This is a genomic window from Halopenitus sp. H-Gu1 (genome assembly GCF_041821145.1).
Taxonomy (GTDB): Archaea; Halobacteriota; Halobacteria; order Halobacteriales; family Haloferacaceae; genus Halopenitus.
In genome coordinates this window covers 1-57108 of the sequence record NZ_JBGUBC010000011.1, presented here as the reverse complement: position 1 = coordinate 57108, position 57108 = coordinate 1, and the positions used below count along the sequence as shown (strand labels likewise).

Sequence of the window (57108 nt, the reverse complement as noted above, 5' to 3'; positions counted from 1 at the left end):
CCTGGCGGGCGTGTTTGCCCTTCCGTTTCTGGACGCCCCACCGTTTGACGGGGCCTTGAGTTCCTTTGCCCTTCGTGATGCCGGAGACGTCGGTGTACTCGCCCGCGCGGAAGACGTCGCCGAACTCGTGGGCGCCGCCCTCCTCGACGAGGTCGAGTGCGAACTCGGCGCGCTCGTCGAGCGAGCCGCCGCCGACTCGCGTCTCCATGACGTCGGGTTCCTTCTTCGGGACGTTTGCGAGCTCCGAGGGGGCAGTGTGGGTGATGACGCGAACGTCATCGACGACGCCCGACTCGAGAAGCTCCGTGAGCTCCTCCGTGTCCTCCTCAAAGGTGTCTTCCGCCGGTAGATCGAGGGTCCGGTCGAGTTCCTCGTGGAACTCGCTTCCCCAGACCTCCGTAACCGGCTTCTTGCCGTACGGCGTGTCTTCGTAGGCGCGCAGGGCCACCGCATACATCGGCGGCGTCTCGACGACAGTGACGGGAACGGACTCCTCCATTCCCTCACGCGGCGAGTTGGCTTCATCATTGACCATGACGACGTGGGTCATTCCGGCCTTGTAGCCGGCGAACCCTTGGAGCGCGGGTGCTCCCTCGTCGTCGGGCCACGAGCGGATGCGAGGCACCTCGCTCGACGCGCGCTTGCGCGGTCCAAAGCCCAGCGAGCCTTTGCGTGGTCGGCTTGGTTGTGGCATGTGTTTACTCCGTGAGTGTGAGGGACGCAAGGGAGGCGAACATTGCTTCCTCCGTTCGCACCACCTTGCTTCCCTGATGCGGGATCGTGTTCACCCAGAGGTCGAACCCCGGATCGGGTTCGACGGGGCCGCCGTTGGCGGCCCGAATTGCCTCGGGTTCTACCCCGAGTATCTCCGGAAGTCCCCTGCCCGGCGCGCCGAACGCGACGATCGGATCGTTTGCGTCGGACACCTCCTCGACGAGTTCGCCAAGCCACGACACGGAGAGACGTTTCCCGTGTCGTGACGTCGCGATCGCATACCCGTCGTCGGCAAGCAGCTCCGGAAGGTCCGCGTCCACGACCTGGAAACCGTCCTCCGGCTTCCCGGTGATGCGGGCACGGACCGGTTCTCTCGAAGAGATCCTGATGGTTACGCGCTCTCCCTGCTTGAGTTCCATATCGGATGGAGCAAGCAGCGAGATCGGGTGTTCCCACGGCGGGGAATTGACCCGGACGCGGCCGTCAGGTCCGACCTCGGTCACGAGTCCCTGTGTTGACGACTCGTCCCCGTCGGGGGTCGAGCCGGTCCGTGACGAAACCCGAAGCGGCGGAAGGACGCCGGCGTACGCCAGTTCGTCGCGACGGTCCCAGATTCCCGATCGAAGATCGGGTGGGGTCGCGGCGTACCGGAGTACGGTGCCGACGAACTCGCCTCCCCATCGGCGTTCGCCCTCCCTGTCGGGGAAGACGACGAGCCGGGTCGCCGAGAAGACCGTGGCCGCACGGCCCACGTAGCCGAGTTTGCGAGTTGCCTCGCGTTGATCCTCGGCTTCTCGGACGACCGACGACGGAACACACAACGTGAGTCCGTCCATGGATCGTCTCGTCACCAGACTGTACACTCTCATTCCTGATCCGCGCGTAAAAGGGTAGCGGAACACGTTTGGTCCTGAGGGGCGTTCACACGGCGGTTGAGAGGCGTTCACGGGGTCGTCGATCGCCCCGTCCAGGGTAGTTCCCTGCTGCGATCGGTTGATCCACGTTCGTGGATTGCGTTGACGAGATCGGTCTCACGATATCGGAGTTCGTTTCTCTGACGTCGAATTCTCCGATGGTCGAACGTCGGGCGACGTGGTCGGATCTCTCTCTCTCTCTCTCGATGTCCATGTGAATCTCTCGCAACGTCGAACGCTGTACACAAACGCGCGCGAGACCAATACAACCGTACTCGACCCTCGATCAACGATACTCTTGCCCATCGAACTACAACCATACTCAACCAGGGGTACGCAGATACCGTCGTACCGAGGACGCTCCGACGGCGACGAATCGGGGGCTTCCGAGTGCGAGCTCCCCGAAATCGCCCGTATCGACGTGGTCGATCGCCGTCCAGTCAGGCGATCGCCATGGGTGCTACCGCGGGACGGGGACGACTCGGAACGGAACGCTTTTATTGGTGCCTCGGGTTAGAAACGAATGCGAAGCACGCACCGGTAGTGTAGTGGTATCACGCAACCTTGCCATGGTTGCAACCCGCGTTCAAATCGCGGCCGGTGCATCCCGTTTTCGTTCCTCACTTCGACTCTTCGACCGATAGTTCCAACGCGCGTTCTCCCACGCCACCCCGGCCTCACAGCGCGTCTTTCAGTTGGTGGCCGGTTGTCAGACCGTTCGCGAGCGCTGCAGGGAGTCGGCCCTCACCGGCGACCCAGTCTCCCAGACAGTACAACCCTTCCGAGGCCGCATCGCGGATCGGGGCCATATCCACTCCCGTCGTCGGAAGCGCGTCCCGCCACCCTTGCTGATCGGTCCAGTCGGGATCGGCCACTCGATCGTCACCGATGATCGCCGCCGTCTCAGTGGCGAGTCGGTTCACGTTCGCGGCGGGATCGGCATCATACCGCTTTCTCGACCACTCGTCGTTGGCCTGAACGATGAGCAGCGACTCCCCACTCGGGACGTGGGCCGGTTTGCACTCCTCCCGTGAGATCCACCCGACGGTGTGTTCGTTATCGGTGTTTACCAACCCGTAGTACGGAACTTCGAGTTCGAATGGATAGTGCAGGACAGCCGTCCAGACGGTTCGATACGGAACCGCATCGACGGCCGTGTGAAGTGCCGACCGAATCGGTGACTCCCACTCGGCGTCCGCAAGTAGCTGAGCTGTCTGCGGTGCCGGAGGACTGACGAGGATGGCAGCAAACGGTCCCCAGGTTTTCCCGTCGGCATCCACGAACTCCCACTCCTCGCCACGGCGACGGATCGTCTCAACTCGGGTTCGGCGGGCGATCGTCGCATCCGTCCTCGCGAAGAGCCGCTTTGCGATCTGGGTCAGTCCCCTGCGATAGCTCCATTTCGGGGCCGTCGTCTCCCGACCCGCAGCGACCGTTCCCGATGCATCGAACGTGTAGATCGGCTCGGAAACGTCGACGAGACCGTCCGTATTCAGAGTCTCCGTGATCAGATCGATGATGCGTTCGTCGTCGGTCTTCAGGTAGTTCGCTCCGTAGTCGTAGGTGAGTTCGTCGTGTCGGCGCGTTGCCGCACGTCCACAGACCCCGCCCGATTTCTCGAGGATGGTTATTTCGGCATCGGGACACGCACGGTCGATGACGAACGTGGCCGCCGCGCTCGCGGCGCCCGCACCAATGATTCCGATCTCAGTCACACGGATCGTTCGGGAGTCCGGTACTTAACAGTCGGTTTTAGATGGGACGACTCGGGAGAGACTCGTGGCGATTGGCACCGTCGTCGGTTCGGATCTCGTGGTCTCCACGGCCCAGATCCTGCGTCGAATCCTCGACGGGCGAGCCGTCGGCGAGGATGGGGGAGCAGGTGGTATTCCGGATCCGGAATTCGGAATTCGAGGCCTGGCACCCGGGATCCCGAATCCAAGCGGATCCGGGGTCCATCCCTTTTTATCCGTGGAACGTGGACGTTCGCTGAATGACCTCCGTGCGCGATCGGGATGTAACTGACTTCGACGCCGACGATCCCGACTTCGATCGACGTCCCGAGACCGACCAGTCGTTCGAGAACGCGTTAGCGAAGGCGCGTGACGGCAAGCGTCTCACCGTGGCCGACGGGATCGAGCTCATCACGACCGGCACGGACGCGAACGGGATCGATCAGGAGCGCAAGGAGGCGGTCCTCGAGGCGGCGGACCGCAGGCGAGCGGAGACCGTCGGCGAGGAAGTGACCTTCGTCGCCAACCTCAACAACAACGTAACGACGGCGTGCAACACGGGCTGTCTGTTCTGCAACTTCAAGGACTCCGCCCACGCCTTCGAGGCCGAAAGCGGGATCGACCACCCCGGATTTACGAAGACGCCGGCGGAATCACGCCGGATCGTCTCGGATGCGCTCGATCTGGGTATATCCGAGGTGTGTTCAGTCTCGGGGCTTCATCCCGCCTTCGCGTTGAACGAGGACCACCACGAGATCCTCCGGTCGCACGCGGATCCCGCCCGCGAGGTGAACTACAAGCCGCCGGAGGTGTACGCGACCGATCCGGGGACCTATCGCGATCAGATGGCGGCGATGTCGGTCGATGGCGTGCATCTCCACTCGATGACGCCCGAGGAGGCCTACCACGCAAAACGCGGGACTGACTGGAGCTACGAGGACGTCTATCGCGAACTCGCCGAGGCCGGTCTCGACAGCGCGCCGGGGACGGCCGCGGAGATCCTCGTCGACGAGGTCCGCGACGTTATCTGCCCGGGTAAGATCCGAACCGACGACTGGGTGGCGGCGATGGAAGGCGCGATGGCGGCCGGACTCGACACGACGGCGACCATCATGTACGGCCACGTGGAGAACGCCGCCCATCGCGTCGAACATCTGCAGGTCGTCCGCGATCTCCAGGATCGAACCGGCGGGATCACGGAGTTCGTCCCGCTATCGTTCATCCACGAGAACACGCCGCTGGCCGAACACGGCGTCGTCGAGAGCGGGGCGAGCGACGCCGAGGATGAACTGATGATCGCGGTCTCGCGCCTGTTTCTCGACAACGTCGAGCACGTCCAGTCGTCGTGGGTCAAATACGGCGACGAGAAGGGGCTCAAGATGCTCAACTGCGGCGCCGACGACTTCATGGGAACGATCCTCTCCGAGGAGATCACCAAACGGGCCGGCGGCCAGTTCGGCCAGTACCGGAGCTTTGAGGAATACGTTGACATGGTGACGGCGATCGGCCGCACCCCGGTCGAGCGCTCGACCGACTACCGCACCCGGCGAGTGATCGACCCCACGGACCGACCCCACGGACCGACGCTCGGCCCGCGAGCAGACGGCACGCCGATGCTCGCCGATCGGGACCATCGGGACCAGGACCACCTGGACTCCGAATCCGTCGCCCTCGACGACTGAGGGTGATCCTGAGAGTGATTCCTGAGATAGTCGAAGGCGATCCACACACCGGCTCGTCACCGTAGGAGTGAATACTGTGGATGGCCAACCATCTGCCGATCAGGGGATGATGGCACCCACCCACGTCGTCGTCGGTCCCGTGCTGGCGCTCCCGCTACTCGCCGTGTCACCCGAGCTAGCGGCTACCGGCGCGCTCGCGGGGATCGTCGGCGGGATCGTTCCGGACCTCGATCTGTTCGTCGGCGAACACCGGAAAACGCTTCATTATCCCGTTCTCTACTGGATACCGACGGTTCCGGCGGTCGCGATCGCCGCCCTCGTCCCCACCACGGCGACGGTCGCGCTCGCGTTATGCCTGACCGCGGCCGCGGTCCACTCCGTTACCGACGCCCTCGGCGGCGCACGGGAACTCGCCCCCTGGGAGGCGACCTCCGATCTCGGCGTCTATCATCACACTGGACGGCGTTGGATCCCGCCGCGACGGATCATCAGATACGACGGTGCACCCGAGGACGTCGCCCTCTCGTTCGTGCTGGCCGTCCCCGGCATCTTCTGGTTCGGCGAGAGCGTTCGTACCGCGATCGCGGTCGCCCTCATCGTCGCCGCGGTATACGGACTCATCAGAAAGCGGATTCCACGCTACGTCGAACCGATCGTCGAGTGAGGACCGGGTCGTCGTGGACTCTCAACACGTCAAGAACGTCGCGTATAAGCGATCACTAGGCGTCGAAAGTGACCCTCCGTATAACCAACCAATAGGTATATAAGGTATGGTAACGTGTGACACAGTATGGCCGCAAGCCGGTGTCGTGATCTCGATCGGACCGACGAGCGGGTGCTTAGATACCTCCTCGAGTCCGGTGCGGACTATCCCGCGCTGATCGCGGGCAACACCGGCCTGCATGTGGCACACGTCGAACGACGACTCGAGACACTCACGGAGTCGGGACTCGTCGAGCCCGTCAGCGACGAGGTCGTCTACCGGGTCACGGAGCGCGGGAGCGAACGATACCACGCCGGGGATACCGACCCCATCTCGGAGTAGTTCTTCGGCCCGGGATCGGACGTGCCGGTCGGTTCTTCGACGACGCTTTCAAATCCCCGACTCCCCGAGTCGTTACCGATGGGATATGCGTGTCCGGTCTGTGAGGTGCCCCAGCGTGACGGCGAACATCTGGCACACCACCTCGCGTTCACGGCGATGTTACACGGCGACGACCACGAGGAGTGGCTCGAGGAGCACGCCCCGGAGTGGTCACGTCGGGAGCCGGCGGAACTGGCTGCCGAGGTGACCGAGTACGCGACGACGGCCGAGTACCAGGAGGTGTTCGAGGATACTGTCCACGATCACGATCGCGGGCGACCGGACGTGGAGGGCGTTCCGGATCGGGGCCACGACCGGAGTCATGATCACGATCACGACCACGGCCACGGCCGGGACGTCGACGCCACCGGTACGGGCGGTCCAGGCGCGTCGGCTCCCGACGCCGAGACTCGGGCGGCGATCGAGAAGGCTCGGGAGTTGGCCCGTCAAACGCGGACGGACGCGGACGGGAAAGACGAGGAGGCTGTGGATGAGGAAGACGGCGAAAACGGAACGTCCTTTTGAACGTTACGCGTACGTGTGTCCATGAACACGCGGGGAGCGTTCGCGCCGGAGACGGTGGCGGAGGCACGCACGCAGTACGCCGAGGCTGGACCGGCCGCGAAGGTGGTCGTTCGCGAGACTGCGAAAGCGATGTCCTTCGACGCTGACGAGTATGCCGATCGCGTCACCGGCGAGGTGGTCGAAACCGCCCGTGACGCGCTGTTCGCATCCATGCTTCGAGTCCATGTGGGCGATCGGTCGGCCTTCGAGGAGTGGCTCGACGCGCGAGACAGATACGACGAGGACGACGTCGAGCTGCTCGGCTCCGAACACGTCGACGGGATCGTCTGGCACGCCGCACCGTTCGCGGAGAGGGTAATCGCGGCGACGTTCCAGGAGGAGACGGAGGCCGCGATCGGTACCCTCCGGCGGAACGCGTTCGGCCGGATCTATCACGAACGGCTCCGTACCGACGAGTGAACGCCCTCGGACGGAGCGTCGCTCGGAGCTGCCATTCGACCCACGGAATCCGTCGATTCAGGTCGTCTCCGCCGCGACTGGGGTCGTGATCCGAGCCGACTCAGCGCCGATGGACCCCTTCGAGTTCATCGCCGACCGTCCGTTCCTGTTCGCGATCCGCGATCGGCCGACCGGCGTCGTGCTCTTTGTCGGTCGGGCCGTCGACCCCGCTGGCTGGGAGTAACACAGGCTAAAACCGGGGTTTCGCTCCCGTCTAGCACCGTTGTGGGTGTCGGTTGTTCCCACACCGTCCGTCCGGAGAACAGCAACTTTATCACTCGCACGGAGCGAATTCCGCACAAGATTACTCCCAAAGGAGGTTTACGGTGACAAAAGACTACACACAACCGGAGGTGAACATCGGACTCGTCGGCCACGTCGACCACGGGAAGACGACGCTCGTCCAGGCGTTGTCGGGATCGTGGACGGACCAACACTCCGAGGAGATGAAACGCGGCATCTCCATTCGGCTCGGCTACGCGGACGCCACGTTCCGCGACTGCCCGGGCCTCGAGGAGCCGGAACGATACACCGTCGAGGAGGAATGTCCCGACGGTACTGAAAGTGAGGCTCGACGAACGGTCTCGTTCGTCGACGCCCCGGGCCACGAGACGCTGATGGCGACGATGCTCTCGGGCGCCGCGATCATGGACGGCGCCGTCCTCGTCGTGAGCGCGACCGAGGACGTCCCGCAGGCACAGACCGAAGAGCACCTGATGGCGCTCGACATCATCGGGATCGACGACATCGTCATCGCCCAGAACAAAGTCGATCTGGTCGACCGCGATCGCGCGATCGACAACCACGAGCAGATCCGAGACTTCGTCGAGGGAACCGTCGCGGAGGGCGCACCGATCGTCCCCGTCTCTGCCCAACAGGAGGTCAACCTCGATCTGCTGATTCAGGCGATCGAAGAGGAGATCCCGACCCCCGATCGCGATTCCAATGCGCCCGCCCAGATGTACGCCGCGCGCTCGTTCGACATCAATCGTCCGGGCTCGACCTTCGAGGAACTCCAGGGTGGCGTCGTCGGCGGCTCGCTCGTCGAGGGCGAATTCGAGGTCGGAGACGATCTCGAGATCCGGCCGGGCCGGGAGATCGACGAGGAGGGACGAACCGAGTGGAAACCGCTGACGACGACGATCCGGTCGTTACAAGCCGGCGGTGAACAGGTTGAAACCGCCCGTCCGGGCGGCCTTCTCGGCGTGGGAACCGGGCTCGATCCGAGTCTCACGAAAGGCGACGCGCTCGCGGGGCAGGTCGCCGGGGAACCGGGGGCGCTCCCGCCGACGCGCGACTCCTTCGAGATGGGCGTCGATCTCCTCGATCGGATCGTCGGCGAAGGAGAGATCGAGGAGATCTCCACCGGCGAGCCGCTGATGCTCACCGTCGGCACCGCCACCACGGTCGGGTCCGTCACGAGCGCGAGAGACGGGGAGTGTGAGGTGAGTCTCAAACGCCCCGTCTGTGCAGAGGTGGGCGTCCAGATCGCCATCAACCGCCGTGTCGGTGCGCGCTGGCGACTCATCGGCGTCGGGACGCTGAAATAGCGTGTTCGGGAACTCGTCGCGGCACGAAGCGAACGGGAACGCGACCGGCAGCCGAACTGCGGACCGCGATTCGGCCGCTCCGGTCGTCGCGTTGGACACGAGCGCGTTGATGGCGCCCGTGGAAGCAAACGTTCGCCTCTTCGAGGAACTCGATCGGCTCCTGGGCGAGTATCGGGCGGTCGTCCCGGCGGCCGTTCGAGCCGAACTCGATCGGCTCGCCGACGGCGGTGGGACGGAAGCGGCCGCCGCGAACGTTGGCGCCGATCTGGCCCAACGGGCCGACCTGATCGACACGGACGCGGCGAACGGAACGCGGGAGGAATCGAGCGGATCGACGAACGAATACGCTGACGACGTACTCGTTGCCCTCGCCGAACGGGGCGCAGTCGAGTACGTCGTCACGAACGATCGAACCCTCACGGACCGAATCCTGGCCCGGAACGTACCAGTAATCGGTTTAAGGGGGCAGAACGCACTGGCGATAAGGGAACCATAGCGAACGCATGTACAAGCGAGTACGACTCACAGATACGGTCGAAGTACCGCCGAAACACCTGGCGGACGTGTCCGAGAACCGGGTGAAAGCCTTGTTGCAGGACAAACTGGAGGGACGAATGGATGAGGATGTCGGCAGCGTCGTGAGCGTCATCGACGTACACGACATCGGCGATGGCGCGGTGTTGCCCAATCGCCCCGGCGTCTATTACGACGTCGAATTCGACGCACTCACCTACGATCCCGGAATGCAGGAAGTCGTCGACGGGACCGTCGTCGAGACGGTCGAGTTCGGTGCCTTCGTCGGCATCGGCCCGGTTGACGGACTGTTGCACGTCTCCCAGATCACTGACGAATACCTCAACTTCGACGCGGCCAACCAGCAGTTGGCCTCCTCGGACTCCGATAAGACGCTCGGCGTCGACGACGCCGTACGCGTCCGGATCGTCACAAAGAGCATCGACGAGCGCAATCCCCGTGACTCGAAGATCGGACTCACCGCCAAACAGCCAGGGCTGGGCAAACACGAGTGGCTCGACTCCGAAAAGCGACGCCGCGAACAGCAGAGTGAAGGCGTCGTGGAGGAGGACTGATGGCCGAGGATCGTCTCGCCTGTCGGGAGTGTCACTACGTTAACGACCCCGACTCACAGACGTGTACGCTCTGTGGATCCTCCTCACTGACCGAGGATTGGGCGGGATACGTGATCATTAACCACCCGGAGGACAGCCAGATCGCAGAGGAAATGAACATCACCGAAGCCGGATCCTACGCACTGAAGGTTCGATAGCCGATCGCGACACGTCGCAGTATCCGGAGCCATGTCGACACACAACGGTGCCCATTGCGGCACACCGGCGTGATCGATCCATCTCGCCATGTTACGACTCCCCACGGAACTCCGTTCGGCGTTCAAAGAGCCGCTTGGTTCGGTGACGACGGACGTCGACGACCTTCTCGAGCGTGTCGCCGAAACGCGCGTGGAACATGCCGAGGGAGCGACTGCGCCGCTCATCGCCGTCGGCGACGTCGTCACATACCACCTCCACATGGCGGGACGGGAGCCCGACGTCGCCCTCATCGACGGCCGGACGGAGCGAGAGGCGGTCGAAGCCGAGATCCGTCGGGCCCTCACCGGGATCGGCGAGACCCGGATCGCAGTCGAGAATCCGCCAGGTGAACTCTCACGGGACCTACTCGTCGCGTTGCGGGAGGCGATCGACCATTCGGACCGGACGGTCATCGAAGTCGACGGCGAGGAGGATCTGGCCGCGCTACCGGCGATCGCCGCCGCGCCGCTCGGCTCGAGCGTGGTCTACGGTCAGCCCGGGGCGGGTATGGTTCACGTTCCCATCTCCGACACGACGAGAAGCGACGCTCGCGAGTTACTTTCGAAGTTCGAGGGCGACATTGAGGAGGCCTTTGCAGTGCTTGGTGTGGACGTCGAGACCCTTGAGAACGGGTGAGGCGGACGGGAACGGCTATTTCCGGTTGAGGAATTCTTCCGCGACTACCTCCGGGTCCATCAGGTCGGGATCGATCGCGAGGTCGGCGACGCCCGAGAGGAACTCCGGGAGCGACCGGTCGGCGTAGGCGACGGCTCTGACCTCAGGATTCAACTCCTTGGCGACCGCGATCCCGGTCGCCTCGTCGATGTCCGTGATCACGAGGATATCGGCGTTCTCGATGCCTGCATCTTGGAGCGTGTCGGCGGAGACGACGTCCCGTATCCGACGGACCTCGGCACCGCGGGCGTCGAACGCCTCGCCGATATCGTGTTCGTCCGGGCCTGCGACGATGACGAGGGGTACGACGACGACCATCAAATCACTCGTACTCGATCGTCGCCGGCGGCTTGTGGGTCACGTCATAGACCACGCGGGCGACGTCTTCGTTCTCGCCGGTGATGCGGCTCTGGATGCGTTGAAGGGTGTTCCAGTCGATCTCCTGGGCGCGCGCGGTCATCCCGTCGCGGCTCTCGACGGAGCGAACGGCGACGATCCACCCGTGGACGCGGTTATCGCCTTTCACGCCGGTCCCCTTCCCGACGACGGCGGCGAACGCCTGCCACGGGTCGTACTCCTCGAGTTCGTCCTCGACGACGTGACACGCCTCGCGGGCGACGTCGGCCTTCTCGGGGGTGACCTCGCCGACGACCCGGACGGCGAGTCCGGGGCCGGGGAAGGGCATTCGCTCCGAGATGATCTCCTCGAGTCCGAGTTCGCGCGCAACCTCGCGGACCTCGTCTTTGTACAGGTCACGAACCGGCTCGACGATGGTCTCGAAGTCGATCACCTCCGGAAGTCCGCCGACGTTGTGGTGGGATTTGATCCCACCCTCGCTTTCGATCCGGTCGGGGTAGATCGTCCCCTGGACGAGGACATCGGCGTCCACGTCTCGCGCCTCGCGTTCGAACTCGCGGATGAACTGATCGCCGATGACCTCGCGTTTTCGCTCGGGATCGGTGACGCCCTCCAGCCGATCGAAGTAGCGGTCGGCCGCCTCGATCACCCGCAGCGAGTCCATGAACGAGAACGTCTCTCGGATCTCCTCGGTCTCTCCTTTGCGCATCAACCCCGTGTCGACGTACACCGGAGTGAGCTGGTCGCCGACGGCCTCGTAGGCGAGCGTTGCCGCCACCGAGGAGTCGACACCGCCGGAGAGGGCGATAATCGCGTTTGAGTCGCCGATCTGTTCGCCGATCCGTTCAACCGCTTCTTCGATGAATTCGTCGGTAGCAACCATTATGCGGTAACCTCCTCGTCGGCGGATGTCTCGTCCGTTTTCTCGTGCGTCTCCTCGAGAACCTTCCTGACGAACGCCACGAACGGCGGACTCGCCCGGTCCGGTCGCGATCGGAACTCAGGATGGTACTGAGTTCCGAAGAAGAACGGATGGTCCTCGCGTTCGAGGATCTCCATGCGATTTTCGGCGCGTCCCGAAAAGCGCAGGTGGTTGGACTCAAGCCGGTCGATGTACTCGGGATTCACCTCGTATCGGTGACGATGTCGTTCGGTACAGGAGTCGTCCTCGTAAATATCGGCGGCGAGCGTGTCCGGTTCGATCGCGGTCTCGTGGGCGCCGAGTCGCATCGTGCCACCCATGTCCTCGGTCTCGTACTGTTCGGGGAGGAGATCGATAACGGGATCTGACGTCTCCGGATCGAGTTCGGCGGAGTGGGCGTCCTCAAGTCCGAGGACGTTGCGGGCGTGCTCGACGACCGCGAGTTGAAAGCCGAGACAGAGCCCGAGGAACGGCACGTCGTTTCTGCGGGCGTATCGGATCGCTTCGATCTTCCCGTCCGTCCCGCGGGAGCCGAACCCACCAGGAACGACGATACCGTCGGCCTCGGAGAGCCGTTCTTCGTGTTCTTCGGCCATCTCGTCGGCGTCGACCCACAGCACGTTCACCTCCGTTTCCGTGTGGATGCCGGCGTGTTTGAGGGCCTCGTGGATCGACATGTAGGCGTCCTCGAGGGCGTATTTGCCCACGAGCGCGACGTCGATCTCCTCGTCGCGATCGCGAGTAACGAGATCGCGCCATCGCGTCGAGCGCTCCGGTTTGGGAAGGGCCTCCTCGGCGATGTCGAGTCGGGACATCACGTACTCGTCGAGTCCCTCGTCCTCGACCATCAGGGGAACGTGATAGACGTCCTCGACGTCCGGATTCGAGAAGACGGCCTCGGTCGGGACGTCACAAAAGAGGGCGATCTTCTCTTTGACTTCCAGGTCGAGCCGGTCCGCACACCGGCCAACGAGGATGTCCGGCTGGAGGCCGATCGACCGCAGCTCCTTGACCGAGTGTTGGGTGGGTTTGGTCTTCTGTTCGCCGTTCTTCGAGTAGGGAACGAGCGTGACGTGGGTAAAGAGAACGTCCTCATCGGCTTCCTCGTGGGAGAACTGTCGGAGCGCCTCGAGGAACGGCATCGACTCGATGTCCCCGACCGTCCCGCCGATCTCGACGATACAGACGTCCGTCCCCTCGGCGGCCTCGCGGATCCGGCGTTTGATGTCGTCGGTGACGTGCGGGATGATCTGGACGGTCTTGCCGAGATACTCCCCCGCGCGTTCGTTCTCGATGACGTGCTGGTAGGTCTTGCCCGTCGTGACGTTGTGATCGGAGGTCATGTCGACCCCGAGGAACCGCTCGTAGTTCCCGAGATCCAGATCGACCTCGCCGCCGTCCTTGAGCACGTACACTTCGCCGTGCTCGTACGGGTTCATCGTTCCGGCGTCGACGTTCAGATAGGGATCGATCTTCACTGCAGTCACGTCGAACCCCGCATTCGCAAGGAGTCGGCCGGTGCTGGCGGCGGTGATTCCCTTACCCAGCCCGGACATGACACCTCCAGTGACGAATACGAACTTCCGGCCAAGCGAGGGGTCGTACCCCGTATCGGGATCCGTCGGCATACCGACCGTGCGCGAGCGTCCACCTAAACGGTTTCGGGACCGCCGGCGACTGCGAGACTCTCACACGCGCTCGATCGCTCTTTCCGGGTTCCCAATTCGGGTGGGATATCCGAATCTTCAACTCGGGCAGAGCGAGACTCGATACCGGTTCAAACCCCGAGGGTCCACCGCGAGATGCCGAGGAAGATGAGCATGCCGAAGACGTCGACCACGTTCGTCACGATCGGGATCGTCGTATCGTCCGGGTCGATGCCAAGTCGGTAGGAACCGTAGGTGGCCGCGATGGCGAAACAGACGGCGATGATCGCGACCGACAGCCCGCTCGAAAGCGAGATGAACAGTATCGTCGAAAGCGGCAGGCCGCCGCCCACGATCCGACCGAACAGCCAGACGGTGACCGCGAGGGTCGAAAAGACCGTCGCCGCCAGCGCGAGTATCGCGCTCACAGTCGCCCACAGGTGTCGATCCCGCGGGTCGAACTCGGTGGTTCCGAGGTGCAACCGGGTCGTGAGCCGCGCGCTCAGGATGGCTCCGAGGTTGCCCCCCATGCCGACCATGACCGGGACCATCACCGCGAGCAGACCGTACTCGGCGAGCAACTCCTCGGCACCCTCGAGGGTGATCCCGGCCCACAACACGATCACCGAGAGTACGACGAGAAGCGGAAACATGTTCCGGATGATGCGGCGAGTCGACCACGACCCGAGCGATCCCCCCGGATCGGCCATCAGCCGATCACCTCGACGGTGCCGACGGCGACGAGGAGGAACGCCATCCCGAAGACGTCACCGAGCGTGGTGACGATCGGCCCGACGAGGTTGTCCGGATCGTGTCCCCGGGTGTAGCCCACGAAGAGCAACGAGAGCATGCCGAAGATCAAGACGATCGAGGTCAACACACCCGAGATGAGCATGATCGCGAGGAACTCGAGCGGATGTGCGGACTCACGACCCAAACCCAGCAACGCGAGCCAGGAGATGATCGCGATCACGACGGAGATGCCGATCGCGTTGATGAAGGAGGCAACGACGGCGTTGACGAGGCGGTCATTCCACTCCAGACGAGGTTCAATGAGGCCCTGATGGAGCCCACTCGATATTCGTCCGCCGAGCGCCCCGTAGACGTTCCCGCGAGTCGCAAGGAACACTGGAACCATCACCAACAGTCCCGGAAACCGCTCGATGCTCGCGAGCAGTTCCTCCAGAATGACTCCCGAGAAGAGCCCGCCCCCAAGCGCGACGAGGAGAACCGGGAGTGACTCCCGATAGATGGATACGAACTCCTCGCGGACGTTCATGGTACATTCTGTTCGAATTCGAAGTTAAAAGTACCTACTGCGATCCTCGACGGCGATCAAACGCCGCTCAGTCGTCGGCCGGTGGGGGATCGGAAAGGCCGTCGACGCCGGTCACGGTCCCGACGCCCTTGCTCGATCCCTCTCGAAAGACGAACCGCTGTCCTTCCTCGACGAGATACGGGCGGAACTTGAATCGGACTCGCGTGCGGCCGGTGTCGCCGGGAAGGAGCCTACCGTCCTCCGGGGTGAACTCGGCCGCCTCACTCGCCGTCTCGAGGTGAACGACCGGTTCGTATCCCGATCGAATTCGCGTCGGATGGTTGAGGACCATGACCTCGGCCTCGAACTCCCGGACCGGGTCGGGGTCGGCCGTCCGCGGGAGCAGCACCATCCCGCGTTCCAGTGCCGACTCCGGAATCCCCTTCAGGGCGATCCCGACGATCCGCCCCGCCGTCGCCCGATCGACGCGGTGGTAGTGCATCTCGATCGACCGCACATCGACCTCCCGAAACGACCCGTCGTTCATCGGACCCACGAGCAACTCGTCGCCGGTCTCGACGGCGCCGGAGTTCACCGTTCCGGAGGCCACCGCACCGACGCCCTTGACGTCGTAGGTGCGATCGATGTACATCCGAAACTCCTCACGATCGGGGAGCGACCGCTTCGGCAACGACCCAAAGAGGGTATCGAGAGTCTCGAGCCCGGCTCCCGTCACCGCGCTCGTCTCGACGATCGGGACGACTGACTCGCCGATCTCATCGATGGCGGCTTCGACGCCATGTCGATCGACCGGCAGGGGCGTTCGGTCGACGTCGCGAAGCAAGGACTCGATCTCGCGAGTCACCTCCTCGATTCGGTCCTCGGAGACGAGGTCGGTCTTCGTCACCGCGACGATCGTCGGCAGTTCCATGGCCAGGAGGATCCCGAGGTGCTCGCGGGTCGTTCGCGTTGGGCCGTCGTCAGCGGCGACGACGAGCAGCCCGTAATCGATCCGCTGGCCGACGAGCCCGCGGATCGTCGTCCGCAGCCACGGCTCGTGGCCGACCGTATCGACGAACGAGACCAGTCGATCCGCCTCCTCGACGATCCGGGCGCGGTCCTGCTTGCGGTGAGGGTTGTCCATGCGGACCGGGTCCTCGTCCTCGAACCCATAGACGGCATACGAGAGGTCGGCGGAGAGTCCGCGTTCGATCTCGTGGGGCTGAACGTCGAGGAATCCCCGCGTTCCGCCCTGGCCGTCGTCGGCCTGTCCGGTGACGAGCGAGCCGACGAGGGTCGACTTTCCGTGATCGACGTGGCCGGCGGTGCCGATGACCACGTGCGTGTCGTCGGTCTCCAGGACGGCACCCTCGCGAATCGTTGCGATCCCCACGAGTCCACGGTCGGCTCCGTTCTCGTGAGCGACCCTCCCGGGTTCATCGGGGGCTGCCGTCTCCTCGATGGAGCGGCGGTCGTCCATCGCATCGTCCCTGGAAACGCCCCACGTGTCGACGTCGTGGATGTGGGCATCCGCCTCCTCGGCGAGCAGCGAGAGCACGTCCATCGTCTCGGAGAAGCATTCGGGAGCGATTCCGGCGAGTCCGCCGTCGTCGGTGACGCCGATGACGTAGGTCGCCTCTCCGTCGCCCGAAAGGACGCGATGGCGAAGCTGTGCGGCGAGCGATTCCTTTCGCCCGTCCACGAGGTGGACCTCCCGGTTGAGCCGTTCTTTAAACTCGATCGCGCCACCGTCGCGTTCTCCGCGCTCTATGGCCTGTCGAAGGACAGACCGGTCCGCGCTCATACCCACCCGTAAGCCACATCGGCGTTTAAGCGTTTTCGTGGTGTGTGTACCCATTTCAGGGGTGACGTCCGAGAGTTTGGGTGAGAAATGACGGCTTTTCGGTTCACTTTGGCGTTCGAGGTCGCTACCTGTTCCACTAGTCGCGTCCGGTATCTGTAGCCGCTACCGGCGGTCCATTGCGTAGGCGATCGCGCCGCCGATCCCGCCGAAGGCGATCGGGTAGACGATCCCGGCAAGCAGCAGCGAGGGGACGAGCTCCGGTCCCGACCCGTTGACGCGGAACGCGAAGACCCCGACGACGACGATGGGAAGGTACCCGATCGTGACCATCGGACCGAGCCGGATCGCCTCGACGACCGACGTGACGGGTCCGAGGCGTCGAACGACGAGGTATCCCGCGGCCGCAAGCGACAGCGGGGGGACGAGATAGAGGATCTCCAGGGGACCGTCACCCCGTGCGATCAGGTCGATGTAAGTGCTGGTGATCCCCATGTCGACGTAGGCGGCCACCGCGTGGGCGTTGTAGAACAGCCAGCCAACGATCCGCCAGGGAGCCGGCGTTTCCACGCCGAACAGCTCGGCGATCGGCCCAATCCGCTCGATCGTCTCCCGATACTCGCCAGCCTTCCAGAGGTACGTGAGGAGGTAGCCGAACGCGTAGGCTGCGATGCCCCCGATCGCTCCCTCACGTATCGATCGAAGCGAGAAGCCTGTGGATCCACTCGCATCCCCGGTTTCGGCGGGATCGGCATCCGACATGAGCGATCACCTCCGCTGTTGCAGTACGTCCCGCGGGGAAGCCGATTTCCAACCGGTTGATGGCCGCGTTGAGTCCCGGTGAACGTCGCCACGATCGATGGAGGAACGCGGATTCCCGGATGATCGACCGGAACGAGAGGTGGATCGCACGAGCGACTCCGTTATGGCGGGCATGCTCGAAGCCGATGGACTCCGGCAAGAAAAACCCGCGTCAGCCGCCCGGATGACTGACGTCAGACGTTCGTAGGGTCTCCCCCGTTCCCGTCATCGAGTCATCGGACGTGGATTCGACATGCTCACCGTTCGTGTACCCAGAACTCCTCGCGCTCCGTGGTCTCCTTTTTGAAGATCGGAACCCATTCTTTGAGCCGATCGATCCCGTCTTTGACCGTTCGAAACGCCTCGTCGCGGTGGCCCGCCAACACCACGACGAAGACGATGTCCTCGCCGTCCGGGATCACGCCGGTACGGTGGTGCATTCGAACGTCGAAGACGCCCTCACGCGCCTCGAGTTCGGTGGCGATCGCGTCCATCCGATCGGCGGCGACGCCCTCATAGCGCTCGAAGGCGAGATGCGTCGTCCGATCGTCCTCGGGAGCGTCACGCGCCCGAACCCGGCCGGTGAAGGTGGCGATCGCCCCCGACCGATCCGCGCCCTCTCCCTCCTTGACGCGCGCGATCAGTTCCTCAAGAGTGATCCACGGCTCTGCGGCATCGATCACGTTGATGAGGTCGTCGATGTCGACCGCGGCCGGATCCTCGAGTTCGTGAACGACGGTCCCGGCGACGTCCTCCGGAGTTCGATCGTCGTCAACGAGCACGGTCGGAACGCGAAGCCGCGTCCGACCGGTGACGATCAGGTAGTCGTGGGTCGGTGCGAATCGGTCGAGAAGCGCCGTGAGATCCGCGTCCGTTCCCGCTGCCGTCCACGTTCCGTCCTCGTCCAATCGGACGGCAGTGTCGGCTCTCGACCGCGCCGTGAGCGCGTCGACGGCTCCATCGTCGTTCGTATCGGCGGCTGCGTCCACCTGCACCACACCGTCGTCCGTGCGCTCGGCCAGACGGTCCACGAGGCGGTCGGCAAGATCGTCGGCACCCGTGCCAAGTATCGAGAGCGGTTGCATATCGATGGAGGAGTGAGCCAGCGGCTTAGGACTTTCCCGCCGTTCCTCGAGGACCTCGCTGACCTCTCGGGGAATCCCGTTACGGCACCCGGGGCCGGCGAGTCAAACGGATTTAAGTCGACGCGTCCATCGTATCGTGTGTGAGCAACAACCAATCCACCGACGAGGAGCAAACCTATCTGGACCGCGACGATAAACCGGAACAGCTCCGTAGCCGCGAGGTGACGGAGGGGCTCGATCGGGCCGGCCATCGTGCGATGTTTCGTGCGATGGGGTACGACGACGATGACCTCTCTTCACCGATGATCGGGATCCCCAATCCAGCGGCGGACATCACGCCGTGTAACGTCCATCTCGACGACGTCGGCGCAAGAGCCCACGCCGCAATCGACGAGAACGGCGGGATGCCCATCGAGTTCGGTACGATCACTATCTCCGACGCCATCTCGCAGGGGACGGAAGGGATGAAGACCTCGCTGACCTCCCGGGAAATGATCGCCGACTCCGTCGAGTTAGTGTCGATCGGCGAGTACCTCGACGGGCTCGTCACCGTCGCGGGCTGTGACAAGAACCTTCCCGGGATGATGATGGCCGCCATCCGGACGGACCTCCCCTCCGTCTTCCTGTACGGCGGCTCGATCAAACCCGGCGAACACGAGGGGCGAGAGGTCACGACCCAGCACGTCGCGGAGGCGGTCGGCGCGGTCGCCGTCGGTGACATGACCGAGGAGGAACTCGACTCGCTGGAACGCACCGCCTGCCCGGGAGCGGGATCCTGTGGCGGGATGTTCACCGCCAACACGATGGCGTCCATTTCCGAGGTGATCGGACTCGCCCCGCTCGGCTCGGCGAGCCCACCAGCCGAGGACGAGGAGCGATACGACGTCGCCGCCGAGGCCGGCGAACTCGCGATCGAGGTGGTGCTCGAACAGCGCCGTCCCTCGGACATTCTCAGCCGCGAGAGCTTCGAGAACGCGATCACCCTGCAGGTTGCGATGGGCGGATCGACGAACGGCGTGCTCCACCTGTTGGCGATGGCCGCCGAGGCAGGCATCGATCTGGACATCGAGGACTTCGACGAGATCAGCCGAAACACGCCCAAAATCGCCAACCTCCAGCCCGGCGGGGATCACGCGATGACTCACCTTCACGAAGCCGGCGGCGTTCCCCTGGTGTTGAAGCGACTCCATGAGGCGGGCCTGCTTCATGGCGACGCGATGACCGTCACCGGCCGTACCCTCGGCGAGGAGATCGAACGGTTCGACCTTTCCGACGGCGGCGCCGACGTGGAGTTTCTCCGGACGGTCGACGATCCCATCCACGAGGAGGGAGCGATCAAGATCCTGACCGGGAACCTGGCCCCCGACGGTGCCGTGTTGAAGGTCACCGGCTCACAAGAACACATGCATCACGAGGGGCCGGCCCGCGTGTTCGAGCGGGAGGAGGACGCGATGGCGTACGTCCAGGATGGAAATATTGAATCAGGCGACGTGATCGTCATCCGCAACGAGGGACCCCAAGGAGGTCCCGGAATGCGCGAGATGCTCAGCGTGACTGCGGCCGTCGTGGGTCAGGGCCACGAGGACGACGTGGCGCTTCTCACCGACGGTCGATTCTCCGGCGTGACTCGCGGTCCGATGATCGGCCACGTTGCTCCCGAGGCGTTCGTGGGCGGGCCGATCGGCGCAATCGAGGAGGGAGACACGGTCACGGTCGATGTGCCCGACCGGACGCTCGACGTCGATCTCGACGACGATGAGATCGAACGACGCCTCGAGGAGCGTGAGGAGCCGGAACCGAACTACGAATCCGGCGTTCTGGCGAGATACGGGGCCTTCTTCGGCTCCGCCGCGGAGGGCGCCGTCACGAATCCGGGATTGCAACGTCGCTGAGGATTCGACGGGACCTCAACCGACGTATCCGAGCGCTTGCAACCGATCGCGGATCGCGGCGTCGTCGCTTTCTCCGCTTTCCGTCGTCGGTTCGTAGGTCCGCTGATCGGTGGCCGTGGTGGTCGTCCATGGCACCGTTCGAACGCTCGGGTGGAGACAGCCGACCGGATGATCGTAGATTCCCCATTCACCGAGGGCGTCACCGTGGTCGGCCGTGATGGCGACACGCTCGGCGTCCACGTTCGAGAGGAGGATCTCGACCTCGTCAAGCACGAGCCGGAGATTCTCCTGATAGGCCGCCCAAAACGTCTCGAAGTCGATCCGTCCCTTCCGGAGCGCATCAACGACAGTGTCCGAAAGGGCAGGGCCGAAGGGATCGGCGTCGAAGCCCGCATCGAGGCCGACGAAGGGGTGATGCGGCTGGACGTAGTGGACGATCAGCCGGTCGGGGTCCGACTCGCGAGCGGTCCGGATGGCCCGGTCGGTGACCGGACGCGGCAGGACCGTGTCGGTCTCCTCGTCCCAGGCATACCGCCAGACCTCATCGAGGGTCCCGAAGCGATCGGCCGAGAGGATTCGATCCGAAAAGACGTTACTCGTTATATAGGCCGTATTCGACACCGCCTCGGCGTGTTCGTCCGTGAACGTCTTCGCCATCCACTCCTTGGACATACTACCAACCGACTCCATCCGTTCTATCTCCCCGAGGAACGCATACTCATCCGTCACCGACCGGAGGAGATCAACCCGGCAGGCGTCCAGGATCACGAGCACGTCCCAGTCACGGTCGTAGACGTTGCGCCCCCGGGAGAACGGATACGTCAGCCACCACAGCCCCGTATACAGGTCATAGGCGATGTCACGGACCCCCTCGAAACCCCGGTTTCGTATCTTCTCCCCTGACACCGACAGCCAGTCTCGAAACGTCACTGACCGGGCATTATTCGTGCGTCTGCAATTATCCATCGTCTCTCCGTGAGCCACAAGTTTAAATACTGGTAGGAAACGATACGAGCACGATGAGCCGAATAGGGCGGCATATCGCGGAGACGACCGGGAGTTGGATCGGGATACTCGGACTGTTGGTGTTCGGGTTCTTGACCGGACCGGATATCTGGACCGTGGTGATAGCGCCGCTTTTCGTTCGGATCCAGTTTCTGCAGGGGGTGGTGTCGGCCGGACTGTTCAGCCTGGTTATCGCGAGTACTGGCTACCTCCTCGCCGCCGACGTCTGGCGAAGCGAGGCCGCCGACGAACGGATCACGGCCGGACCGCCCGTCCAAGCCATCGTTCCCGCCTATCGTGACGCCGACGTCCTCGATGCGAGCGTCTCGAGCCTGCTGGAGAACGACTACGATCCGCTTTCGATCGCCATCGTCGCGGAACCCGACGACGATCGGACTCGAAGGCGGGCCGAGGAGTTGGCCGACAAATACGACTCGGTAACGTGTCTCCTCAACGAGTCGCCGGGCTCGAAGGCCACCGCGATCAACTACGCCGTCAAATGGAGTCAGGCGGACCACTTCGTCGTCTTCGACGCCGACGAGCGGGCGTCACCGACGTTCGTCTCCACGGCGATGGGCCAACTGCTCGGCGATGCGGACGTCTTTCAGGGCCGTCGTGTCCCGCGGCCGACCGGGGCCGTCGAGACGCTTGCCTACTGCGAGCGCGTGGTCGTTCAGGCAGGATACCTGATCGGGGATCTGGTTGGGTTCACCCACTGTCAAAGCTCCGCGACCGGCTTCACGCGGGAGGCGATCGAGGCGGTCGGCGGCTTTGCCGACGTGTTGACCGAGGACATCTACTTCTCCCACCAGTGTTACAGGGCGGATCTGACCGTCGTCCATAACCGCCGATGTACCAGCTCGATGGAAGCGCCCCACACGCTCTTTGACCTGTGGGGCCAGCGAAAACGCTGGCGCATCGGCCACGTCCAGGTATCACACCTTCGGATCCGAGAGGCGCTTTCGGAGCGGCCGACCTTCGGTGACCTCGTTACCGTCGGCCGCGCAGTCGGTGCGGTGCTCGCCGGTGGGGCGCTTTTGATCCTCACTGCACACGTCCTGCTTCTCGCGCTGGTCGATACCGGATCGGCACTCGTTCCTCTCGCGTGCGTTTTCGCCATGATCGGCGGCGTCTGGAGCAAGGACGCACTCGAGGGACGTGTCGGATGGCCGTCGTGGACGATCGCCCTCGCGCCGCTCGTCTATCTCGGTCACGGCATTTTGACGATCAAGGCCGTTCTCGAGTACGTGCTCACCTGGGAGGGCGAGTGGTATCAGGTGACAAAAACCGGTGCGTGAACGGCCCTCCCTCGCTTTCCCCGATCGCTCCAGGAGGATGGGACATCCACCACCGATCGGCACGACACACTATTTATAAATCCCTTCGCCGACGAGTCGAACCAACCCCGTGTCACGAGACGAGTCGGTCGGTGCCGGATGGATCGATCGTCGGACGATCACGAAGACGCTTCTGGGGTTCGCGGTCGCGATCCTTCTCGTATACCTGATCGGGGTGGTCGTCGGCTGGGAGCGGACCATACAGCGTCTCCGCGTGGCGAAAATCGAGTGGGTCCTGCTCGGAGGTCTCTCGGCGATCGCCTGTCTCGCCGTCTGGGCGAAGACCTGGCAGGTCGTTTTGCGGGCGATCGGGATCGTGGTTCCGTATCGAAAGCTGGTCGTGACGTTTCTGTCGGCGACGTTCGCGAACTACGTCACGCCGATGGGGCAGGCCGGGGGAGAGCCGTTCATTGCCTACATTCTGACACGTGACACGGAGGCGACCTACGAGGAGAGTCTCGCGAGCGTCGTCACGACCGACGTGATCCGGATGCTGCCGTTTTTCACCGTCGGCGGCGTCGGGCTCGGCTACCTGTTGGGAACGACCCAACGCCTTCCGGGGCCGGTCGAGTGGTTCGCGGCCGTACTGGTCGCGCTCGCGATCGGGCTGCCGCTTCTGGCCGTCGCGAGCTGGGGATTTCGGGACCGGCTCCGTGCGGCGATCCGCCGGCTCGTCGCTCCGATCGCTCGGCGGAGCCATCGGGTTTCACTCGCCTCCGTGGACGATCGGATCGAGCGGCTCTATGAGTCGATCGAGGTCATCGCGGGATCCCCGCGCGCGCTCCTCGTCTCGGTCGCGCTCGCGTACGTCGGATGGGTACTTTTCGCGCTGCCGCTTTATTTTTCGGCCATCGCGATCGGGACTCCCATCTCCGTGTTCCTCGTGTGCTTTCTGGTCCCCGTCAGCGTCGTCGCCGGATCGACGCCGCTTCCCGGCGGGTTGGCCGCGATCGAGGGGACGCTCGTCGCGCTTTTGACGGCGCTGACCGTGCTCTCGACTGCGGACGCGCTCGCGGTGACGACGATCTACCGGCTCGTGAGCTACTGGTTCGTCGTCGGCGTCGGCGGAGTCGCGACACTTTGGGTAATCCGTCGGAACTGATACCGGTCGGAGGGTGTGCAGAGAAAGGCCGATAAATGCGGTTTGCCATCGCAGGAATGACCCGAGTCCATGTTCGCTTGACAATCCTTAAGAGCGCGACAGAGTTACCCGAACCCAATGAAGGTCGTCGTATCCATCGGCGGAAGCGTTCTCGCACCGGATCTCGATCCGGATCGCGTGGCGGCACACGCGGAGGCGATCGAGGCGATCGCCGAGGCGGGATGTGAAGTCGGGGTCGTCGTCGGTGGCGGCAGCGTCGCCCGTGAGTACATCGGGGCAGCCCGCGCTCTCGGCGCGAACGAGGTCCAACTCGACCAGCTCGGGATCGGTGTCACGCGGCTCAACGCCCGACTGCTCATCGCCGCGTTGGACGAGCGGGCGACGCTCTCGCCCGCCGAGGACTACGACGAGGCGGTCCGAGCGCTCCGTCGCGACGAGGTGTCGGTGATGGGCGGAGTGATGCCCGGCCAGACGACGGACGCCGTGGCTGCCGAGTTCGCGGAGGCCATCGACGCCGACCTCCTCGTGTACGCGACGAGCACGAACGGCGTCTACGATGCCGATCCGAACGTCGACCCCGAGGCCGAACAGTACGAACGTCTCTCCCCGCGAGAACTCGTCGATCTCGTTCTTCCGATGAGCCGGGACGCCGGCGCGTCCGCGCCGGTCGATCTCCTCGCGGCCAAGCTGATCGATCGCGCCGATCTCCGATCGATCGTCCTCGACGGAACTGACCCGTCTGCGATCGTCGAGGCGGTTCTGGAGGGGAGCCACGACGGAACCGACGTCGTTCCGGCCGCCTGTGTGGAACCGGACGCCTGGAGCGGGGGGACGTAGATCGAATGGCCGACCCGAACGACGAGGACGGGGGCCCGAACGACGAGAACGGGAACCCGACCGCGAGGGAGACGAACACGGGAACCGAGATGGTGACTGACACGAACACGGGAACCGAGATGGTGACTGACACGAAATCGGGAGCGAACGGTGACACGAACACGATGGATCCACACGCGACCGGCGGGAACGAACACCACGCCTTCTGGGCGGATGCGGTCGCGGACGACGTCCTTGCGCGCGATCCGGACGAGCCGATCGTGATCAAAGGCGGCGTTTCCCCCTCCGGCGTCGCCCACCTCGGAAACTTCAACGAGATCATGCGCGGTCATTTCGTCGCGGCCGTGCTTCGCGAGCGCGGGCACGGGGTTCGACAGGTGTTCACCTCCGACGACCGGGATCCGCTTCGGAAGGTTCCCCGAAAACTCGCGAACACCGACGGGGAAATCGTCGGTCTCGGCGAGGTCGATGCGGGCGCGCTCGGGCGTAACTTAGGCAAGCCGTACACCGATATCCCCGACCCGTTCGGCGAGGCGGATTCCTATGCCGCCCACTTCGCGAACCTGTTACAGACCGACGCCGAACGTCTCGGCGTTCCCGTCGAGATGATCTCGAACACGGCGCTCTACGAGGAGGGGACCTTCGATCCGGTCGTTCGGACCGTTCTCTCCGACGTCGATCGGGCCCGCGAGGTCCTCTCTCAGTATCAAGCGAAAGTCGACGACGAGTACGTTCCCTTCAACCCGATCTGTTCCGCATGCGGGAAGGTCACGGAGACGGTGACGGCGATCGACCTCGAGGCGGAAACCGTCGAGTACGTCTGCACCGACATGGAGGCTGGCGAATCGACGATCGAGGGGTGTGGCCATGAGGGAACCGCGAGTTTCCGAGAGGGCAAACTTCCCTGGCGCTTCGAGTGGCCGGGACAGTGGGACGTGCTCGGCGTCGACTTCGAGCCGTTCGGAAAGGACCACGCGGAGGGATCGTGGCCCTCCGGCGTCGACATCGCGCGGAACGTATTGGACGTCGAACCACCCGTTCCGATGGTCTACGAGTGGTTTACGCTCAACGGCGAGGCGCTCTCCTCGTCGGCGGGCAACATCGTCACGGTGCCGGAGATCCTCGAACTGCTTGAACCGGAGGTGCTCCGGTACTTCTTCGCGCTCGAACCGAAGAAGGCGCGGGATCTGAACCTGGAGCGGCTCGACCAACTCGTCGATCGATTCGACCGGTTCGAGCGCGCGTATTTCGGCGCGGTCGACGACGAGGAACTCACTCGCTTTGCCGAGCGGGCGTATCCCTTCGTCGTCGAGGAAGTGCGTGAGGACCGTGTCCGGCTGCCGTTCACCTTCGCCGCCGTCCTCGGGATGGTCGAGGACGAGGCGTTCCGCGAACAGTTGGCTCGCGACGAGGGACACTTCGATGCGGACACGCCCGAGTGGGCGATCGAGGACGCACTCGAACGCGTCGAGCGGGCACGGACCTGGGCCGAGCGGATGGACAACGAGTACAACTACCGACTCCAGACTGAACTTCCGGAGGTGTCCTTCGATCCGGCGATCGAGGCGGCGCTCGACGACCTCGCAGCGTACGTCGCCGAGGGACACGATGGCGAGGCGATCCAGAGCCGGATGTACGAGACGGCCCGCGAGCACGATATCGAGGTGTCGATGTTCTTCGAGGCGGGCTACCGGCTCTTCTTCGACGAGACGCAAGGGCCACGACTCGGCGAGTTCCTCGGCGAGTTAGAACGGGAGTTCGTGGTCGACCGGCTCCGACGGGAGGCATAGGCGATGTCGGAGGATCGATCACTCGAGGAGTTCACGGCCACGAACGGGACCGATGATGACGGAGACGAGGCCGAATCCGACGACGGCGGCGTCGAGAACGGCGACATCAACGACCAAGATGACACCGACAACGCCGGAGACGGGATCGAACCTGCCACGGCAACGACCACCGTTTCGTCCTCCGGAGCTCCGTGTGAGCGCTGTGGAGCGGTCGTCGAACGTCGCTGGCTCGAGGGGAACGCGTACGTCTGTTCGGACTGCAAGGAGTGGTAACTGACACTGACTCCGGCGACGCCATCGCCGGTCGCTCACCGTCGCGTCGGCCGATCGAACCCGTCCGCAAGCGTTGCCTCCTCGATCGAAAGCACCGTCGGCCGGCCATGTGGGCATCTGAAGGGCCGATCACACTCGCCGAGCCGATCGATCAATGACTCCATCTCCGGGACGTCGATCGCGTCGCCGCGTTTTAACGAGGGATGACACGCAAGGTCCGCGAGCAGGCGCTCGCGAGGATCGTCCGGGCTCTCGCCGGCAGCGAGAGTAGCCAGCACGTCGCGGAAGGCCTCGACGTCGGCCGTCCGGCCGAACGGAGCCGGAACGGATCGAAGTCGAATGGTGGTCCCCCCGAACGTCTCCGCCGTGAAGCCGAGTCGAGAGAGAGCCTCGGCGTGTGCCTCCATCGCGGCGCGTTCCTCACTTGAAAGCGAGATCGTCGCCGGCGGATCGAGCGTGACGGTTGCCTCGGGTGGAGAATCGCCGTGCGGCTCGCTCCGGGCGTGGGTCTCGAAGGCACGCTGCAATCGCTCGAAATTCACGCGTTCGTGGGCCGCATGGGCGTCGATCACGAGTAGCTCGTCGCCGGCGTCACACAGGACGTAGAGGTCGCGGTACTGGCCGATCGCCTCGACGTCGGCGAACGGCGAGGCGTCCGACGGGGTCGAAAGCGACGTCTCCAGATCGGTCGCGACCTCGGCCTTCCGCCGGAGGTCTGCACCCGTGAGCGCGTCCTCGACGATCGCCGCGAGCGCGTCGGCGACCGGCTCGCAGCGACGCAGTCGAACCTCACGTTTCGCCGGGTGGACGTTGGGATCGATCTCGGTCGTCGGGATCCGCACGTCGAGGGCGGCGACCGGCTCGCGACCGTCGGGGAGCAGTCGGCCGTATCCCTGTGAAACGGCGCGTTCGAGTCGGGCGTTCTCGACCGGCCGGCCGCCGACGGCGATCCGAACGTGGTCGCGGGTGGCTCGCGAGAGGGACGGATACGCCAGGACGCCGCGAACGTCGATGTCGATGGCGGGAGCATCGACATCGTCCGTCTGCAGGCGACGGGTCGCGTCGATTTCCGTCGACTGGCTTGCGGCGTCTCGGTCGTAAACGCCGAGGACGGCGTCGCTCCAGCCGGTTCCCGGCGTCGAGAACGTCTCCCTGCCGTCGTGTTCCAGTGTGAAGGCGACCTCGGCGCGCGCGAGAGCGTAACTCGTCACGAGCGACGAGATCCGGGCGAATTCAGCGGCCGTCCCCGCGAGCGACTCGCGTCTGGCCGGGCGGGTGGCGAAGAGGTCCTCGACGACCACGGTCGTTCCCCGGGCGCGCCCCGCGTCGGCGATCGTGACGTCGGCGTCCGCTGTGGCATCTCCGCTGAATCGTGGTCCCGCTTCGATCCGAGTACCGACGGCGCCGCCGTCGTTCGTGAGAATCTCGAGGCGCGCGGCCTCGGCGATCGAAGGCAGCGCCTCACCCCGAAACCCGAGCGAGGAGACCTCCCTCGGATCCACGCCGTCTCGGAGCTTGCTCGTGGCGTGTCGCTCGATCGCGAGTCTCGCATCCGAAGGGGCCATGCCGCGGCCGTCGTCGCGTACCCGGATCGACTCCGTACCGTCGCCCTCGACGGCGATCTCCACGCGCGTCGCGCCGGCATCGAGCGCGTTATCGACTAGCTCTCCCACGACACGAGCGGGGCGCGTGATGACCTCGCCGGCGGCGATCCGATCGATAGTGGGCTTCGAAAGCCGTCGTATCCGGGATCGCTCCTCGTCCGCGGCGTTTCGAGAGTCCTCACGATCGCGAATCCCGTCAGTCATCGTTCCAGTTCCCGTTTCAAGTCGGCCAGCGTGTTCAACGCCTCGACCGGCGTCATCGTCGCGATGTCGAGACGCCGGAGTGTCTCGGCGAGATCGTCGCGGGATTCGTGGGTGTCATCCAGGCCGTCTCGGGGGTCGTGAGTGTCGCCACGATCATCGCGGGAATCGTTGGTGCTGTCTCGCCCGCGTTCCGCGTCTCGACCGCCCCCCGAATCGTCCACTCGTGATCCATCTGCTGTGCCGGAATCGCTCGCATCCAGGAACTCACGGAGGGTCGGATCGTCGGCGGTGGAGACCTCGTCCTCGGACGGGTGCGTGGGAGTCCCGTTCCTGGAACCGGTGACGTCCTCGGCCGAAAGGAGTTCACGCGATCGACACACGACGGGCTCCGGGACCCCGGCAAGTTCAGCGACTTCGACGCCGTAGGATGACGAGGAGGCGCCGCGAGCCACTCGGTGAAGGAAGGTGACGTCGCCGTCATCGCGGGTCGCGGTGAAATGGAGGTTGAACACGCGGTCGCACTCGTCTGCCAGGTCGGTGAGTTCGTGATAGTGGGTGGCGAAAAGCGTCGTCGCTTCGAGTTCGTCGTGGATGAATTCCGCTGCTGCGCGGGCGATCGCCCGTCCGTCCGTGGTCGCCGTGCCGCGGCCGACCTCGTCGAGAAGCACGAGCGAGTTCGGCGTGGCGTCGTGGAGGATCTCCGTGAGTTCGCTCATTTCGCGCATGAACGTCGAGTGGCCGCCGGCGATGTCGTCGGAGGCGCCGACTCGCGTAAAGACGCGATCGACGATCCGGACCCGTGCGGCCTGGGCGGGAAGAAACGAGCCGATCTGGGCGAGCACGACCGCGAGCGCGATCTGCCGCATATAGGTCGATTTACCGCTCATGTTCGGCCCGGTGATGATCGCGACGCTCCCGAAGGGGAGATCGGCGTCGTTGGGAACGAACTCGCCTGTTCGTTCGACGACCGGATGCCGCCCGCCCTCGATCTCGATACCCGGGCAGTCGTCGTCTTTTGCCGGATCGACGATCTCCGGGCGGACGTAGTCGTTCTCGATCGCGACGGTCGCAAGCGATCGGAGGGCATCGAGTTCCGCAAGTGCGTCCGCGAGCGACTGGAGCCGGTCGGACTCGTCGGCGACAGTCTCACGAACCTCCCTGAATCGGTCGTACTCCATCGCGTCCGCCCGCTCTGCAGCACCGAGGATCTCGTCCTCGCGTTCCTTCAGCTCCGGCGTGTAAAACCGCTCGCTGTTCTTGAGCGTCTGACGGCGGTGGTAGTCGTCGGGAACTCGATCGAGGTTCGGGTCGGTGACCTCGATGTAGTAGCCGTGTACCTGGGTATGGCCGACGGTCAGTGAGTCGATCCCCGTCCGCTCGCGCTCGCGCGCCTCCAACTCAGCGATCCATTCGCGTCCCTCGCGCTCGGTCCGGCGAATCTCGTCGAGTTCCTCGTCGAATCCCTCCCGGATGACGTCGCCGTCGGTGATCTCCTGGGGTGGGTCGAGGACGATCGCCCGATCGATCAACTCGCGTATCTCCGCGAGCGGGTCGAGTCGATCGCGAAGCTCCATGAGGTGGGGACACGGGGGATCGCCCTCGGCGTCACTGCTGGCGTCGCCGTTGGCGCTGGCGTCGCCATTGGCACCAGCGCTGGCGTCACCGTCGGTGTTGGCGTTGGATCTGGCGTCACCATCGGCGTCACCGTCGGCCTCGACGTCACCAGCCCACTCCGCGTTTCCGTCCGAGAGAGCCTCCCGAAGGGCCGGAACGATCTCGAGGGTCGCATGAAGCGATCGAAGGTCGCGGGCGTTCGCCCGGCCACGTGAGACGCCGCTCACCAGCCGTTCGAGGTCGTATGCGCTCGTGAGGCGCTCGTCGATCGTTTCCCTGACGAGGGGGTGAGCGACGAGCCATTCGACGGCGTCGTGCCGCGACCGGATACGGTCGGCGTCGACGAGAGGGCGTCGCAGCCACCGTTCGAGGCATCGGCGACCGAGCGCGGATCTCGTCCGGTCGAGGACGTCGAAGAGGGTATCGCTCGCGCCCAGCCCGCGATTCTCGAAGAGTTCGAGGCTCCGGCGGGCGGCTGCATCGAGCCGAAGCCGATCACGCGGGTCGTAGCGGCGAATCCGGGAGACGTACTCAAGGGGACCGTCATCGCCCTGGGTGTACTCGGCGTAGGCGAGGACCGCGCCGGTCGCACGGAGTTCGGCGTCGTTCGCGAATCGCCGATCCGGAGCCGTGAGATACGGCTCCAGCCGATCACGAGCGGCCGCGGTCAGAAATCGGTCGTCGTCGATCCTCGTCTCCATCCACCGCGTGTCGGCTCCATCCGGTCGGTCCTCGATCCCGGGGCCGTAGACGACCTCGGCGGGATCGATCCGGGCGAGTTCCTCGGCAACGGTCGTGCAGTCGCCGCTCGTGACGAGACATTCGCCGGTCGCGACGTCGACCGCGGCGAGCCCCCGGACGTCGCGTCCATCGCCCGCGTTCCCGGTCTCGTGGGCAACGGCAGCGACGTAGTTGGTCGTTCCCGAGGCGAGAAGCTGTTCATCGACCACGGTTCCGGGGGTGATGACCTGCGTGACCGCGCGATCGACGAGCCCGGAGGTCGCCTTGGCGTCCTCGACCTGATCCGCGATCGCGACGCGATAGTCCGCATCGAGCAGGCTCTCGAGATAGCCCGTCGCGTTGTCGATCGGGATCCCCGCCATCGGGTACTCGCCGGTCGAGTCCTCGCGTTTCGTCAACGTCACTTCACAGACGCGGGCCACCTCCGCGGCCGCCTCACAGAACGCCTCGTAGAAGTCGCCGACCTGAAACAGGACGAGGGCGTCCTCGTGGGCCGCACACAGATCCGCATACTGGGAGAGCATCGGGGTCAGCTCCTCGCGGGCGGTTGCGATCGAGGGGGGCAGTCCGGTGACCGTCGCGGAATCCGCCGTCGGCATACACGCGGAACGGCGGGCAAGGGGGATAAACGCCACGGACGGCGCGGTCGGTTCGAACGATCCGATCGGCCCGATCGGGTCCTGAAAGACGTGCGTATTTCGAACCATCCGTTCGTCGATCGACGCGTTTGGACACCTGACCGACAGCTATAAATGTAGTATTGTATAATATGGGCACAATTAAGATGAGTTCAAAACCAGCGACGTTCCTGGTGATTGCGGTGTCGGTCCTCCTTCTCGGAGCCACGATCGCCACCGGTGTCGGGACCGTTTCGGCGGAACGATACAATGATTTCTCACAACCGACGCTCGAACCCACGATACAGGGCGAGAACGTGGTTGCACCGGGAGAAACCAAACGGTTCGATCTGATGGTCCAGAATCGCCATGAGGGGACGACTGAGACCGATCAGCGGATCGATGATATTGCACAAGTTGTACAAACTCATCGAGTGAACCTCGGTGCTGCAAGTGCCGTGACGGCGTCCGTCGAGTCGGCGGACGCACCGCTTGAGGTCAAGACCGGTACCCAGAGCCTTGGGACGATCGACGCCGGAAGCGGCCGCCAGACGAGCCTCTCGCTGGAGGTCGATGAGAACGCGTCGCCGGGAACCTATCGTGTTCCTGTGACGATGGAGTATGAGTACGTTCGTGGGATTACCGTGGATTCCAACGACTACATCATTCACCGAAACACGGAAACGGTCACCAAGTACGTCACGATCCGGGTCGAGAAGTCCGTTCGACTCGACGTTTCGGATGCCACGAGCCAGGGTATCTATAAGAACGCCGACGGATCGATCACCGTCACCGTTCGAAACGACGGAACGGAAGTCGCCCGAAATGCGGAACTCACGATGATCGAGTCGGAGCATTTCCGTCCCCGAAGCGAGGGCGTCTCGATCGGTCGACTGGAGCCGGATGAGACTGCGACGGCCACCTTCCAGACGGGCACCTCGGCGATCGATACGCCGGGTGAGTACCCCGCGAAGTTCCGCTTGAGCTACGAGAACGAGAACGGGAATATTGAGGAATCGAGGATCCGAACGGGATCGGTTCCGGTCTCCGAGGGGCCCTCATTCGAGTTCACGACCGAAACCGAGGAGCTCTACGTCGACTCGATCGGTGCCGTCACGGTGACCGTCATGAACACCGGCAACCGGACTGCAACGGACGCAAGGGTGGTCTTAGACCCGATTGAACCGTTCTCATTGCTGTCGAGTCAGTCGAACCTGGGGACGCTTGACCCCGGCGAGTCGGCGACTGCACGGTTCAAACTGGAGGCCTCGGACCGAACGATCCCCCAGGAATACCCGTTAACCTTCTCGGTCATCCACGATGACATCTACGCGAAGTCGGTCGAAAGCGAGAAACGATCGGCGGCGGTGACGGTGGAGCCTGAAAAGGAATTTACCGTGGTCGAGACGACGGATCTGACCGCCGGTTCGACGGAGACGCTCGAGATGACGATCGAAAACACTGGCGGTGGGACGCTCTCCGATGCGGAGGTTCGGATCAACACCAACTCGCCGTTCGAGACCGACGACGACACGGCCTACGTGGGCACGCTCGAACCGGGGGAGACGGTGACGGTGACGTTTACCGTGACGACCGATGAGGATGCGACCCCGAAGGAGTACTCGCTCGATACGACGATCAAACACGACAACGCGTTCGGCGAGACCGTCGTGACCGACATCGAGTCGGCACCGGTCACTGTGACGTCCGCCGAGAGCCGCCTCCCGCTCCTCATCGGGATCGTCCTCGTGATCCTCGCGATGCTCGTGATAGGGATCGCCTACCGGAATCGACTCCGCTCCCGGCTTCGGTAACGATCCATGGTGACCGCCATCGGGAAGCGCGTCCGTGACCGCCTCGCCGCTACCGGCCGGTACGCCGCGGACAACCAACTGAAGATATTCGCCATCGTTGCCGTCACTGCCGTGATCGCGCTGGCCGTCGGTCTCGGCGGCGTCCAGATGAGCATGGGGATGACCCTCTACATCGACGACGATTCCCAGGCTGCGACCGACTGGGATCGGCTGAAGGAGGACTTCGAGACGGGCAATAACGTCTTCGTGCTCGTGAAATCCGATCAGCCCTACGATCCGGAGACGATCCGGGGGATCGACCGTCTCGATCGGCGATATACCTCAAACGTCGACGACGTTCGCCGCGTCACGTCCCTCGCGGACGTCGTTCGACAGGGTAACGGGGGTGAGATACCCGAAACCGAGACGGGGGTGCGCCGGTCGATCGAACGCGTCGAAAGCCAGGGACCGGAGTCGGCGGCAATGGTCGACCGCCTCCAGCCGGAGCCCGGAACGACGGTCATCCTCGTGAGCTACGGCGAGGTGGACCGGTTCGACCGCGGCGCGTTTCTGCCGACCCGCGGCGCGGACGTGATGTATTCGGAGATCAAATCGGAGACGGAGTTCGCCGTGACCCCGCCGGGAATGTCGACGACGATCACCGGACAGCCGGTCTTCGAGAACGCGGCCTTCGGATTGATGTTGCCCGAAATGATCGCCTTGTTCACGGGCGCGTTCGCGCTCATCTTCGGCGTCGTCTACGTCGTGATGCGCAACAAGGTCGAACAGGGGTGGCATGTCCTGTTGCCGCTTGGAACCGCGATGACGGCGCTCGTGTACATGTTCGGCGTGATGGGCGTGCTCGGATACGACTTCAACGCGATCATGCTCGGCGTGATGCCCATCGCACTTGGGTTGGGAATCGATTACGGGCTCCAGATCCACACCCGCTACGTCGAGGAGCGCTACGCCGGCAATGGCCCGGAACGAGCAGCGGAGGTGGCGACGCGGACTACCGGCCGGGCGCTTCTCATCGCGATGGGAACGACGGTCGTCGGGCTGGGATCGCTTCTGGTCTCGGCGGTGCCGCCCGTCCGGCAGTTCGGGGTCACGAGCGCGCTCGCGGTTCTCGCGGCGATGATTCTGTCGATCACGATGCTTCCCGCCTTGCTCGTGCGCTATGACGGGGGCGGCTACGGAGATGGTGATACGAGCACGATCAGGCGTCCCGAACCGGAAGACGACCGTCTCGAGTCGTTCACTCGACGACTCACGACGGAGGTCACGGGCGGCCGGCCGTTCATCACGCTTTTGATCGCCTTCCTGCTGGTTTCGGGAGGTGTCTACGCGTATCCCCAGGTCGAGCCGAAACAGGAGATGATGGACTTCTGGCCACAGGATCTCGACGAGAAAAACGACATGGAGCGGCTCTCCGATACGGTCGAGAGCCCGAAGGTGATCTACGTGATGATCGATACCGATCGCGCCTATACGCCGGAGACGTTCCGCGATCTCGCGACCTATCAGCGGTTGATGCTCGAAAACGATCGGGTGAACGCCGTCGAGAGCCCCGTCACAACCGTCCAGATCGCGAATGGAGGAACGATCCCCGAGACCCAGGCCGAACTCGATCGCACCCTCGAAGCCCAACGCGACGACTCCGGGCTGGCGACCGTTCGATCGCCATCGGAGAACCCCTCGACGGTGTTATTGACATTCTACATCGACGACATCGAGGGTGAGACCGTGCGGACGCTCATCTCGGAGTTCGATGGGAACGCGGAGCTGGCGATACAGACGCCAGCGGACGTCCACATCACTGGCAAGCCCGTCCTCAATCGGAACGTCATCGAAAACGTCACCGCGGGGCTGACGCCCATGACGCTGCTTTCGTTCGGGCTCGGGCTGGCGTTTTTGAGCCTCGCGTTCCTGTCGCCGCGGATCGCCGTCACGCTGATCGCCAGCGTCGCGGGGAGCGCTGCGGTGTTGGTTACCGGCGCGATGTACGTGTTCTCGATTCCGTGGAATCCGTTGACGATCACGATGTCCTCGCTCACCCTGGGGATCGGCGTCGACTACGGGATCCACCTCTTCGAGCGGTACGAATTCGAGGTGACCGAACACGATCTGGATCCGCTCACGGCCGCTTCAACCGCGGTCTCAAAGCTCTCACGCCCGATCATCGGATCGAGTTTCACCACGATCTTCGGGTTCGGCGTGTTGATGATCTCGCGGTTCCCCGTCCTCGCGAACTTCGGGCGCACGACCGTCCTCGCGATCACCTTCTCGCTCCTGACGGCGATGACGGTGCTTCCTGCGGCGTTGACGGTCGTCCCGCTGCTTGAGGAATCCGAATCGGAGGAGTGACACGGAACGGAAACGGGATCGGTCGACGATTTCACCGCGTTGACGACGGCGGTGGGATCAGACGGGCATCGACATGGGGACAACGACCGTGACGATCCGGCGAGACGCTTACGGTCCCTCGTCTCCTACCCACTCTGTGACCAATCGGCCGCTCGTCGTCGGACTCGCCGCGACGTTCATCGGACTCACCGTGGTACTTGCCGTCGCGGGGATCGTGGTCCATCCGATCCTGATCTTCGTCGCCATTCCGTTCGCGCTCGCCGCGTATCTCCTCTGGTTACATGCAAGCGGTCGCCTCGCCGAACGGGTCCGATCGCGGCGGACGAGGACGCGAACCCGCGGTTCCAGTTCCCAGTCGACACGCACCCGAGAGTACGCGAGCGCGAGAGCGAGCGCACGTACAAACCGGGACGCCGCCGTCGGTGGGGCGGACGCCGCGCCGCCGTCGGGCGGTCCAAGTCGGCGGGAGGCCGCCGAGACGCTCGGCGTCGATCCTGACGCCGACCAGGAGACGATCCGGTCTGCATATCGAGAGCAGGCAAAGTCGATCCATCCCGACGCCGAGGAGGGCGACGAATCGGCGTTCAAAGAACTCACGCGCGCCTACGATCGTCTCCGACGGTAGGTGAAAAGGGAGACTGATACGAGCGAATGGAGCTCGACGGCAGGTGAGAGGGAGACTGATACGAGCGAACGGGATCCAGGTGGCGGCGTTCGATCGGGTCCGTTCAATCACCAGCGCGAGACCGATCGAAGGGGTCAGACGGTAGACGAAGTTCCTCCAGTTTGGGGAGCTGTTTGAGGTTATAGACGACACGGAGATCGTCGGAAACGATCGCGGCGACACACGACAGTCGGATCCCGCGCTCGGTCATCTCCTCGGGGAGGACGTGGTTGACCGGGATCGAGAGCTCTCCATCGATTACCGCGACCGCGCAGTTCGCACAGGCTCCACCACGGCAGGCATAGGGCCACGCGAATCCGCGCTTCTCGGCTGCTTCGAGGAGGCTCTCGCCCGGTTCGGCGAGAAATCGTCCGTGGTCGGCCGGCGACAGGTCGGCGTCGGCGGCCCGCTCGAAGAGATCGTCGTCATCAATCGACCATCCTCGGTCGGCGAGCACCTCGTAATCGAGGTATTCGATGGTTGCGGTAGTCGGATCCGTCTCACCCTCGTCCGACTCTCCGTCGTTCTCCTCGGCATTCGATTCCGGGCTCGAGGACTCATCGCTTGCCTCGACGCCGGTTCGGGAGTCATCGCCACCCTTCCCTGCAAGGATCGCCTCGTAGGCCGTCTTCACCGCCTGAAACGCCTCCGCGGATCCCCCGTGGTCGGGGTGCGTCTCGAGTACCCGACGACGATAGGCGCGTTCGATCTCCCCGTCGTCGGCGTCCGGATCGACTCCAAGAACCTCGTACGGGGAGGCCATACGTTCCCTAGCCGGATCGGACGCAAAAGGCTTCCCAACCGGGAGCGATCGGGACCCGAAACCGGGGACCGATCCGCCCGTAGCCGAGCGGACAGAAACGAAAGACACCCGTTAAGTGGCCGCCGGTCGAAACCGAAACATGGCAGATGCCACGGATCTCGAGGAACTCAAGCGCGGAACCGAGCTGGTAAAGCGGGGATTCGCACGGATGCAAAAAGGCGGCGTGATCATGGACGTGGTCACCCGCGAACAGGCCCGAATCGCCGAGGACGCCGGCGCGGTCGCAGTGATGGCGCTGGAGGCAGTCCCCGCCGACATCCGGAAACGTGGCGGCGTTGCCCGGATGCCCGACCCGGAGAACGTCACGGAGATCATCGACGAGGTCTCGATCCCGGTGATGGGGAAAGCCCGAATCGGCCACCGCAAGGAGGCGGAGATCATCGAATCGCTCGGCGTGGACATGATCGACGAATCGGAGGTTCTGACGCCCGCCGACGACGAATTCCACATCGACAAACGCGAGTTCACCGCCCCGTTCGTCTGCGGCGCGCGGAACCTCCCGGAGGCGCTTCGTCGAATCAACGAAGGTGCCGCAATGATCCGAACGAAGGGGGAAGCCGGAACCGGCGACGTCAACCAGGCGGTCAAACACCAGCGAACCATGCAGCGACAGATCCGCGAGATCGCCGGCCTCGATCACGACGAGCGCGAGGCCTGGGCTCGCGAACACGGCGCTCCACGGGATCTCGTCCACGAGACGGCCGACGTCGGCCGACTACCGGTCGTCAACTTCGCGGCCGGAGGGATCGCCACGCCAGCCGACGCCGCGTTGATGATGTATCACGACTGTGATGGTATCTTCGTTGGATCGGGGATCTTCGGCGCCCAGAACCCGACCGAGATGGGGACGGCCATCGTCGAGGCCGTGAACAACTGGGACGACGCCGACGAACTCGCGGCGATCGCCCGCAATGCCGGCAGCGGGATGAAGGGTCGCTCGAACGACTCGTTGGACGAGGAGGAGCGCCTCCAGGGTCGCGGCGTCTGAGGCCTTCCGGACCGAGTCGAGCGGACACGTGCAAGCGGATGTGTCGGCGAGAAGTCGGTCGGTGCCGTCACATCTCCACGAGGACGGAACTCAACGCACTCGCCAGCTCCTCGAAGCGGTCGATCTGCATGCCGTCGGTCGTTGCCCACACGCCGTGCTCGTCGGCGATCACCCGGGTCAAATACCCATGTTCGAAGACCCGGATCGTGAACTGGTAGTCGCCGAGTTGTGTCCCCTTATAGATCATCTTCGATCGAAACCCCATCCGCTCGCTCTCGGCGAATCCGACGAGATCGGCGCTCCGTTCGAGATCATCGCGAAGATATACCTGCTCGACCGTCTCGTCGGTGAAATACGTGAGGCTCCGTAGTTCGTCTCCGGTTGCGGTCCGTGCCCCACTCAAAAGTTGCTCCTGCTGTCGATCGGATAGCTCGCCGTTAGTCATACGATACCTCAGAAAGGGCACGCACATAAATAATCCACCCTCGAATCCCGGCGCTTGAAGGTGGGTTCTAAAACTAGACGATGGTTGCGCCTCGACCGATCCGCGTCTGGTAGGCGCGCGACTCGACGCCGGCGCTGGCGAAGGCATCGACCATTGCTGCCGCGATGTGTCGCCGGTCGTTGATCTCACAGGCTGCAAGAATTGCGGGACCGGCACCGCTTACTGTCACTCCGGTCGCGCCCGCCTCGAAGGCAGCCTCCCGGACGTCCTCGTAGCCGGTAATGAGACGGGCGCGCTCGGGCGTTACCACCGGATCGGACATTCCCGATCCGACCAGTTCCGGATCGGAGCGACACATCCCGATCGTGAGCGTCGCGGCGTTGCCGACCGTCTCGACTACCTGTTCCATCGAGGCAGTCTCCGGTACGACACGGCGTGCGTCCCGTGTCGAGACCGCGACGTCGGGAAGACACGCGACGACCGGGATGTCCGTGTCGATCCCATGGGTACCCTTCGGGGTCGTGACGGTGAATCCGCCGATGATCGCGGGCGCGACGTTGTCGGCGTGAGCGACTCCGGAGACGACCGCCTCGCCCTTTGCGGCGATCGGAACCAACTCCTCGCGGGTGTACCCACGGTCGTATAACTCGTTGAGGCCGACGGCAGCCGCCGCGGCGCTCGCGGCCGAGGACCCGAGCCCGGAGGCCGGCCGAACACCCTTGTCGATGTGGATGTGGGCCGGCGCATCGAGTGCCTCGACCACCGCGCCGACCGTGTTCTTCTCGGGAGCCTCGGGGATGTACTGCGCGCCGACGCCCGTCACCTCGATCGAGGTGGTGTCGGCCTTCTCGACGGCGACGACGTCTGCCGGCCGGGCGAGCGCGGCGCCAAAGGTATCGAACCCGCTGCCGAGGTTCGCGCTCGTCGCGGGTGCCCGTACCGTGATCATATCGTGGGGTTGCGGCGGTGGGCAAAAAAGGGGCTGGTTCGTCGACGATCGTCGCCGCGGACGAACCGCTCGGGGCTGACGGTCACTCCGCAGTGGTCCAAAGCAGCGGGGCGATGACGAGCAACGCCAGCCCGAAGAAAATGAACGGCGCCGACATCGTCGTGAACGGCGCGATCGCAAATATCAATCCGAACAGTGCGAGGTTGATGGCGAGAACACGCTGGCTCTTCAGCGGCAGGGCACCCACCGTCGTCACTGCGAACACGGCTAACAGGACGTGACCCAGGTGATAATCGAGCAGGAACCCGTCGACCAGGGATTGAAGCGGGATCATTCTTGTTTCAGAGTCCGAACGATTCGCGCATTAAAGTTCCGTTTCTCCGAACGGAGGGGCGCTGTTCCTCTCACCGCGATCCACGTTCCATCCATCCCCCTCGCTTTCCGACGTTCATCTCCGTCGCGTTCCGATCGACACATGAGCAATCTCCTACTCAAAGCGATCGTCTGATGATCGTTTCGAGGTCATCCTGGCTCACGCGTCGAGGATTCCCGGCGAGGAGTCGCCTGAGCGCGCTCGCTCGTTCAGCGAGGTGTTCGACGTCGTCCTCCTCGATGCCGAGCGAGGATAGCCCACCCTCGATACCGACATCGGCTGACAATTTCTCGACGGCCGCCGCCGCGGCTTCCGCCGCCTCGTCATCGCTCGCTCCGCTCGTGTCCTCTCCCAGGAGTTCGGCGATCTCGGCGTAGCGATCGAACGCGCTCGTCGCGTTGAACCGCATTACTTCGGGGAGCGTCAACGCGATGGTGACTCCGTGAGGCGTGTGGTGGATGGCTCCGGCCGCCATCGCGATGGCGTGTGTCGCACCGAGACCGGCGTTCGTGAACGCGGCACCGGCCATTAAACTCCCGAGGGACATGTCCCGTCTCGCCTCGATATCGTGGCCGTTGTTCACGGCATCACGAAGCCCGTCACCGATGTGTTCGATCGCGCTTCGAGCGAACTGGTCGGTGAGGACGGAGCGGCCGTTATAATCGGGTCGATCGGCACGTTCCTCCGGCGCGGGCTTTGCGTCGTACCGTCGCGTGACGTACGCTTCGATGGCGTGGGAAAGCGCGTCCATCCCGGATGAGGCCGTCGGTCCGGGCGGGAGCGAGACCGTCAGGCCCGGATCGACGAGCGCGACGTCCGGGCGCTGATGACGGCTCGAGATCCCGACCTTTAGATCCTCTCGGGGGAGCGAGATGACCGTCACTGGCGACGTCTCGGATCCGGTTCCGGCGGTCGTAGGGATGCACGCCGTCGGAACCCCGGGCCCGGGAACGTCCTTGCCACCGCCGGTCGGTGGCGCGACGTAATCGAGAATATCCCCACCGTGAGCGTGGACCACGCTCGTCGTCTTCGCGACGTCCATGGAGCTCCCGCCGCCGAGCCCGACGATGAAGTCGGGCTCGATCTCGTCCGCCTTCGCACGAGCGCGCTCGAAGACGGCTACGGATGGTTCCGGTTCGACCCCCTCGAAGACGGTGTATCCATCCGGATCGAGTGGTGCAGTTACCTCGTCAACGACGCCGGCATCGGCGACGCCCTCGTCCGTGATGACGAGTACTGACGTCGCGTCGAATTCCTCGACGACGGCGCCGAGCTCGTCCGACGAACCGACGCCGAACGTGACGTTCTCGGCGATCTCGAACTCCCAGACCGACTCGGACTCATACGCCATGATACGTGAGTGTCGTCTGGAGCCCATAAAACGGTTGCAGACGATCCGCCGACGAGAACTGGATGCCGACGCGCCGACGAACGGCCGCTGGATCGACCGTCGTTTTTCGGTATTCCGGAACCGAACGGAACGTTTGCGGCTCGCAATTAGTCTTTTATCGGAAGAGGGCGCGGAGGTTTCCCACGTCTCCCCATCGTCACGGAAGTTCCGTGACGCTCGTTCCCGATGTCGATCACGAGTTCCGTAGGGAGTGCATAACAATAGGGCCCCACGTGGTACACTGGCACGGTGGCCTCCATGTGAGGTTACCACTGCACGATCGAGGCCACCACCATGCTTTGATCGTGTCCCCCCCACACACCCTTTGGCATGGCGGCGTTCCCCCGCCGCCTTTCCCTCCCCAGGCGCCCGCGTCCTGCCTTGATCCGCTAGTCGTCCGCCTCCTGCCTCGAACCGTCAGTCGGGCTATTCAGAAGCGACTTCCACGTCGGTAACTTCGAATCGTGCACCGCCTTCCACACTCTCGGTTACTCGGATGTTCCAGCCGTGTGCCTCGACGATCTCTCTGACGATCGAGAGCCCAAAGCCAGTCCCTCTTTGCGAGGTGGAATACCCGGATTCGAACACCTGCTCGCGTTCGTTCTCGGCGATTCCCGGCCCGTCGTCTTCGACGTAGAACCCGTCGTCCAGATCGCCGATAGTGACGGTGACGTCCTCGCTGCCGTGTTCGACTGCGTTCCGAAACAGGTTTTCGAGAAGCTGTTGGAGCCGACTCCGATCCGCTCGAAGGTTCCGCTCCGACTCGACGACGAGCGTTGCAGTGGGCGTCTCTACGTTTCCCCAACAGCCGTCGGCGGTCGTCGCGAGATCGACCGTTTCGGTCGTTTCAACCGACGAGCCTTCACGAGCGAGCGTCAGGAGATCGTCAATTAGCGTTTCCATCCGACCGAGAGCCCCGGCCGTGTCGTCGAGATGGTCGCTGTCACACTCGCTTTGGGCCAGTCCCACCCGTCCTTTGGCGACGTTCAACGGATTCCGAAGGTCGTGGGAAACGACGCTCGTGAACTCGTCCAGGCGCTCGTTCTGACGTTCCAGCTCCTGCACCTGTTGTTCATCCGTAATGTCGAGAAATAGCGCGTGTGTCCCGATGATCTCACCATTTGGATCCCGACGCGGGGCCGCCCGGAGGATGGTAAGCATCTCGTCCCCATCACGGGTCACCAACGTCCGCTGTTCCCGCGTAAATTCTCCGGCCAGCGCACGGTGATAGCCGTCCTCCCGGAGCAGCTTCTCGGTTGATGGGTCGGTGTAATACTCCCTCAGAGGCGTCTCGCGGAGTTCCTCGAACGTGTATCCGAGCGCTTCGGCGAACGCCCGATTACAGTCCTCGACGATCGGCTCGCCTTTGACCGATCGCGTGAAGACGATCATTACGGGTGCTTCTTCGAACAGGGTCCGGTACTGATCGGTGTACCGTTGCTGGAGCCGAACCCGATGGGCGGCGTGGGCGATGGTCTCGCCGAGGGTAGCGAGTAGCCGTTGTTCCCGGTCGTCGAAGGCATGTGTGCGATCGGCGTAGACGTTCAGAACGCCATACATCGTGTCGTCGTACACGAGGGGGACGGCGGCGCTGGATTTGAATCCCATTTCGAGGGCAGGCTCCCGCCACGGCTCGTAGCGCGGATCGTCCGGAATGTTCTGCATCACCGCCAGCTCGCCGTTTCGAACCGCCCGTCCGGTTGGGCCTTGACCAGTTCGACTTTCATCAGAGGTGACCAGGATCTGCTCTACGTATTCGTTCCCGATCCCGGCGGTTGCCCGTGAATCGATCGTCTCGGAGTCGGGGTCCTGCTCGCCGATCCAGGCGAATTGATACGGCTCTGCAGTACTAATGATCTCACACACTCCCTCGTCAATATCGCGTTGTGTCGATGCCCATGCGAGCGTTTCGTTGATCCTTCGGACGACCTTATTGATCCGGTGGTGTGTCGTCGCTCGTCGATTGGCACGGGTCTGTTCGACGGCGTTCCGGATCCGGTTCGCCAGCAACGTGTACTGATCACCGCTCGTATCCTTCTGGAGATAATCAGTTACGCCGGCCGAGATCGCCTCGCTTGCCACTTCCTCCGATCCCTTCCCGGTATACAGGATGAATGGGAGATCGGCGTGTTTCTCGCGGACGGCTTCGAGGAACTCGAGTCCGTTCATGCGAGGCATGTCGTAATCGGAGACGATGCAGTCGACGTCAGCATCGGCTAACAGCTCCAATCCTTCGTCGGCGCTTGTCCCGGTTCGAACGCTGATCCGGTCGTCCTCTCGTTCGAGATGGATGGCGGTCAAGTCAGCGAAGTCCGGCTCGTCGTCGACGTGAAGGACGTGGATCGGATCGGTGGTGGCGGTCATGAACTCATACTCCGTTGTCGATCATCCCGGAGCAGATCCTTATAATGAGGTACTGTCAGTATAAACGACACGTTCCGTCTTGACGGGCCCTCGTTTTCGCTGACTGACCGTTGTTCGTGCTGTAGACGCGCCTGCACGGTCATCAGTTGGCGGATCCATTCCGGCCACCGATCTTTAATTGGCTTCCCATGTGGACTATCCGTATGAATAGTACCTCCTGGAGCATCTCCGAGATGCCCGACCAGTCCGGGCGCACGGTCGTGATCACCGGCGCAAACAGTGGACTGGGATTTGAGGCGACCAAAGCGTTCGCGCGGAAGGGCGCACACGTCGTTATGGCGTGTCGGGACCTTGATCGAGCCCGATCGGCCCGGGACGACGTGGCGTCGTCAGTCGACGATCCGTCCTTGTCCGTTCTCGAGTTGGATCTCGCCGATCTGAAGTCGATTCGATCGTTCGTCGACGCGTTCGAGGAGACCCACGGGGAACTCCACGTGCTGTGTAACAACGCCGGGATCATGGCGATCCCCCGGCGCGAGACCGCCGATGGGTTCGAGATGCAGTTTGGCGTCAATCACCTCGGACACTTCGCGCTGACGGGGCTGCTGGTTGATTCCCTCCGAGAAACCGCGGGGGAAAGCCGGATCGTAACCCAAAGCAGTGGACTCCACGAAAACGGCGAGATTGACGTTTCGGATCTCCACGGCGAGGAGGACTACGACAAGTGGGATGCGTACGCACGAAGCAAGTTGGCCAATCTGCTTTTTGCCTACGAACTGGATCGACGGCTTCGGGCCGCGGACGCGAGCGTGAAGAGCGTCGGCTGTCACCCCGGGTACGCGGACACCGACCTCCAGTTCCGGGGCCCGGAAATGGCTGGCTCCCGACTCCGACTCTGGGGCATGAAGCTCGCCAACCAACTCATCGCACAGTCCGCCGAGCGCGGAGCACTTCCCATGCTTTATGCGGCGACGGCACCCGATATCGTCGGCGGCGAGTACGTCGGTCCGGACGGGTTCAGGAATCTGCGCGGCGCACCGGAAATCCACGCATCCAGCGAGCGCTCCTACAATGAGACGCTGGCAGGTCAACTCTGGGACGCCTCCGAGGACCTGACCGGCGTTTCCTTCGATCTCGACGACTCCAATCACGTGTAACGTCAAACGAGCGGGCCGAGAGCGGCGTTGTTGTGATCCTCCCGTCCTGAAGGGCGAGGATTTCCCGTCTGGACCGGTTGGCGGATGGCGACACCGACGGTATGGAGTGGTTCGACGGCGCCCTCTTCGCTTGAGTACCGATTACGTGACCCTTCTTCACGATCTCCTTTTGTGATCGTCTCCGCTGCCCGATCCAAAGAGACACGAATCGATCGACATCGTGTGATTTGCTACGGATATTTCACGGATCCCATCCGTGATCACACCTATCCGTCAACCTATATATGGAATATCGAATCAATTAAATTCTTAATTTATAAAAATGAGGTACCATTTTAAGTACTGATTGGTCTAATAGCCAACTGGAACGATGGTAACCAACATAGACACACGCCTGTTGGGGCGAAACGTGTCGTTCACGGTGTCGGAACCGTGGCTAGCGTACTGGCTCGTAATCATGCGACTCGCAGTTGGGTGGTGGATGCTCCATGCGGGCCTCGACAAGTTCCTCGCCTGGCCGTTCGATGCGGGCTGGTTCGTCGGCGGTGCAGCCGCGGGGACGAGCCTCGGCCCACTCGTGACGCTGTTCTCGGAAGGCGTGGCGCTGTCGTTCGTGAACGTAATGGTTCCGCTCGGACAGACGTTGATCGGCCTCGGACTCCTCTTTGGGGCGTTAACCCGTCTCGCAGCGTTCTTTGGAGCGGTGTTGATGACGTTCTTCTACTTCATTAACGGTGAGACCGGCGGTTGGGAACACGGTCTCGTCACGGGTGATCTGCTCGGCCTCCTGATCTTCGCCATGATCGCCACGCTCGGTGCCGGACGCGTCCTCGGCGTCGACGCGTACCTCGCGCGCAGTTCGGTCTTCAAGAACCACCCAAAACTGCAATGGTTCATCGGATGAAAGGTGAGATACTATGACTGAATTCAACACAGCCGATACGATCGCAGCGTACGTCGGCGGCGGCCTCGTAGTGGTTGGCGTCGTCGTGATCGGACTCTTAGAGATCATCGCGGGAAGCCCGCATCCAGTGACAGGAGAAGGACAGATCGTCCACGAGGCACTGGTTCCACTGGAGATACGATCGTACATTATCCTCCTCGGGCTTCTCGTGTGGGCTGGATACGCGGTCTACAGGGTCATCGGGACCACACCAGCCACCGAATCCGCGGAGATGACGTAACGATCGAATACCGCCCCGATCGTCTTCGGGGTCCATTCCGACCCGGCAGTCGTTGTCTCTACCGTGACGCGTGACTCCCTCGAAACGGTCGTAGAATCACTCGATTCTGCGCGGATCGAGACGATCCGTGGTGAAACACACGTCCCGACGAGGCTCCCAGCGGTATCTTTAACTCGTAGACGATGGCTGTGATTAGCAATGCCAATCGACTCCGGGTCGATCGTCACGGTTACCGGACGGATCGATCCCGCTTCACTCGGCGTAACGATGTGTCATGAACATCTGTTCATCGACACGGTCGATGCCCTGTACACGGAGCCCGACAGCGCGGTCGATCGTCGACTGGCTCGTGAACCGGTTTCGATGGAGACGCTCCCGTACGTCAGACGGAACGCGATGCAACACCGGGACAACATGCGGTTGGACTCGGTGGACGAGGCGATCGACGAGGTGTCACAGTACGTGCGGGCGGGAGGCGATGCGATCGTCGACGTCACCCCCAAAAACGTTGGTGAGGACCCGCGAGCGGTTCGCGAGATCGCATACGAGACCGGCGTGACGATCGTCCACGGGACGGCACACTACGTCCGTCCGGTCCATCCCGAACGGATCGACCGGATGAGCGTCGACGAGATCGCCGACGAGTTCGTCGACGACGTCGAGGAGGGGATCGGTGAGACCGACGTTCGAGCCGGATTGATCGGCGAAATCGGACTGAGCGGTCGCATTCACGAGGCCGAACGAAAGGTGGCCCGTGGGGCCGCTCGTGCCGCGCTTCGCACTGGCGCCTCGGTAAACTTCCATCCGCCCGGCCGAACGGAGCATAGCCAGCGGGATCGAACGTATCCGACGTCACGGTGGTGTCTTGAGGTGTTGGATATCGTGGAGGCCGAGGGACTCTCTCCCGACCGGGTGGTGATGAGCCACATGGATCGAACGGTATTCGAGGATCTCACGTATCAACGCCGGCTCGCGGATCGGGGTGCGTATCTCGAATACGATCTGTGGGGAATGGAAGCGACGCTCGATCAGTACGGCGACGCGTACATGTCCGATTCCCAGCGACTCTCGTTCGTCACGGGGCTTATCGAAGACGGATACGCCGACCGGCTCCTGTTTTCTCACGACGTGTATACGAAACTGCAACGGACCGCGTACGGTGGATTCGGATACGGACACGTGCTCGAACACGTCGTCCCGCTTTTGAAAAAACGCGGCGTCGAACCGGACGTGATCGATCAGATCTTGATCGAGAATCCCCGGACCATGCTTACGTTTGCCGACTCCGAGTGAACTGCTGAGACGGCGATCGGACGCGATCGTGTTATGACCACGGCGGTTCGGAGAGGGTGGCGAGGGTGTCGCGGTCCCGTTCGATCTCCAGCAGTCGGTTGTACTGTTCGGTCCGTTCACCGCGAGTTACGCCCGTCTTGATCTGGGTCGCCGACAGACCGACCGCCAATTCAGCCAGCCACGTGTCGGGCGTCTGTCCGGACCGTTCGGAGACCTGGATGTCGTATCCATTCCGCCGCGCGAGGTCGGCCGCTTCGAGTGCCTCCGTGAGCGTGCCGACCTGGTTCACTTTCAACAGTAACGCGTCGCCGGCACCCCGTTCGATCCCGCTCCGGAGACGGTCGCTGTTGGTCGTAAACAGATCGTCGCCGACGATCTGTGCATCCACGGCTTCAGTGAGCTCGGCCGTGCCAGCGAAATCGTCCTCCTCGAGGGGATCCTCGATGGAGACCAGCGGATACGCGTCGACGAGATCGAGGTAGAATTCAACGAGCTCGCCCCGGTCAAACGGCTCGTCAAGAACTGCATACGTTTCCGTCTGGTCGTCGTAGAAGTGCGTCGCCGCGGCGTCGATACCGAGTGCGAACGCCCCGCCATAGCCAGCCCGTTCGGCCGCCTCCAGCGCAACGTCGAATGCGTCCCTCGGATCGGATAGCGGCGGCGTGTACCCACCTTCGACGCCGACGTTTCGCGATCGCGCGTCGTAGCGTTCCTCGAGGAGATCGCCGAGAAGCGAGTAGGTTTCGGCGCTCATTCGCAGTGCCTCCGAAAAGGAATCGGCACCGACCGGGATCAACTGGTGTTCCTGGAACGCGAGCCCGCTTTCCGCGAGTTCGCCGCCCTCGATCACGTCGAAAAGCGGAACCGGCAAGGAACCGGCGTCGGCGCGGCCGAGATACCGATACAGGGGAAGATCGGTGGCGCTCGCCGCAGCGACTGCCGTCGCCAGCGAGACGCCGGTCATCGTGTTCCCGCCAAGCCGAGACCGATCGCTCGTTCCATCGAGCTCGACGAGTGCGCGATCGATAGCTCGTTGATCGGTGACGTCTCGCCCCGCCAAGGTCGGTTCGATCTCCTCGTTGACGATCTCGACGGCGTCTGCAACCCCCTTGCCGTTGAATCGACTCCCACCATCACGGCGTTCGACCGCCTCGTGAGCGCCGGTCGATCGGCCACAGGGGACGTCAGCGGTTCCACTTGCGCCGCTTTCGGTCCGGACCGTAACTCGGAGCGTCGGTTCCAATCGACAGTCGACGATTTCGAGCGCCGACACGGTTTCGATCGAGAGGTTCGTCATGGATGGTCTGTGAGCGGCGAATGTATATATTCATTCGTCCTGGTCTCCGACGAGAACGATCCGGAGATCCATGAGGTTGGTGTCCGTCGGCCCGGTGACGATCGCGTCGTCGAGTTCGGTGACGGTTGCGGCGGCGTCGTTTTCCTCGAGCGCGTCGCTGATCGGGACCTCCGCTTCCTTCGCGCGGCGGCGGGTTCGACCGGTCGCTATTCCACCCGCCAGATCGGTCGGTCCGTCGGTTCCGTCGGTGCCGACGAACGCACCGACGATCCCGGACCATCCGTCGACACCCTGCGCGAATCCCAGTGTAGTCTCCTGATTTGGACCACCGCTCCCGCCCTCGTTCTCAACCGTTACGGTCGTTTCGCCGCCGGTTATGAGTGCCATCGGCGGCTCCACTGGGCGTCCCGACTCGACGGCATCGGTTGCGATACCGGCATGAACGAGGCCGACGTCGCTGGCTTCACCCTCGATTCGCGTCGAGAGAAGGAGGGGGTCGTACCCGCGCGCTCGCGCTTCGTCGGCGGCGGGGAGACAGACGTCCGAGGCGTCCGCAAGGACGACGTTTCGGACGGGACGGTTCGCGATCGCGTCTTCGTCCAACGTTTCGAGTCGATCCCCCGCCGCTCCGAACTCCAAGCGGTCCCGAACCGCGGACGGAACGGACTCCCGCAGGCCGTATCGATCCAGAACGTCGAGTGCGTCCGCGTATGTGGTCGAATCCGGCGCAGTCGGTCCCCACGGCTCACCGGCAACCTCGTCGACGACGATCAGGCTGACGACCGACGCAGGGGCAAGCCGTTCGGCGAGAAACCCGCCCTTGATCCTGGATAGATGCTTGCGGACGGCATTGACGTCCTCGATCGGCGCGCCGGCCTGGAGGAGGGCGTCGGTCGTTCGGGCGATCGACTCGAGATCGGTTTCGGCGGGTGCCGTCAGCAACGCCGAGGTGCCGCCAGTGATACAGCACACAACCAGATCGTCCGGACCGGTCTTCTCGGCGAGCGCGAGGACGCGCTCCGCCGCCCGTTGACTTGCCCGGGTCGGAATCGGATGCCCGGCCTCGACGACCGTAACGTCGCCATCGGGGAGTTCGAATTCCGTCGGGTCGACGGTCGATGCGTCCTTTTCGACGACGATCGCCTCGGTCACGGACTCGCCGAGGCGACGAAGAACCGACGTCGTCAACGCTCCGGATCCCTTTCCGGATCCAAGGACGAACACGTCACCTACCGCTTCCAGGTCGTACGTTCGGCCGTCGATCGTCACGGCGTCGCCGGACCGCTCGACGACATCGTCGAGCAGTCGGTCCGGGGCGACCGCAGAAAGGGCCTCCTCGATGATCCCGACTGCATCCGCTCTGAGAGCCCCCTCGTCCCCCTCTAACAGACTGGTTCGATTCCGAATCGTCACGGTGATCAGCCCATCTCTGATGGGTTCGGAGTGGTCGTCATGCTTCCGACGGGCATCCTCGCCGATCACATATAAACCCCCGGCAGCCATCGTCGCCGAACGCTACCTCTTCTCGTCGAGGCGGGTCGTCGCCAACGGTGAGGTTTGCTGAGGGTGCAGTAGGTGCGATCTGTCGAACGCTCGAAGAGCCGGTGGGTGCATTGGAGAACACCGGGCTAGGGGCAGTCACTGGTGTCGAACGACCGTTTCTCCGATCCCTGATCGATCGTCCGCGTCTCATCCGAATCGAGACGCACCACCGTCACCAGTCCCCCGTATTCGTGTGTCTGATCGTGACCACGGACGACGACGCAGCTCACATCGGCAGGGATTTCGATCGTCTCGGACCGGGTAAACGGCTGTTGAGAGTGCGCGTGCAGGAGTTCCCGCCGACCGAGACGCGTTCCGTCCAGTCGTTCGACCTGCCACCAGTTCGCGTATCCGTCTTCACCGTCATCGTCGTGATGCAGCGCCACGTCGAACGTATACGTCCCGTCTTCCGCCTCGAAGGAGATGCCGACCACGTTGGCTTCCCGGAGGTCCAAGTCGTCGCCATCGGTGGCCTGGGAGTCCGTGTCGTCGGTGGCCTGGGAGTCCGTGTCGTCGGTGGCCTGAGAGTCCGTGTCGTCGGTGGCCTGAGAGTCCGTGTCGTCGGTGGCCTGAGAGTCCGTGTCGTCGGTGGCCTGAGAGTCCGTGTCGTCGGCGCAACCCGCCAGTGTGGTCATCATGGCGGCGGCTCCGAGACTGCCTACCAGACGACGTCGCGAGAGGCACTGGGTCGGGTCCATACCCATTCGTTCGAGACCCGGTCAAAAAACTTCGTGTGTCCATCGGTTCCGACTCCGTCCTGCGTTCGGGGTGAGATGCCCGTTCACGTTTGTTCTGCGGGCAGTGGTGCCTCGATTTCGAGTTCGACGAGTAGCTCTTCGGTTGCGAGATCCTCGACACCGATCATGGTGTGACACGGGAGCGGTTCGTCGAAGACGTCAGCGAAAACCGCTTTATACTCGTCGTAATCCCCGTGGATATCGACGAGGAAGCTTTTGACCTTGACGACGTCCTCAAATCCCAGGTCGACCTCGTCGAGAATCGCACCGACGTTCTCGAACGCCTGTCGTGATTGTGCCTGTATGGTGTCTCCGACGACGTTTCCTTCCGGATCGGTGGCGATCTGTCCGGACACGTATAGCGTTCCATCGGCCACGATGGCGTGGACGTACTGTTTGTCGGTCGAGTCGTACAGTTCGTCCGGCATTATGCTCCGTCGACGCATACCATGAATTAGTGGCCGTCGTCGTATAGTTCTACGGTTTGTAAATTCGCCACCCCTCCGGTCGGAGGTTCGCGTAACGATCGGCCGATCGATACGCACGCGATCTGTACTAAGCGAACTATCCGACCGGCATACATAGACTGCTATACTAGGTTTCGGAGTAACAGGACGGTTCCAATACCGGAGAGAAGTGAGAGGAACACGTTTTCGGTGCGCCACATCACGAACAGGACAACTGCCGCTGCACTCCATTCTGGAGGATCGCCACTGGTCAATTCGGGGCCGAGGATCGAGATGATGATCGTCCCCGGTAATATCTCCAGTCCAGATTCGATTCTCTCTGACACTTCGATCCGGCTCAGAAGCCATAATCCGCCTGCTTTCGTGGCATAGGTCACAATACTCATTCCCAGTATGACTGCAACGACGAGGGGATCCAGTTGCAGGTTACTGTTCAAATCGAACCACCTCCACAAGACTGCCCGCAACTCCGCCAAGAAGGATGTACCAGCGTCCGGGCAGATACTGCGCAGTCAGGATTGCGACAATACCGGCAGTCATCCAAGGATGCACACTAGATCGGCCTTCCCAGAGCCCAACTGCGATCGCAATAAAGATGGCTGTGAGAACAAAGTCAAGCCCGTATTGTGATGGCTCACCGATTCTTCCCCCTGCGACTGCACCGATAACTGTGGCGAGTATCCAGAACAACCAGATAGCAAGTCCGCTTCCGAGGAGATACGCTCCCTGTTGACTCCCGGATTTGAGCTTTCCCATCGTGAGTGCCCAGTTTTCATCTGCTGTGAAGAAGACGCTCCCATAGGCTTTCAACGGTGAGAGCTGGCGAAACCACGGTCGTAGCGCTGCACCCATAAGCACGTATCGAAGATTGACGATGAACGCCGTCCCGATAACGGCCACTACTGGTATCGGCGTCTCCCACAATTCGATGGCAATTAGCTGCGCTGCTCCTGCGAGCACAGTCCCGCTCATCAGCGCGGCTTCAGTGATGCTTAATCCGGCCTGATTGGCAAGCACTCCGAAGACGATGCCGTATCCGGCGACACCGAAAGCAACAGGAGTACCCTCGATAAACCCGTTTCGTACACCTTCCGCTGAAAACTGCATCGCTGGTTCTTCCGAATCCTTCGCGCTGTGTGACGAATCAGGTGATTCGCTGTTCATCGTTTTGCCTCCGTTACACTTCGAGGATCGGTAGTCGAGACCCGGACAGTCACGACTGCTATGAAGCGATGAAATTCCCTAAAGGCTCGGAGAAACAGGTTTCTCCTTGAGGGGCCGTTATAGATGTACACGGCGAATGCCTCAGGAGCGGACGGAATCAGGGATTTCACAATAACGAGATGCCAAAGGCGTCTCGAATCACTTGCTCTCGGAGTAGTTCATTTGTACTGGCGGATCTGCTCTTCAGTAAGTACGTTCTCTAGAAGATCGTCACCGCGTTGAGTGAGGGTATATTTTCCTTCGTGATTTCGAATAAGTTGGTTTAGTTGACGGAGATGATAGTTGAATCGCCCTTTGTCTTCAATTGACGTTGATTCCCGGAGTTCCGTATAGGAAATCGGCTCGGTCTGGTTGTATAGCGACGTGAGGATCTCCAGACGAATCGGGTTTGAGAGCGTTTCAAAGAGGTTGGTGACGGTTTCAATTTCAGACGCACTCAGAGTGTCATCAACGTCCTGAACTTCGATATCGTGCGAGTCATCAGTGGGCCAGAGCCAGTCTGGTATTGCCATTTGTTGGCGTATCCGACTCTATTTATATAAAAAAATACTTCCTTTGTTGAAATCCCTTTTCTAGACGTAGCTGCACAGGAAACAGCCACGCTACGTGGAATCGTATCGGCGCTCCGTGATTCCGTTTCACAACGGGCCGTTGAGGTAGTGAAGTCAGCGTGAGTCTGCAGCCGAGACTACTCCGCCAGTGAGAGTAGGATCTGATGGGCTTTCGTCGCGTACGCCAATGCCGGGCCACCGCCCATGGCGACGGCAACTTTCAACGCGTCGTCGACCTCTTCTGGAGTCGCTCCCGCCTTGAGTGCGGCGTCCGTGTGCCAGAGGATACACGGTTCGCATCGGACGACGACCCCGATCGCGAGCGACATCAACTCCTTCGTCTTCCGATCGAGCGTCTCCGGTTCTTCGGCCGACTCAACATAGCCCAGGAAGTTATTGATAGCCGGTGCTTGCTCGGCAAATTCGCGCATATCGGATTTGAACGTCTCGAGTTCTTCTGCTTCGTTGGCCATTGAAGATCACCTCTGCTAGGAAAAGGACGTACAGCCTCATATAGCGTGTGGGTGTTTCCCATGGATGAGAATCAAAGTCACGGTACACGTCTCACGGATCACGAACTCGACGGATGTTCTTCAAGCGCCGCCTCATCGGGTTCACACTCCCACCCAGGATCGTCGGGTAACTGCAGTTTTCCGTTCTGATAGTCGGGAGCCGTGGTGAACACGTCGTCGTCCCACGGGAGTCGCTCGATGTCGGTCTCCATGATACGAAGGTTGGGTACGGCCGCCGCCCAGTGTGCGTTCATGGACGCGATCTTCGTGGTTTGCTGGATGCCGTTCCAGAGTACGTCGACAATGACGACGTCCATCGCCTGCTCCTGAAGGGCACGAACGACTCGTGCGGGACAACCGCTTCACCTGAGCTGGTGGAATGTGGACTGGGTAGTTACGCCATCCCGCATCGCAATGTCGGGTTTCGACGGATCAGATCGTGCTTATGAGTCTCATACCTGCCGATATGCGGATAGTGGAAAAGCATTCTGCTCAAAATGGCCCGGCCGGCCGACGCCATCCTTGACGGCCGAAGTTGAAGACGGCGAGTTCGTCGAGTGGACCGACGAACCGGGCCGAACAAAACAGCGATCCGAGAGGACACAGAATCGGTCGATCGTCTTTCGAAGCGGTCCCGTCCGACAATAACAAATGAAGCGGGCAGGAGTTGGTCGGCAGACGCCGTGAACCGGTTGTGGAGTCCCGACGCGTGTTTCTCTGAGCCGGGGAGACAGCGACGATAGGTCCCCTGGTGATCGACGAGGAAACGTGATACCTCGTCGCGCGCGAGGACTGCCACGGTGTGCTATCTGGCGGTGAAATCGGACACACCGCTGGATCGTGAACAGGTCGGGGGTGGGTGACTGAATACAGATACTCGGAATCTTTCACTCGAGTTAATCCCGCTTAATCGTGGGATAAAGGCGTTCAATTGCCTATATTCTGTTTGAGAATTTCACCTCTTTATCACCGTGGCTGTCCGTGATATCAGATGCAATGAGAGCAAAACAACTCATCACGGTTGCGATCGCAACGATGCTTCTGATTGGCGGTGTTGCAGCACTCGGTGCTGCCAGCCCGGCCGATCAAGCAGCCCAGAACGCGACGGATGCACACGAGAACGCCAGCGACGAATCTGACGAGAACGCCAGCGACGAATACAACGGCAACGAAACTAATGCAAGTGAGAGCCACGAGAAACACCCTGGAAATGCTGACGACCGACCTGATAACGCGGGTAGTGTCGGACCGGGTGATGGGCTCCCCGAGCAGACTCCCGACCACGTGAGCGAAATCCACGAAACCATCGAGTCGTTCCATAACGGATCCATCGACAATCTTGGGGAATCGTTGAGCGAGTTACTCTCAGAGGACAATAGTGACGACGAGGTCGACGACGAGGCTGACGACGAGGCTGACGACGAGGCTGACGACGAGGCTGACGACGAGGCTGACGAGAACGATGACGAGGCTGACGACGAGGCCGACGAGAACGATGACGAGGCTGACGACGAGGCCGACGAGAACGATGACGAGGCTGACGACGAGGCCGACGAGAACGACGACGAGGCCGACGAGGAAACTGACGAGAACGACGAAGAGACGGCCTAACTAGCGTAAAACGCGCCAACGTTATTGAGACAAATTATGAATAATAATACAACAATCAATAGACGCACGTACATCACAGCAACGGGAGCCGCAACGGCAGGCATGATCGGCCTAGCCGGATGTCTCGGCGGCGATTCGACCGGGACGCTCGCCACACGGGTGACGGACCAACCGGGCGACATTGCCGACTTCGAGTCGTGTCTCGTCACCATCGTCGGCATGTGGCTCGGTCCCGAGGGTGCCGAATCCGGAGCGGATGCAGACGAAGATCCCGCTGATCGCGACTATCACGAGTACGACGAGCCCCAGACGGTTGATCTCGTTGAGCTACAGGGGGAAACCACCCAGTTAGTCGACGAGCGGGAACTCGAAGCCTCGACGTATGAATTCCTCCAGTTGGATACCGACGGCGTCGACGCGACCCTCGAAGACGGTGAGTCGGTAACTGTCGAAGTGCCAGGGGAGGCACCGCTCACGTTTACCCAACAGTTCGATGTCCGCGAAGACACTCGGACGGTATTCACTGCCGATTTCACCCCAGTCAAACGCGGCCAGACGGGGACTTACGTCCTTCAGCCCGTCCCTGAAGGGATCACCATTGAGTACGAAGACGGGTAAGAACGGATCAGACGTCGATGGCGTATTCGTGTACCCGATCGTCGTCTATTTCGACGCCGAATCCGGGTCCGTCAGGGACCTCAAGTGTACCGTCTTTCACCTGAAGTGGTTCGGAAAGTATCGTTCCGTCCAACTGGGAGAGTTCCGTGAATTCGCTCGCTAAGGGGTGATTTTTCATCGACGCCGCGAAATGGATCTTTGCCACTGACGAAATCCCCGGTTCTAGTTCGGTTCCTGCAACACATGGCATTCCGATGGCCTCAGCAACGGCTTCGATTTGTTTGCCTCGGTGTAACCCGCACGTCTTCGCAATTTTCAAGTTCAGGAGATCTGCAGCCTCATACTCGTATAATTTCACGGCGTCCTCTCGCGTCCAAATACTCTCATCTGCCATCACGGGGCTTTCGATATTGCTCCGAATATGTGCAAGCCCTTTGAAATCACCCGTTGGAATCGGCTGTTCGATGTACTGGAGGTGACATTCCTCGACCGCCCGCATGACGCGAATAGTGGTCATTGTATTCCAGGCTGCGTTCGGATCGAGTCGTAAGGGGATGTCCTCGCCCACCGCGTTGCGGACGGCCCGGATCCGATCGATGTCCAAATCCGGGTTGTTAGATCCCTTGAGCTTTATCACTGAAATCCCGCGTTCGAGCAGATCGAGTGCGTTTTCGGCCATCTCTTCCGGGGTATCACACCCGATTTCGGCCGCAACTCTCACTTCGTCTCTGAACCGTCCACCCAGAAGTTGATACGCAGGGACGTCCAGTATTTTTCCCACCAAATCATGAAGCGCGAGATCTATTCCTTCCTTCACACACGTCACACGAGCTAACTCTTGATCGACCAGCATCATGATCCGACCGATGTTTCGTGGGTCCGCTCCGATGATGGCGGGAGCGATGTAGTTTTGAATTTTCGACGTTATCGATTCAAGCGTCTCCCCATAAAATTCGGGCTCTAACGCACATGCCTCCCCGATACCCAGGTGACCCGTGTCGGTGTGGATCTTCACGAGGACCGCCTTCGAACGGTCGAATTCGGTGTAGGAGTCGACGAACTTCCTGACGGGGATGCCGTACGGTACCGTTTCTATGTCCGTTATTTCCATAGCTATCGTCCCTCTCCGGAAGCAGACGGAGGGCCATGGTAAAATCCTATTCCCGATTCGTC

57 protein-coding genes and 1 tRNA gene (1 of these 58 only partly in view) are annotated in these 57108 nt (G+C 62.8%); 28 read left to right on the top strand and 30 right to left on the bottom strand.

The features are described from left to right. Together ACERIT_RS09820 and ACERIT_RS09815 are read right to left on the bottom strand one after the other, a co-directional pair. Positions 1-694: the 5' portion of a 50S ribosomal protein L3 gene (locus tag ACERIT_RS09820; protein WP_373674672.1), read on the bottom strand. It extends 323 nt beyond the left edge of the window; 694 of the gene's 1017 nt are visible here — the first part of the coding sequence; it begins with the start codon at positions 692-694; its stop codon lies beyond the left edge, outside the window. Between the two features lie 4 nt (positions 695-698). Beyond that, entirely contained in the window at positions 699-1550 is an 852-nt protein-coding gene (locus ACERIT_RS09815; protein WP_373674671.1) for a putative RNA uridine N3 methyltransferase, read from the bottom strand. A gap of 612 nt (positions 1551-2162) precedes the next feature. On the opposite strand from ACERIT_RS09815, the gene ACERIT_RS09810 reads away from it, so the two are divergent. Next, a tRNA-Gly gene (locus tag ACERIT_RS09810) sits at positions 2163-2233 on the top strand. A 72-nt stretch (positions 2234-2305) separates the two neighbouring features. On the opposite strand, the gene ACERIT_RS09805 is transcribed toward ACERIT_RS09810, so the two are convergent. Continuing rightward, on the bottom strand, positions 2306-3343 hold the full coding sequence (locus ACERIT_RS09805; protein WP_373674670.1) for an NAD(P)/FAD-dependent oxidoreductase: 1038 nt from the start codon (positions 3341-3343) through the stop codon (positions 2306-2308). 278 nt (positions 3344-3621) lie between these two features. On the opposite strand from ACERIT_RS09805, the gene cofH reads away from it, so the two are divergent. The 11 genes from cofH (at position 3622) to ACERIT_RS09750 (ending at position 10661) form a co-directional block, all read left to right on the top strand. Further along, positions 3622-5043 (top strand): 7,8-didemethyl-8-hydroxy-5-deazariboflavin synthase subunit CofH, encoded by a 1422-nt coding sequence (gene cofH / locus ACERIT_RS09800; RefSeq protein ID WP_373674669.1) that lies wholly within the window; start codon positions 3622-3624, stop codon positions 5041-5043. Between the two features lie 76 nt (positions 5044-5119). Beyond that, positions 5120-5707: a metal-dependent hydrolase gene (locus tag ACERIT_RS09795; RefSeq protein ID WP_373674668.1), complete on the top strand. Its 588-nt coding sequence runs from the start codon at positions 5120-5122 to the stop codon at positions 5705-5707. A gap of 126 nt (positions 5708-5833) precedes the next feature. Continuing rightward, positions 5834-6088: a DUF2250 domain-containing protein gene (locus tag ACERIT_RS09790; protein ID WP_373674667.1), complete on the top strand. Its 255-nt coding sequence runs from the start codon at positions 5834-5836 to the stop codon at positions 6086-6088. Positions 6089-6166: 78 nt separating this feature from the next. Further along, complete coding sequence (locus ACERIT_RS09785; protein ID WP_373674666.1) at positions 6167-6652, top strand: DUF5810 domain-containing protein; 486 nt, start codon at positions 6167-6169, stop codon at positions 6650-6652. 21 nt (positions 6653-6673) lie between these two features. Continuing rightward, complete coding sequence (locus ACERIT_RS09780; RefSeq protein ID WP_373674665.1) at positions 6674-7111, top strand: DUF5809 family protein; 438 nt, start codon at positions 6674-6676, stop codon at positions 7109-7111. Then, complete coding sequence (locus ACERIT_RS09775) at positions 7083-7334, top strand: serpin family protein (protein ID WP_373674720.1); 252 nt, start codon at positions 7083-7085, stop codon at positions 7332-7334. Before ACERIT_RS09780 ends, ACERIT_RS09775 begins: the two co-directional genes overlap by 29 nt. A 142-nt stretch (positions 7335-7476) precedes the next feature. Continuing rightward, positions 7477-8700 carry a translation initiation factor IF-2 subunit gamma gene (locus ACERIT_RS09770; protein WP_373674664.1) on the top strand — a complete coding sequence of 408 codons (1224 nt, stop codon included), beginning with the start codon at positions 7477-7479 and terminating at the stop codon, positions 8698-8700. Position 8701: 1 nt separating this feature from the next. Beyond that, positions 8702-9196, top strand: a complete 495-nt coding sequence (locus ACERIT_RS09765) for a PIN domain-containing protein (protein ID WP_373674663.1) — start codon at positions 8702-8704, stop codon at positions 9194-9196. 7 nt (positions 9197-9203) lie between these two features. Then, positions 9204-9788: a DNA-directed RNA polymerase gene (locus ACERIT_RS09760; RefSeq protein WP_373674662.1), complete on the top strand. Its 585-nt coding sequence runs from the start codon at positions 9204-9206 to the stop codon at positions 9786-9788. Next, positions 9788-9985 carry a transcription elongation factor subunit Spt4 gene (spt4, locus tag ACERIT_RS09755; protein ID WP_373674661.1) on the top strand — a complete coding sequence of 66 codons (198 nt, stop codon included), beginning with the start codon at positions 9788-9790 and terminating at the stop codon, positions 9983-9985. The genes ACERIT_RS09760 and spt4 overlap by 1 nt, the downstream gene beginning before the upstream one ends. A gap of 88 nt (positions 9986-10073) precedes the next feature. After that, positions 10074-10661, top strand: coding sequence for a GTP-dependent dephospho-CoA kinase family protein (locus ACERIT_RS09750; protein WP_373674660.1), 588 nt, complete (start codon positions 10074-10076; stop codon positions 10659-10661). A 15-nt stretch (positions 10662-10676) separates the two neighbouring features. On the opposite strand, the gene ACERIT_RS09745 is transcribed toward ACERIT_RS09750, so the two are convergent. From ACERIT_RS09745 to ACERIT_RS09710, 8 genes are all read right to left on the bottom strand, one after another. Next, the gene (locus ACERIT_RS09745; protein ID WP_373674659.1) at positions 10677-11018 is read right to left on the bottom strand and encodes a CTP synthetase; all 342 of its coding nucleotides are present in this window, start codon (positions 11016-11018) and stop codon (positions 10677-10679) included. 4 nt (positions 11019-11022) lie between these two features. Beyond that, entirely contained in the window at positions 11023-11940 is a 918-nt protein-coding gene (gene guaA / locus ACERIT_RS09740) for a glutamine-hydrolyzing GMP synthase (RefSeq protein WP_373674658.1), read from the bottom strand. Then, positions 11940-13607 carry a CTP synthase gene (locus ACERIT_RS09735; RefSeq protein ID WP_373674657.1) on the bottom strand — a complete coding sequence of 556 codons (1668 nt, stop codon included), beginning with the start codon at positions 13605-13607 and terminating at the stop codon, positions 11940-11942. The genes guaA and ACERIT_RS09735 overlap by 1 nt, the downstream gene beginning before the upstream one ends. A 149-nt stretch (positions 13608-13756) precedes the next feature. Beyond that, complete coding sequence (locus ACERIT_RS09730; protein WP_373674656.1) at positions 13757-14335, bottom strand: magnesium transporter; 579 nt, start codon at positions 14333-14335, stop codon at positions 13757-13759. Beyond that, positions 14335-14904 carry a magnesium transporter gene (locus ACERIT_RS09725; RefSeq protein WP_373674655.1) on the bottom strand — a complete coding sequence of 190 codons (570 nt, stop codon included), beginning with the start codon at positions 14902-14904 and terminating at the stop codon, positions 14335-14337. Before ACERIT_RS09725 ends, ACERIT_RS09730 begins: the two co-directional genes overlap by 1 nt. A 67-nt stretch (positions 14905-14971) precedes the next feature. Next, positions 14972-16687, bottom strand: coding sequence for a GTPBP1 family GTP-binding protein (locus ACERIT_RS09720; protein ID WP_373674654.1), 1716 nt, complete (start codon positions 16685-16687; stop codon positions 14972-14974). A 162-nt stretch (positions 16688-16849) separates the two neighbouring features. Then, positions 16850-17446, bottom strand: a complete 597-nt coding sequence (locus tag ACERIT_RS09715) for a transporter (RefSeq protein WP_373674653.1) — start codon at positions 17444-17446, stop codon at positions 16850-16852. Between the two features lie 296 nt (positions 17447-17742). Continuing rightward, positions 17743-18570, bottom strand: a complete 828-nt coding sequence (locus tag ACERIT_RS09710; RefSeq protein ID WP_373674652.1) for a molybdopterin synthase — start codon at positions 18568-18570, stop codon at positions 17743-17745. A gap of 140 nt (positions 18571-18710) precedes the next feature. On the opposite strand from ACERIT_RS09710, the gene ilvD reads away from it, so the two are divergent. Continuing rightward, entirely contained in the window at positions 18711-20462 is a 1752-nt protein-coding gene (gene ilvD, locus ACERIT_RS09705) for a dihydroxy-acid dehydratase (RefSeq protein ID WP_373674651.1), read from the top strand. A gap of 15 nt (positions 20463-20477) precedes the next feature. Here the strand turns inward: ilvD and ACERIT_RS09700 are convergent, their stop codons facing one another. Beyond that, a complete protein-coding gene (locus tag ACERIT_RS09700) occupies positions 20478-21392 on the bottom strand; it encodes a hypothetical protein (RefSeq protein WP_373674650.1) in 915 nt (304 codons plus the stop codon). Positions 21393-21481: 89 nt separating this feature from the next. On the opposite strand from ACERIT_RS09700, the gene ACERIT_RS09695 reads away from it, so the two are divergent. From ACERIT_RS09695 to ACERIT_RS09675, 5 genes are all read left to right on the top strand, one after another. Then, positions 21482-22765 carry a glycosyltransferase family 2 protein gene (locus ACERIT_RS09695; protein ID WP_373674649.1) on the top strand — a complete coding sequence of 428 codons (1284 nt, stop codon included), beginning with the start codon at positions 21482-21484 and terminating at the stop codon, positions 22763-22765. 109 nt (positions 22766-22874) lie between these two features. After that, entirely contained in the window at positions 22875-23906 is a 1032-nt protein-coding gene (locus ACERIT_RS09690; protein ID WP_373674648.1) for a YbhN family protein, read from the top strand. 117 nt (positions 23907-24023) lie between these two features. Then, complete coding sequence (gene pyrH, locus ACERIT_RS09685) at positions 24024-24743, top strand: UMP kinase (RefSeq protein WP_373674647.1); 720 nt, start codon at positions 24024-24026, stop codon at positions 24741-24743. A 164-nt stretch (positions 24744-24907) separates the two neighbouring features. Then, positions 24908-26533, top strand: coding sequence for a lysine--tRNA ligase (gene lysS / locus ACERIT_RS09680; protein WP_373674719.1), 1626 nt, complete (start codon positions 24908-24910; stop codon positions 26531-26533). Positions 26534-26536: 3 nt separating this feature from the next. After that, the gene (locus ACERIT_RS09675) at positions 26537-26806 is read left to right on the top strand and encodes a hypothetical protein (RefSeq protein WP_373674646.1); all 270 of its coding nucleotides are present in this window, start codon (positions 26537-26539) and stop codon (positions 26804-26806) included. A gap of 35 nt (positions 26807-26841) precedes the next feature. Here ACERIT_RS09675 and mutL read toward each other — a convergent pair whose 3' ends face one another. Further along, positions 26842-28614, bottom strand: a complete 1773-nt coding sequence (gene mutL, locus ACERIT_RS09670; protein WP_373674645.1) for a DNA mismatch repair endonuclease MutL — start codon at positions 28612-28614, stop codon at positions 26842-26844. Then, the gene (gene mutS, locus ACERIT_RS09665; RefSeq protein ID WP_373674644.1) at positions 28611-31568 is read right to left on the bottom strand and encodes a DNA mismatch repair protein MutS; all 2958 of its coding nucleotides are present in this window, start codon (positions 31566-31568) and stop codon (positions 28611-28613) included. The genes mutL and mutS overlap by 4 nt, the downstream gene beginning before the upstream one ends. A gap of 185 nt (positions 31569-31753) precedes the next feature. Between mutS and ACERIT_RS09660 the strand changes: the two genes are divergently transcribed. The 3 genes from ACERIT_RS09660 (at position 31754) to ACERIT_RS09650 (ending at position 36371) form a co-directional block, all read left to right on the top strand. Further along, the gene (locus ACERIT_RS09660) at positions 31754-33400 is read left to right on the top strand and encodes a COG1361 S-layer family protein (RefSeq protein WP_373674643.1); all 1647 of its coding nucleotides are present in this window, start codon (positions 31754-31756) and stop codon (positions 33398-33400) included. Between the two features lie 6 nt (positions 33401-33406). Next, positions 33407-35746 (top strand): RND family transporter, encoded by a 2340-nt coding sequence (locus ACERIT_RS09655; protein ID WP_373674642.1) that lies wholly within the window; start codon positions 33407-33409, stop codon positions 35744-35746. 136 nt (positions 35747-35882) lie between these two features. Then, positions 35883-36371, top strand: a complete 489-nt coding sequence (locus tag ACERIT_RS09650) for a DnaJ domain-containing protein (protein ID WP_373674641.1) — start codon at positions 35883-35885, stop codon at positions 36369-36371. A gap of 103 nt (positions 36372-36474) precedes the next feature. Here the strand turns inward: ACERIT_RS09650 and fer are convergent, their stop codons facing one another. Further along, the gene (fer, locus tag ACERIT_RS09645; protein ID WP_373674640.1) at positions 36475-37173 is read right to left on the bottom strand and encodes a ferredoxin Fer; all 699 of its coding nucleotides are present in this window, start codon (positions 37171-37173) and stop codon (positions 36475-36477) included. A 139-nt stretch (positions 37174-37312) separates the two neighbouring features. Between fer and pdxS the strand changes: the two genes are divergently transcribed. Continuing rightward, on the top strand, positions 37313-38221 hold the full coding sequence (gene pdxS / locus ACERIT_RS09640; protein ID WP_373674639.1) for a pyridoxal 5'-phosphate synthase lyase subunit PdxS: 909 nt from the start codon (positions 37313-37315) through the stop codon (positions 38219-38221). A gap of 67 nt (positions 38222-38288) precedes the next feature. On the opposite strand, the gene ACERIT_RS09635 is transcribed toward pdxS, so the two are convergent. The 5 genes from ACERIT_RS09635 to ACERIT_RS09615 all read right to left on the bottom strand — a co-directional run bounded on the left by ACERIT_RS09635 (position 38289) and on the right by ACERIT_RS09615 (position 43742). Beyond that, positions 38289-38666, bottom strand: coding sequence for a hypothetical protein (locus tag ACERIT_RS09635; RefSeq protein WP_373674638.1), 378 nt, complete (start codon positions 38664-38666; stop codon positions 38289-38291). Positions 38667-38739: 73 nt separating this feature from the next. Beyond that, on the bottom strand, positions 38740-39615 hold the full coding sequence (locus ACERIT_RS09630) for a homoserine kinase (protein ID WP_373674637.1): 876 nt from the start codon (positions 39613-39615) through the stop codon (positions 38740-38742). Between the two features lie 82 nt (positions 39616-39697). Then, the gene (locus ACERIT_RS09625; RefSeq protein ID WP_373674636.1) at positions 39698-39949 is read right to left on the bottom strand and encodes a hypothetical protein; all 252 of its coding nucleotides are present in this window, start codon (positions 39947-39949) and stop codon (positions 39698-39700) included. Between the two features lie 157 nt (positions 39950-40106). After that, positions 40107-41339, bottom strand: coding sequence for a hydroxyacid-oxoacid transhydrogenase (locus ACERIT_RS09620; protein ID WP_373674635.1), 1233 nt, complete (start codon positions 41337-41339; stop codon positions 40107-40109). Positions 41340-41804: 465 nt separating this feature from the next. Further along, entirely contained in the window at positions 41805-43742 is a 1938-nt protein-coding gene (locus ACERIT_RS09615) for an ATP-binding protein (protein WP_373674634.1), read from the bottom strand. Positions 43743-43945: 203 nt separating this feature from the next. On the opposite strand from ACERIT_RS09615, the gene ACERIT_RS09610 reads away from it, so the two are divergent. From ACERIT_RS09610 to ACERIT_RS09595, 4 genes are all read left to right on the top strand, one after another. Beyond that, a complete protein-coding gene (locus ACERIT_RS09610) occupies positions 43946-44899 on the top strand; it encodes an oxidoreductase (RefSeq protein WP_373674633.1) in 954 nt (317 codons plus the stop codon). 370 nt (positions 44900-45269) lie between these two features. Continuing rightward, a complete protein-coding gene (locus tag ACERIT_RS09605) occupies positions 45270-45803 on the top strand; it encodes a DoxX family protein (protein ID WP_373674632.1) in 534 nt (177 codons plus the stop codon). A gap of 13 nt (positions 45804-45816) precedes the next feature. After that, positions 45817-46083, top strand: a complete 267-nt coding sequence (locus ACERIT_RS09600; RefSeq protein WP_373674631.1) for a hypothetical protein — start codon at positions 45817-45819, stop codon at positions 46081-46083. A 198-nt stretch (positions 46084-46281) separates the two neighbouring features. Further along, positions 46282-47376, top strand: a complete 1095-nt coding sequence (locus ACERIT_RS09595) for a phosphotriesterase (protein WP_373674630.1) — start codon at positions 46282-46284, stop codon at positions 47374-47376. 31 nt (positions 47377-47407) lie between these two features. On the opposite strand, the gene eno is transcribed toward ACERIT_RS09595, so the two are convergent. The 9 genes from eno to ACERIT_RS09550 all read right to left on the bottom strand — a co-directional run bounded on the left by eno (position 47408) and on the right by ACERIT_RS09550 (position 54023). Further along, on the bottom strand, positions 47408-48673 hold the full coding sequence (gene eno / locus ACERIT_RS09590; protein WP_373674629.1) for a phosphopyruvate hydratase: 1266 nt from the start codon (positions 48671-48673) through the stop codon (positions 47408-47410). 30 nt (positions 48674-48703) lie between these two features. Then, complete coding sequence (locus ACERIT_RS09585; protein WP_373674628.1) at positions 48704-50176, bottom strand: glycerate kinase; 1473 nt, start codon at positions 50174-50176, stop codon at positions 48704-48706. Between the two features lie 125 nt (positions 50177-50301). After that, the gene (locus ACERIT_RS09580) at positions 50302-50853 is read right to left on the bottom strand and encodes a hypothetical protein (protein ID WP_373674718.1); all 552 of its coding nucleotides are present in this window, start codon (positions 50851-50853) and stop codon (positions 50302-50304) included. A 143-nt stretch (positions 50854-50996) separates the two neighbouring features. Beyond that, positions 50997-51380 (bottom strand): RidA family protein, encoded by a 384-nt coding sequence (locus ACERIT_RS09575; protein ID WP_373674627.1) that lies wholly within the window; start codon positions 51378-51380, stop codon positions 50997-50999. A gap of 161 nt (positions 51381-51541) precedes the next feature. Beyond that, a complete protein-coding gene (locus tag ACERIT_RS09570; RefSeq protein ID WP_373674626.1) occupies positions 51542-51856 on the bottom strand; it encodes an AzlD family protein in 315 nt (104 codons plus the stop codon). Continuing rightward, positions 51846-52583: an AzlC family ABC transporter permease gene (locus ACERIT_RS09565; RefSeq protein WP_373674625.1), complete on the bottom strand. Its 738-nt coding sequence runs from the start codon at positions 52581-52583 to the stop codon at positions 51846-51848. Before ACERIT_RS09565 ends, ACERIT_RS09570 begins: the two co-directional genes overlap by 11 nt. A 218-nt stretch (positions 52584-52801) precedes the next feature. Next, the gene (locus tag ACERIT_RS09560; RefSeq protein WP_373674624.1) at positions 52802-53155 is read right to left on the bottom strand and encodes a citrate synthase; all 354 of its coding nucleotides are present in this window, start codon (positions 53153-53155) and stop codon (positions 52802-52804) included. Positions 53156-53331: 176 nt separating this feature from the next. Beyond that, positions 53332-53667 (bottom strand): carboxymuconolactone decarboxylase family protein, encoded by a 336-nt coding sequence (locus ACERIT_RS09555; protein ID WP_373674623.1) that lies wholly within the window; start codon positions 53665-53667, stop codon positions 53332-53334. Positions 53668-53765: 98 nt separating this feature from the next. Next, positions 53766-54023 carry an enolase C-terminal domain-like protein gene (locus tag ACERIT_RS09550; RefSeq protein WP_373674622.1) on the bottom strand — a complete coding sequence of 86 codons (258 nt, stop codon included), beginning with the start codon at positions 54021-54023 and terminating at the stop codon, positions 53766-53768. 679 nt (positions 54024-54702) lie between these two features. Between ACERIT_RS09550 and ACERIT_RS09545 the strand changes: the two genes are divergently transcribed. After that, complete coding sequence (locus tag ACERIT_RS09545) at positions 54703-55317, top strand: hypothetical protein (protein WP_373674621.1); 615 nt, start codon at positions 54703-54705, stop codon at positions 55315-55317. A 102-nt stretch (positions 55318-55419) separates the two neighbouring features. Beyond that, positions 55420-55935, top strand: coding sequence for a DUF4382 domain-containing protein (locus tag ACERIT_RS09540; RefSeq protein WP_373674620.1), 516 nt, complete (start codon positions 55420-55422; stop codon positions 55933-55935). Between the two features lie 7 nt (positions 55936-55942). Here the strand turns inward: ACERIT_RS09540 and ACERIT_RS09535 are convergent. Next, positions 55943-57108, bottom strand: a 1166-nt coding sequence (locus tag ACERIT_RS09535; RefSeq protein WP_373674619.1) for a mandelate racemase/muconate lactonizing enzyme family protein, incomplete at its 5' end; no start/stop codon positions are given.

Bases quoted from the DNA above. Each gene is read 5' to 3' on its own strand.
- ACERIT_RS09815 (WP_373674671.1), bottom strand. From the start codon at position 1,550: ATGGACGGACTCACGTTGTGTGTTCCGTCGTCGGTCGTCCGAGAAGCC.
- cofH (WP_373674669.1), top strand. From the start codon at position 3,622: ATGACCTCCGTGCGCGATCGGGATGTAACTGACTTCGACGCCGACGAT.
- ACERIT_RS09790 (WP_373674667.1), top strand. From the start codon at position 5,834: ATGGCCGCAAGCCGGTGTCGTGATCTCGATCGGACCGACGAGCGGGTG.
- ACERIT_RS09785 (WP_373674666.1), top strand. From the start codon at position 6,167: ATGGGATATGCGTGTCCGGTCTGTGAGGTGCCCCAGCGTGACGGCGAA.
- ACERIT_RS09780 (WP_373674665.1), top strand. From the start codon at position 6,674: ATGAACACGCGGGGAGCGTTCGCGCCGGAGACGGTGGCGGAGGCACGC.
- ACERIT_RS09760 (WP_373674662.1), top strand. From the start codon at position 9,204: ATGTACAAGCGAGTACGACTCACAGATACGGTCGAAGTACCGCCGAAA.
- spt4 (WP_373674661.1), top strand. From the start codon at position 9,788: ATGGCCGAGGATCGTCTCGCCTGTCGGGAGTGTCACTACGTTAACGAC.
- ACERIT_RS09750 (WP_373674660.1), top strand. From the start codon at position 10,074: ATGTTACGACTCCCCACGGAACTCCGTTCGGCGTTCAAAGAGCCGCTT.
- ACERIT_RS09745 (WP_373674659.1), bottom strand. From the start codon at position 11,018: ATGGTCGTCGTCGTACCCCTCGTCATCGTCGCAGGCCCGGACGAACAC.
- guaA (WP_373674658.1), bottom strand. From the start codon at position 11,940: ATGGTTGCTACCGACGAATTCATCGAAGAAGCGGTTGAACGGATCGGC.
- ACERIT_RS09735 (WP_373674657.1), bottom strand. From the start codon at position 13,607: ATGCCGACGGATCCCGATACGGGGTACGACCCCTCGCTTGGCCGGAAG.
- ACERIT_RS09730 (WP_373674656.1), bottom strand. From the start codon at position 14,335: ATGGCCGATCCGGGGGGATCGCTCGGGTCGTGGTCGACTCGCCGCATC.
- ACERIT_RS09725 (WP_373674655.1), bottom strand. From the start codon at position 14,904: ATGAACGTCCGCGAGGAGTTCGTATCCATCTATCGGGAGTCACTCCCG.
- ACERIT_RS09720 (WP_373674654.1), bottom strand. From the start codon at position 16,687: ATGAGCGCGGACCGGTCTGTCCTTCGACAGGCCATAGAGCGCGGAGAA.
- ACERIT_RS09715 (WP_373674653.1), bottom strand. From the start codon at position 17,446: ATGTCGGATGCCGATCCCGCCGAAACCGGGGATGCGAGTGGATCCACA.
- ACERIT_RS09710 (WP_373674652.1), bottom strand. From the start codon at position 18,570: ATGCAACCGCTCTCGATACTTGGCACGGGTGCCGACGATCTTGCCGAC.
- ACERIT_RS09695 (WP_373674649.1), top strand. From the start codon at position 21,482: ATGAGCCGAATAGGGCGGCATATCGCGGAGACGACCGGGAGTTGGATC.
- pyrH (WP_373674647.1), top strand. From the start codon at position 24,024: ATGAAGGTCGTCGTATCCATCGGCGGAAGCGTTCTCGCACCGGATCTC.
- lysS (WP_373674719.1), top strand. From the start codon at position 24,908: ATGGATCCACACGCGACCGGCGGGAACGAACACCACGCCTTCTGGGCG.
- ACERIT_RS09675 (WP_373674646.1), top strand. From the start codon at position 26,537: ATGTCGGAGGATCGATCACTCGAGGAGTTCACGGCCACGAACGGGACC.
- mutL (WP_373674645.1), bottom strand. From the start codon at position 28,614: ATGACTGACGGGATTCGCGATCGTGAGGACTCTCGAAACGCCGCGGAC.
- mutS (WP_373674644.1), bottom strand. From the start codon at position 31,568: ATGCCGACGGCGGATTCCGCGACGGTCACCGGACTGCCCCCCTCGATC.
- ACERIT_RS09660 (WP_373674643.1), top strand. From the start codon at position 31,754: ATGAGTTCAAAACCAGCGACGTTCCTGGTGATTGCGGTGTCGGTCCTC.
- ACERIT_RS09655 (WP_373674642.1), top strand. From the start codon at position 33,407: ATGGTGACCGCCATCGGGAAGCGCGTCCGTGACCGCCTCGCCGCTACC.
- fer (WP_373674640.1), bottom strand. From the start codon at position 37,173: ATGGCCTCCCCGTACGAGGTTCTTGGAGTCGATCCGGACGCCGACGAC.
- pdxS (WP_373674639.1), top strand. From the start codon at position 37,313: ATGGCAGATGCCACGGATCTCGAGGAACTCAAGCGCGGAACCGAGCTG.
- ACERIT_RS09635 (WP_373674638.1), bottom strand. From the start codon at position 38,666: ATGACTAACGGCGAGCTATCCGATCGACAGCAGGAGCAACTTTTGAGT.
- ACERIT_RS09630 (WP_373674637.1), bottom strand. From the start codon at position 39,615: ATGATCACGGTACGGGCACCCGCGACGAGCGCGAACCTCGGCAGCGGG.
- ACERIT_RS09625 (WP_373674636.1), bottom strand. From the start codon at position 39,949: ATGATCCCGCTTCAATCCCTGGTCGACGGGTTCCTGCTCGATTATCAC.
- ACERIT_RS09620 (WP_373674635.1), bottom strand. From the start codon at position 41,339: ATGGCGTATGAGTCCGAGTCGGTCTGGGAGTTCGAGATCGCCGAGAAC.
- ACERIT_RS09615 (WP_373674634.1), bottom strand. From the start codon at position 43,742: ATGACCGCCACCACCGATCCGATCCACGTCCTTCACGTCGACGACGAG.
- ACERIT_RS09610 (WP_373674633.1), top strand. From the start codon at position 43,946: ATGAATAGTACCTCCTGGAGCATCTCCGAGATGCCCGACCAGTCCGGG.
- ACERIT_RS09605 (WP_373674632.1), top strand. From the start codon at position 45,270: ATGGTAACCAACATAGACACACGCCTGTTGGGGCGAAACGTGTCGTTC.
- ACERIT_RS09600 (WP_373674631.1), top strand. From the start codon at position 45,817: ATGACTGAATTCAACACAGCCGATACGATCGCAGCGTACGTCGGCGGC.
- ACERIT_RS09595 (WP_373674630.1), top strand. From the start codon at position 46,282: ATGCCAATCGACTCCGGGTCGATCGTCACGGTTACCGGACGGATCGAT.
- eno (WP_373674629.1), bottom strand. From the start codon at position 48,673: ATGACGAACCTCTCGATCGAAACCGTGTCGGCGCTCGAAATCGTCGAC.
- ACERIT_RS09585 (WP_373674628.1), bottom strand. From the start codon at position 50,176: ATGGCTGCCGGGGGTTTATATGTGATCGGCGAGGATGCCCGTCGGAAG.
- ACERIT_RS09580 (WP_373674718.1), bottom strand. From the start codon at position 50,853: ATGATGACCACACTGGCGGGTTGCGCCGACGACACGGACTCTCAGGCC.
- ACERIT_RS09575 (WP_373674627.1), bottom strand. From the start codon at position 51,380: ATGCCGGACGAACTGTACGACTCGACCGACAAACAGTACGTCCACGCC.
- ACERIT_RS09565 (WP_373674625.1), bottom strand. From the start codon at position 52,583: ATGAACAGCGAATCACCTGATTCGTCACACAGCGCGAAGGATTCGGAA.
- ACERIT_RS09560 (WP_373674624.1), bottom strand. From the start codon at position 53,155: ATGGCAATACCAGACTGGCTCTGGCCCACTGATGACTCGCACGATATC.
- ACERIT_RS09555 (WP_373674623.1), bottom strand. From the start codon at position 53,667: ATGGCCAACGAAGCAGAAGAACTCGAGACGTTCAAATCCGATATGCGC.
- ACERIT_RS09550 (WP_373674622.1), bottom strand. From the start codon at position 54,023: ATGGACGTCGTCATTGTCGACGTACTCTGGAACGGCATCCAGCAAACC.
- ACERIT_RS09545 (WP_373674621.1), top strand. From the start codon at position 54,703: ATGAGAGCAAAACAACTCATCACGGTTGCGATCGCAACGATGCTTCTG.
- ACERIT_RS09540 (WP_373674620.1), top strand. From the start codon at position 55,420: ATGATCGGCCTAGCCGGATGTCTCGGCGGCGATTCGACCGGGACGCTC.